The sequence below is a fragment of the Streptomyces sp. NPDC059718 genome (assembly GCF_042733315.1).
Classification (GTDB): Bacteria; Actinomycetota; Actinomycetes; order Streptomycetales; family Streptomycetaceae; genus Actinacidiphila.
In genome coordinates, this window is the sequence record NZ_JBHWGA010000001.1 from 56,383 (window position 1) to 109,987 (window position 53,605).

The following is a 53,605-nucleotide window of genomic DNA, read 5'->3' on the forward strand; positions in this document are numbered from 1 at the left end:
GACAGCAGGTGCTTGTGGATCGCGGTCTGCTCGATCTTGCGCTCGTGCAGCACGTCGGCGAACGACTGCATCTCCTTCTCGGTGACCACCACGTCGCCCATCAGCAGCGTGTTCCCGTCGGCGTAGCGGACGAAGGACACGTGCGAGCCCAGGGCGAGCCCCGGTTTGACGGTGACGCCCTGTGAGACCACCTTGAGGTCCCGGCGCGGCAGACCCGTGTGGTACATGAACTCGCGCCTGATGTCGCCCGTCCGCCCGAGCGCGACGGACACGTCCTTCCAGTCCGTCAGAGCGGTGCGCACGGGCATGACCGACGGGTGGTTGTGCTGTTTCGACGTTCCGGTTGGCGCGCACGCGGAGATCGCCCCGCCCAGCATCGGCGCCAGAGTGGCCGCGGCGAGCAGATGCCGCCGTGACGCACCCGCCTGCGGGTGGGTGTCCTGCTGTCGGTCCTCACGCATCATGTGTGCCTCCTGACGGGATGGAAGCACGACGAGCCACGGACAGACCCCAGCACCACCAGCACTGCGGCCAGGTGGGTGAAGCGCCCGTCGGCAAACGGGTGAGCCGGCCCGCCGACGGAGCCCGTACGCCTGCCCCGGCCACGCCTGGCGGCCCCCCAACTGCGCCACGACGCTCCGCGTACTCGGCCGACCGGCGCAGTGCAGGGGCCCGGGCAGGCGAACCCCGCAACGGACCGTCACCGAGGGGGAAACCGTGCCGTGTGCACGGCGTGGGCCTCCTCCGGCCCGTTCTGGAACCCTCCGACCATGACGACGCACCGCTTCACCGAGGTCCCCGCCGACGTCTTGGCCGTCATCGAGAAGCACACCGGGCCGGTGCTGGAAGCCGAGTCGGTCCCGACGGGCCTCAATTCCGAAATCGCGGCCCGTATCCGTACGGCGACAGGCGCCGTCTTCGTCAAGGGACTGCGGCTCGAGCATCCACGGGCGCGGACGCAGGAACGCGAAGCGGCCATCGCCCCGCACATCACGCCGCCGGCTCCAGCCCTCCTCTGGCACACCCGGTGCGCGGGCTGGGACCTCCTCGGCTTCGAGGACCTCGACGGCCCCCACGCCGACTACGCCCCCGGCTCGCCCCACCTGGCCCCCGTCGCCGACGCGATGCGGACCCTCGCGGGCCTGCCGCTACCCGACCTGCCGCTCAGGACCATGCCGGACCGGATGCGGGCCTACGCCGGCGATGACGCCGGGCTGTTCACCGGGGACCGGCTGCTCCACACCGACTGGAACCCGCACAACGTCCTCATCGCCGGACGGGCCCGGATCGTCGACTGGTCCTGGGCCGCCCGAGGCGCCGGGTGGATCGACCCCGCCCTGTGGGCCATCTGGCTCATCGCCTCCGGCCACACTCCCGAGCAGACCGAGCAGTTGTCCGCCGAACACCCCGCGTCCGCCGCCGCCCCCGCACTTGGGCTCGACGCGTTCGCGCGAGCCCAGTACCGGCTCTGGGACGAGATCGCCGGCGACTCCCCGAACGAGTGGACAGCCAGGATGCAGACCGCGGCCGCCGCGTGGAGCTGGCACCGAGGCGGCTGACCCAGCCGCGGGTCGCCGCGCGCAGCGCCCAGGAGCCGATGCGAACTCCCGCCTTCAGTTGCTGCGTTGATGTGACCGCGGCTGGCTCGGCCACCTCGCCGGCGGCGTGAGATTCCGTTCCCACCAGCCGTACGGGTCGGGCGGATCCGGTCACCTGCCATGCCCGACTTCGCGTCACGCCGTCGGAAACCCGATCAGCGCGGCCCCCGGCATTGGTGCGTTCGCTGTTCGTCCTTCACCGCGCTGTCGCCCCGGGTTGCGGCGATCCGCGCATTCTTACGCGATGCGATCAAGGCTCAGGGGGTGGCCGTCGATCGTGCTGCGGGCACGGACACCGTGCCCCGCGACAGGGGGGACGACGGTTCATGGGAAGCGGTCGGCGATCAGCGGCACCGGTCTGTTCGGGCCCGCGCCGCGACGTCGAGCACGCATGAGCAGGCGAGCCCACCTCGGGTCCTGCGGCCACCGCCCAGGGCACCGGGCAACCGCCCCCACCACCACGGCCCGCACTCACCCACACCGACCAGGAGTCACCGCCATGCCCGGCCCGCCTCCGGCACTCCTCGCCCGCCCGAGAATCGTCACCGCCCTCTCCCTTCTGGCCGCCCTCCTGTTCGGCGCCACCCCGGCGACCGCCGCGACACACGTGCCGATCGCGGGCGCCGGGTCGACCTGGAGCCAGAACGCGCTCGACCTGTGGCAGGCCGACGTCCAGCAGCACGACGTGCGCGTGACCTACAGCGGCACGGGATCGTCGGACGGCCGCAACCAGTTCCGCAACGGCACCGTGGACTTCGCCGTCTCCGACATCCCCTACGGCCTCGAGGACTCCGGCGTCGCCGACCCGCCGCCGTCCCGCAAGTACGCGTACATGCCCATCGTGGCCGGCGGTACGTCGTTCATGTACAACCTCACCATCGGCAGCCGGCGCGTCACCGACCTGCGGCTGTCCGGCGAGGTCATCGCCAAGATCTTCACAGGACAGATCACGGCCTGGAACGACCCCGCCATCAAGGCCGACAACCCGGCACTCGCCGCCACGCTGCCCGCCCGCCCGGTCGTCCCGGTGGTGCGCTCCGACAACTCCGGCACCACGGCGCAGTTCAGCACCTGGATGAGCAAGCAGCACCCGTCGCTGTGGGACGACTACTGCCGCCGGGCCGGCCGCAGCACCCCCTGCGGTACGGCGTCGCTTTACCCCCTCGCACCGGGCGGCACCTTTGTCCGCCAGGCAGGCTCGAACGGCGTCTCAGGCTATGTGGCGCAGTCCCGCAACGTCGGCACCATCACGTACGTCGAGTACTCCTACGCGACGATCACCACCCACTTCCCGGTCGCCAAGGTGCTCAACAAGGCCGGGTACTACGTCGCGCCCACCGCGCAGAACGTGGCGGTCGCACTTCTCAAGGCACGGACCAACGAGGACAGTTCCTCGCCCGCCTACCTGACGCAGGACCTCGACGGCGTCTACAACAGCACGGACCCGCGCGCCTATCCCCTCTCCGGATACAGCTACGCGATCGTCCCGACCAAGGTGGAGTACAACTTCACCCTTCAGAAGGGCCAGTCCCTCGGTGCCTTCGCGTACTACTTCCTCTGCCAAGGGCAGCAGCACGTGGACAAACTGGGCTACTCGCCGCTGCCCGTCAACCTCGTGCAGGCGGGCCTGAACCAGGTCCGCAGGATTCCCGGCGTGGACGTCCAGAGCATCGACATCAAGAACTGCCACAACCCCACCTTCTCCACCGACGGCACCGACACCCTCGCCCTGACCGCCCCTTACCCGCCCCCCTGCGACCGGGTGGGCAGCACTCCGTGCGACGGCACCGCCCCCGGCGGCCGGTCGCAGTCCATCACGACGACCCTCGAGCCCGGGGCGCTGCTGATCTCCGTCGCGGGCGACCCGCACGTCGAGTTGCCCGGTCCGGTACTCGACCCGTCGGGCGAGTTCCTCCACACCTCGGGGCAGATGACCCCGGTCACCGTCACCGACACCCGCCCCGGCAACATCGGCTGGACGGTTTCCGGCCAGGTCGGCGACTTCACCGGCCCTGCCGGAAGCACCATCGACGGGAGCAGCCTGACCTGGGCCCCCGCGATCGCCGACCGCGGCAATGTCCCGTCCATCACGCCCGGCGCCCCGGTCGTACCCGGCGACGGCAACGGGCTCAAGGAGTCCCGGACGCTGGCCACCGGCATCGGCCCCGGCACCGCGGATGCCGGGGCCGGGCTCGACTTCGACGCCCCGACCTCCACGCCGCCCGGCACGTACACGGCGGTCCTGACGCTGACCGTCATCTGATCCCCCTCCGCAGGAGAGCTGACGCCCCCGCCGGTGGGCCGTCCCGTTCGGCTACGGCCGGACGGGACGGCCGCCGGCGCGGTTCTCACCTCACGCCCACCGGGCATGCTCTGGGCGGTCGTCCGCCGGTGTCGGGCGTTGTCACGCAGTTGGAGACTCGGCCGTTCCAGTGGCTTATCGCCTTGCCTTGGAGGTCGACTCGACGCGGTGGCGAAGGTACACCGATGAGTTCCGCCGGTCGGGCCGGTCTATCAGTACGCACGCCATCGAGCCACCGACTGGAGACCCACCATGACGATTCCCGCACACCCCGGCCGCATGCTGTTCGTGAACCTCCCCGTAGCGGACCTCGAACTCAGCAAGGCGTTCTTCGCCAAGCTCGGGTTCGGCTTCAACCCGAAGTTCACCGACGAGTCCGCAGCCTGCATGCTGGTCGGCGAGCAGGCTTTCGTCATGCTGCTCAGCCGCGGGAAGTTCGCGGAGTTCGCGAAACTGCCGATGGCCGACCCCACCACGCACACGCTGGCGTTGTACTGCTTCAGCGTGTCGTCCCGTGATGAGGTCGACACGGTCAGCGCCACTGCACTCGCGGCGGGCGGCTCCGAGGCGGATGACGCCGAGGACCACGGCTTCATGTACTCACGCAGCTTCTTCGACCTCGACGGCCACGGCTGGCAGGTCATGTGGATGGACCCGGCAGCGGCGGAGCAGGCCGAGGCGTTCGCGGCCTCCACCCAGGATGCCGACACCCTGGCCTGACCTGTGGATTTCCCGCCTCGGACGGAGCGGGTGGCGCGTCCCCCTGCGCAGGAAGACCGCGGCGGCGAGCGGCGCCGACCAGCTCGAGCACCTCGGCACAGGCGTCCTCGTCCTCATCGTGAAGGTGGTCGGCGGTATTGAGCGCCCGGTCAGGTCATGGCCCGGGGCCCGTCCGAGCGTGGCGTCCGGCACGCCGTCGTTGGGCTCAACGGGCGCATCGCCTGGCACCCGCACGCGGCGCTCCGTGGCGACGGCGCGGTACGGGCGGCCGGTGACCTGCAGCTCGACCCGGGGGCGGTTGCGCTCCGGGTAGGCCTCGGTGAAGGCGACCGGCTCGGCGCCGGCCCCGGTACGCCGGGGCGGCACCTCCATCGCATCTCGACAATCGCTCATGCGTTCGACTGTAGCTGTGGGGTGGCCCAACCCCAAGACCGGCAGCTTGCCGATCACTCGAATGAGTACAGAGGAGTCGGGTTCCTTCCGCTGGTCCCAGCGCGTTCGGCGGAGGGGGAGGAAGGGGGTGGAAGGGCGAGTGGACGCGAGACCCAGGCTGTCGCGTGGCGTCGGCCATGTAGGTGTGCAACTCTGCGAGGAAGTCCCGGAACGGCTGGATCTGCTGGCAGCCGGCGGAGCTCGGATCCGCCTGAGCAAGGCTGGGCGTGATCTTCTTCGCCAGGACCAGTGCTGGTCGGCGTTCCGCGAGATGAAGCGCCGAGACGGCTCGGAGGCGGGGATGCTCATCGAGGGCGTCATGCTCCTGTGGTTCATCCAGGTCGTGATCGGCGTGCTGTTCGTGGCCATCGACATCCAAACGACCCCGGAGTCCCCGGTCATGAAGTGGGGCTTCGTGATCGTCACCGCGTTCAGCGGACTGTTCGGGGCGTTGCTGTACGTGCTCAGCTGCCGGGAGCCGTTGCCGAACACCCATGAGCAGTACGTCTCCGCAAAGTGGCGGCAGGTGGTCGGTTCCACGATGCACTGCGTGGCCGGCGACGGGATCGGCATCCTCGCGGCGAAGGCCCTTACCTCGGGGGCCGGCCTGCCGATGTGGGCCGAGGTCCTGTGCGAATACGCCCTCGGATTCCTGTTTGGGTGGACCGTATTCCAGGCGCTGTTCATGAAGAGCATGTTCGGCTCATATCGGAGGTCCTTGTCCAAAACCTTCATGGCAGAGCTGCTCTCCATGAACGCTGTCATGGGCGGGATGACAGCAGTTATGGTTCCGTGGCTGTCACACGACATGGCGGCCACGGATCCGACCGGCCTACGGCTCTGGTTCGTGATGTCCATTGCGCTGTGTGCGGGGTTCCTCGTCGCGCTGCCCATGAACTGGTGGCTGGTTGGCCACGGACTCAAACACGGCATGATGACGGTCCGTGACGGCGCGCGCCCGGTGCCCCAGGTCGCGGCACTCGCCCTCGCCTGTGTTGCGCTTGGCGGCCACGAGCAACATCCGCCCGCGTTCGCGCAGCGAACTCCGGTGCCTGGCCATGGTGTGAACGGTTCCGCAGAACCAGCCCGCGATCACGATGCCGCAGCGCCGTCCACCGGCCATGCGCACCACATGGAACCAGGGGTAAGCCGGAGCCGACTCACAGTGATGACCGTGGTGAGTTTCGCGATCTTCGGTGCGGGCTTCCTCATCGCTGGTTTGTTCGGAAACCTGACGATGACGTAGTGACCGCCGGCGCCACAGGTGTGACGGGTCGAGGACGTGTTTGAGATGTGGTTACGGCGCTGCCGGATAAAAGTGAGTCGGACGGTTCGCGCGAGTTCCCTCGTAGCGGACGGCAAGCTTGTCATTCCTCGTCGCGACCTCTCTGGCTTGCCGCCGATCCTGCGGTGGCGGGCCGTCTTCGTATCGGCGGCATCGCGGTCCCCAGCCGTTCTCACCACGTATCCGTCAGATCGCCCCGAGGCATGCGCAAATCGCTTTACGGCCGGTTGAATGGCAGTCCGTCAGCTCTGATCCTCGGTGGGCCGCCACGAACTGCCCCTCTCGCGTTCGAACGCCGGACGCACGTCAACGGTGTCGTACACGATGCGCAGCGTGGCAATACGGCCGTCCTCGGCGAGCTCAGCCAGGTCCACCACGTCAAACGGCGCGGCCGCTCCGGACGGCAGGCGCCAGTCAAAGTGGAACCAGAACGAGATCAGCGCGGCCCCCTGCTGGGTGCGGCCCTCCGCCACCCCCAGCAGGGTCAGGCTCGCCTGGCTGGTATCGGCGAAGAGCTCGGGATAGAACTCCGTGGCCGGTCGGGGGCCGTACAGCGGAGAGTGCACCATCCCTCCAGGCGCGAACAACTCCAGCACCGCCCCGGCATCCGCCTGTTCCAGCCCCGCCAAATAAGCCGACACCTCAGCTGCAGTCATGATCACTCACTCAACCAGACCAAATCGACGGCCCATGTTCGCATCCCACCACCTGCGATCCACCCATAACCGACGCAACGCACCACATCTCAGGCACGTCCTGGTACCGGCCGCCGACCAGCACGAGCACGGCACGCGCGCCGCGTGTACATGAGCACAGCAGCAAGGACCCGCGACCAGGCGGTGGTGTCCTGTCTCGGTTGATGGTCGACAGGGTCGATTCGAGCTGCCGCGAACCCCGGATTGAGCGGTTCCATTGGACGTGTCGCCCGCCTGCCGTCACACGATCGTTTGACGACAGGCGCGGCTCGGTGGACGGCGACCGGCTCAGGTCGAGCGCAGGCAGAAGGGGTGTCCGGCCGGGCTGGCGTAGACGCGGCTGCCGGTGCGGGTCTCCGGGGTGATCTCGTCGGTGGGCCGCAGTCGCGTGGCGCCGGCGGCGGTGGCCGTGCAGTCGGCGGTTGCGAGGTCGTCGACGCCGAAGTCGAGGTGCATCTGCTGGGAGGTGCCGTCCGGCCAGTTCGGGGCGGTGTGTCCGGGGGCGGACTGGACGACGATCACCGGGAGGCCTGGGGCCTGAACGAAGTGGTGGGTCGGCGTGGGGGTGAGGGAGCCGCCGAGCAGCCGGTGCCAGAAGGAGCTCTCCTTCTCGATGTCGGCGGCGTCGATGATCACGGAGGCCAGGGTGATGGGCATGGGGGTGTCCCGTTCGTGCTGTCGGTGGTTGCTCAGACGGTCGGGATGATGCCGCCGTCGACGCGGAACTGTGCTCCGGTGAGCCATTTCGCGCGGCCGGAGGCGAGGAAGGCGATCATCTCGGCGACGTCCTCGGGATCTCCGGGGCGGCCCATGGGGACGTTCAGGTGGTCCACGATCTGCTGCGTGACCTCTTCGGTGGTGATGCCTTGCTTCTCGGCCATGTGTTTCAGGTGGGCGGTGGCACCGTCGGTGACGACGAAGCCGGGAAGGACGCAGACCACGCGCACCCCGTGCTCGCCGACCTCGGTGGCCAGTTCGCGGCTGTAGGTGTTGAGCGCGGCCTTGGCGGCGGCGTAGGACGTCTCGGTGCGCTGAGGCAGTTGGCTGGCGATCGACGAGACGTGCACGACGACGCCGGAGCCCCGCTCAACCATTCCCGGCACCAGGGCCCGGTCCAGGCGCACGGCGCTGAGGAGGTTCATCTCCAGGTCCGCCTGCCAGGATTCGTCCGACCGGCTCAGGGTCGGCGCCGGGGCGCTCGCAGCGCCCGCGTTGTTCACGAGCACGTCCACGCCGCCCACCTGCTCGACGACGCGGCGGCCGAGTTCGGCCACACCCTGCTGCGTGGAGAGGTCCGCCGCGAGGAATGTGGCACCGCTGTCCTCCTCGGGCCGGCTGCGGGAGGCCGTCAGCACGGTCGCGCCCGCGGCGACGAAGCGGCGCACGGTCGCCGCGCCCAGGCCCCGGCTGCCGCCGGTGACCAGTACCCGAAGGCCGTCGAGGCTGTCGTCCGTGATGGGCATGGGGTCCTCCTCCGTAAGATGAACCTGACTCCGGATACGGTACACGTAAACGGAACCGGACTCACCTTATGGAGGTTCTCTTGCCGGCATCACGCCCGCTGCGCGCCGACGCACGACGCAACCGCGAGGCACTGCTGTCCGCGGCCCGCCAGGCGTTCCTCGGCGGCGACACCGACGCGCACGTCGAGGACATCGCCCGCAGCGCCGGCGTCGCCGTCGGAACGCTCTACCGCCACTTCGAAACCCGCGAGGCGCTGATCGAGGAGGTCTACCGCAAAGAGGTGGACGACCTGTGCGCCGCGCCCGGCGTCCTGCTGGACCAACACGCCCCGGAGGAGGCGCTGCGGCGCTTCCTGCTGCTGCTCGTGGACCATGCGGCGGTGGGCAAGGGGATGTCCAGTGTGCTGGAAAGCATCATGGCGACGGACTCACCGGTCTTCGACGACGCCCGCACCCGTATGGCCAACGCCCTCTCCCTGCTGCTCGAAGCCGGCAGCGCGGCGGGCACCGTTCGCGACGACGTCACAGGCTCCACCCTGTTGCGCGCCCTGGGCGGCATCTGCGGAATGCGCACCACGGAGGGCTGGTTGGTCGAAGCCCGGCAGATCACCGCCCTCCTCTTCGACGGCCTGCGACACGGCGCCCCGCAGTCACCCTGAGCCGGGGGCCGCGCGCCGTGCGCCGCCGGCCAGGTCCTGCCCGTCACTCCTGACCGCGGCCGGCGCCGCGCCCCGCGTGGTGATGGAGATCCTCGGGCACTCCCGGATCGCCGCCACGATGAACGTCTGGACGCACGTCGTGCAGGACACCCAGCGCGGGGCCGTGAGCCACATGGACCGGCTGCTGCGGAGGCGTCCCGGCCGTGAGTGAGCGTGGCCGTTGATGTCGGATCCGGATGTCAAAGACCCCCAGCCGTGACCGGCTGGGGGTCTTCTCACTGGTGGGCGTGGACGGTTTCGAACCGCCGACATCTGCCTCGCCTACGTGACAGCAAGCATCTTCGCTGCGGGCCCAGTCCAGGAAGTCACTGGCCTCTCCGGGGTGAATGTGTAGTGCATTCGCATGACTTGAGCATGGCCATGCGTTAGGTGCGGGCTCTTATCGGTTAATGCGTTCGGCGAACATGTGTCGGCTCGAAGGCCCGCGTTGTGCGATGGCCAAAGCCTTGAGCCACCCGATCACAGGAGCAGTAATGAGTGATCCCGTCATACCCGCCCCTGCCCTGCGCGCCGCACCTGGAGCGGTCCCGGCCCGTCGACGCGGACGCCACCTGCCGGCGGTGTGCGCCGCAGCGCTCGTCGTCGGCGTAGCCGGAGTGGCTCCCGCCGCCGCGGACGCGCAGGACTCGCGGTCGTCGAGGGCCGCAGGCACCACATTCGTGGGTTGCGGGCCCACCCGCTCCCAGGACCTGATCAACGCGGTCACCGCGGCCAACGTCAACCCGAGCGGCGGCTCCATCGTCTTGGCCTCCCGGTGCACCTACACCTTCGCTGGGCCCGGCTTCGCAGGAAACGCACTCCCCGTGATCAACAAACCCATCACGATCAACGGCCGCAGCGCCACCCTCACGCAGACGGATGCGCTGCGGTTCTTCGAGGTCAGCTCCACTGGGAAGCTCTTCCTGAACACCCTCGACCTCAAGCGCGGGAAGCCGTCGGGTGACGGCGGCGCCATCCTGGTCGACAGTGGCGGTGCACAGCTGTATCTCAAATGCGTCAACGCCACCGACAACATCGCCACCGGCATCGGCGGCGCCCTGTCGGTGCAGTCCGGGAGCACCGCGACGGTGACCTCCAGCACGCTGTCGAAGAACACGGCGGGCGTCCTTGGCGGCGCGATCGACAACCACGGCGCCCTCACCCTCACCGCTTCGCGACTGAGCCACAACCACGCGGACCTCGCGGGTGGGGGGCTCGACCAAGACGAAGGCTCATCTCGCATCACCACCACCACCATCGATCACAACAGCACCAAGTTCGGTGGGGGAATCGACCACGATGGCGGCCCCATGACCATCGACTCCAGCGTCATCACCGACAATTCCGCCACCGCCGCCGCAACTGACCCCCCTGACCCCGGTGGTGGCGGGATCTGGAACTTCGCAGTGCCGTTGACCATCAAGGCCACCACCATCGCTCGCAACAGGACAACCGAAGCCGTGGGCAACGGCGCAGGCATCCTGAACAGGGGCGGGAACGTGACCGTCGAGACCAGTTCCGTCTCCAGCAACACCGCGAAGGGCACGGCCGGTGGCATTTACAACCTGGCCGGCGGAACCATCGCCCTCAAGGCCAGCCGCATCACCGGAAACTCAGCCGGGACCAAGCCCGGTGGCGTATTCAACGACGTCGGAAGCAACGTCAGCAACTCCTTCTCAGTCATCAGCCTCAACCATCCCACCAACTGCGACGGCAGCCCTGCCCCCGTGCCCGGCTGCTTCGGCTGACAACAACTCGCCAAGGCGCTGAGGCGGGAGTCTGACCCGCGCCTCAACCATCACGTGAAGCACGTCCGCCTCCTCCACGCGGGAGCTGATACACCGCATGGGGCACTCGTCGGTGCGGGCCGCGCTGATCTATCAGCACCTCGTCAACGGCCGCGACCACGAGATCGCGGGGCACGTCGACGACCAGATCCGGCGGGTGAAGGGGCCCGGCGCCGATCCATCTGGTACGTGAGTGGTACGGCGGCCCGCACCCCGGGCAAAAGATCAAGGCCCAGGTTTCCGGAGCCATGCCGGACGACCTGGGCCTTTGCCATGCGCTGGGGCTGGTGGGCGTGGACGGTTTCGAACCGCCGACATCTGCCTTGTAAGCCTGGTGGTCAGGGTAGCCGAGAGTATGCAGGTCAGGGCAGCCTTGAAGAGACCCCAGCTCAGTCAGCAATCTCGGCCGCGACGAACCGCTGTTGCCCGTGGCTGACCGCTCGATGTGGCACGGCTGTGGCACGCCGCCGCCCTGTCAGACCAATCCGTCATGCTCTGGATCGTGGATGAGAATACCTTCTGGCAGTTGATCGAGGACTGCAAGCCGATGACGCCTGACCCGGATGCGGAGCAACTCGTGGCCGCTCTGACGTCACGGCTGGTCGCGGGTCCTTTGGGTACGGTCAAACAGTTCGCCGAGCAGTTGTCGTGGGCGCTGTACCGGCTGGATCGCAGGGAGTACGGGCAGAGCCTGTCGGGCGACGCCTTTCTGTACACCCGAGCCGCTGTCGTTGCTGCCGGCCGAGAAACGTACGACCGCGTTCTTCGGGATCCGGCAGAGTTCGAACCGTTCGCGACCGGGTACGTATGGGCCGAAAGCTTTCTGTACGTTCCAGATCAGGCGTATGAGTACATCACCGGCGAGGAGTGGGGACGCCGGACGCGCTACTCCTATGAGTCCTACTCCAACGCCGCGGGCTGAGCCGGCCCCTGAACACCTCCGCTCTGCCGCGCACGTACCTACGCGGCGACCTGGCGGTGCCGGTGGACTCCAGCCGCCGACACCCGCCTTGTAAGTTCGGTCCAGGCTTCTTGGGTACTGGCAGAAGGCGCCTGCAGGGCAGGTCTCTCGCTGGTCTCCGGTTACTCAGCTCTGCACATGCGCTGGCGTTGATGTCACCTGGTGATGTCAGCCGCGTCAGCCGCGCGGGCGCTTTAGGCCTTCACCGTGCAGCAGGCAGTGGACGTCCGTAAGGAGGTCTGAGTGACCGTCGCGGCAGGGGGCCCCTGCTCAGTATGTGCGCCCCGTTGTGCGCCGGATGCGCACTTGCTGCCCTCACTACCCTCGCCACACCGTTTGGGTGGACGCCGCTGGGGCTGGGTTACAAGGGGATGGGTGGTGTGTCGTGGAGGCAATGACAGGGTGGGCACAGCAGGCCTTCGGTGATGCTGCTGAGCTTCTAGCCGAGGCCATCCCCGCCAGCTAGGAACGAGCGCACGCTAGGGCACGTAGCGGGCACGAAGGGGTTCACACTCAGACCCTAGAGGCTTACGGGCATGGGTTGTACGCAGTGCAGTACGAGGAGCTCGCCGCCGGCCTGGCCACAGTTGCCGGTGCGAACCCCGTACGGATGCAGGGGCGAACGCTGATGGTCGTGAATGATCGAGTGTTCTATCCGATCCGCTATGCGAAGAAGGACGTCCCCGTCACAGCCGCGCGTCTACGGCGAGCCACCGGCTTCCGGGCTGATCTGATCCGGCGTCACGGACCGGAGCCCATGCAGCAAGCCCTTGACCTGGGCCTGGATGAGCTCGACGAGTCTGAGGTACACCCCGATCTCAACCTTTTGCCCGAGGACGTGCGCCTGGCCCTCGTGGCCTACGCGTGTTCCATGGAGCGGGGCGTCATGAGGATCGAGTGGGGCTCGGCGGAGCTACGCAGGGAGGATCGTTACCTCATCTGGCATCACCACGACCCTCTTCCGCTTGGCGCCGGAGCCTAGGCGATAAGAAACGCCCCATCTTGCCTGACCGCCACCCCTCGGCGGAAACCAGTAAGTCGGGAGGCCTGTGACCTGCAAACTCTCAAGCGCCACAGGTAGTCCTGCGTGACAGGTACGTGCGCGACATGCAAGCCGGAAATCGGGCCACGGTGCGGTCAAGCTAAATGCGATGCATGTGCCTGTTGTAATCGTCTGAGTACATGTCAGCTCGCCTTTACAAGAGATCAATCGTCATATATGCGCTGTCAATTATTGTTATCAGGTTACGTACCGCCTCTACCGAGTACGCAGACGGCCTCAGAGACACGAACGAGTGAATGCGGGAACCTCTGCGCCCGACTGGGCGTATGTTCAGACGAGAGGCGGAGAGCTATCTTCGAAGCCCTCACGCACAGGTGGTTCTGTGATCGCGAAATTTTTGATCATCCGGAGGCACGCCATGAGAGGCCCATGATCATCAGGCTGGCCAATATCAGGAGGCGGCCAGCCGTTACGGACCATGCCTCCCCAACTACACCATGCCGCTCGTGGTGCGATTCTCCCTCGATTTAATTTAGTATAGGAGGAATGTCATGAGAGATCCCCCCTCGCGCTAACTGGGCGTCTACCAAAAAAGGAGGTGAGCTATGAAAATCCCGGTTTAACCGGCGGGTCAAACCGCCGGAAAGAGTTCAGTAATCAACCCAAGAGATGGGGAATGTAATGGAATTTAATATCACACTAAGGAGTAGACGCTATGCCCTCTACCGGCAGCGAACGTAGAAAAACCGCTTTGCTGATTGTCATCATCATCCTCGTGGTGGCTCTTGCTGCGGCACTTGCCGCAGGATGTATTGCCCTACTAACGGGCCACACGGGTTGGGATACGATCGTGGCGGCTGGCAGCACGTTTATCGCGGCAGTGACCACTCAAGGTGTAATCGCGTCCGTGTTCTACGTGATTCGAAGTTACATGCCATAAGACTTTAATAATCGCAGAACCACCTGAGAACCCCGAGGCGAACGCGTGCGCCTCGGGGTTCTCATATGCGCCAGACTGGCCTGGCCCCGTCGATCGAGACGAGAGCCATGAGATTTCGGCGTCCGAAGAGCGACGTTCAGGCTACGTACGACGGTAGAGCGTACCTTCGCCCGCCCTACCAGCTGTACAGCGGCCGTGCACGGGCTGTCCCGTCTCAGTGAAGTTTGACCGTTCTCACTGAAGCTTGACCGGTGCGCTGCGTTCGCGGCTGTTGAGGCTGCGAGGGGCGGGGCGACGGTGGCTACACCTGCGCGGGCAATCGGTGATGAGGCCCGGCGGACCTGCAGTGACTGCTACGCGTCGGGGGTGCCGTCCTCGGTCGTGATGTCGACGGCTGTCCCCTGTACGGCGGTCATGCCGAGAAGCCTCCCGAGGAATCAGCCGCGGGAGGCTGGTGCCATCGGCGCGCCATGCACGCTCATGCTGCAGGCAAGATCCATACCTTCGTGACCGGCCTCGCGGCCTCACTCGAACCGCGAGGTGTCTCCCGCGCCCCGCCGTACGATCTCTGCCACGCCGCCGGAGAAGTCGACTACCGTCGTCGGCTCGGTGCCGCAGTCCCCGGAGTCGACCACGGCATCCACCACGTGATCGAGCCGATCCTTGATCTCCCAGCCCTGAGTCATCGGCTCCTCCTCGTCAGGCAGCAGCAGTGTGCTGGACAGCAGCGGCTCGCCCATTTCGGCCAGCAGCGCCTGGGTGACCACATGGTCCGGGATGCGCACACCCACGGTCCTCTTCTTCGGGTGCAGCAGCTTGCGCGGCACCTCACGGGTGGCCGGGAGGATGAAGGTGTAGCTGCCGGGCGTGGACGCCTTCACGGCCCGGAACACGTCATTGTCCACCTGCACGAACTGGCCCAGCTGCGCGAAGTCCCGGCACATCAGCGTGAAGTGGTGCCGGTCGTCGAGGTGGCGGATCGAACGGATTCGGTCCAAGCCGTCCCTGCTGCCCAGCCGGCAGCCCAGCGCGTAACAGGAGTCGGTGGGGTATGCGATGAGTCCTCCCGACCGCACCGCGTCGACGACCTGGGCGATGCTGCGCGGCTGGGGGTTCTCGGGGTGCACGTCGAAGTACTTCGCCATCTGCCGAGCTTATGCCGTACCCGGGTGCCGCACTCGCGGGGCCGCGCCCCGTCGTCGCAACTACCGCTTCGGACACGGACAAGACCTGTCACCCACGCTCCTGGAAGCCGCAGCCAGCAGCTGTGTCAGGTGAAACTTCGATGAGACGAACAGCTCAGTCGTCAATCTTTGGTGAGACCGGTGCATCTTCGCTGGGACAGGACACGGGTGTCTTTGTCTATCGCCGACGGCGGTTGCTGTGGTTGCGGTATTTCGCTGCTATATCGCATCGCGTCACTGGCGCCACCGGTCGCGATGCTTGGCGACACAGGCCAGGTTGATCGCGTGCCGCGGGTGGGTATGCAGCGCCCCGAATTCCGTCCCGTTCCGCATGATGGTGAGGTCGTCGATCAGCACGATGGCGCCGCCGTCGAACTCCCACGTGCCGTTGTCGGCACGGCGGATCGCCAGGAGCCGGCCGTCCTTGCGTACTACGGTTCCGGCCACGGCGGATCTGGCTGCGGGCCATCGGCACGGCCGGCCTCGGGGACGTCCACTTCCACGATCTGCGGCACTCCGGCAACACCCTCGCCGCGGCGGGCGGGGCCTCCACGCGGGAGCTGATGCACCGCATGGGGCACTCGTCGGTGCGGGCCGCGCTGATCTATCAGCACCTCGTCAACGGCCGCGACCACGAGATCGCGGGGCACGTGGACGACCAGATCCGGCGGGTCAAGGGGGCGGACTCCGGTGTGGATTCCGGTGGACTTTCTGGCCCGTGAGTGGCACGGCGGCTCTTGCACCTGGCAAAAGATCAAGGCCCAGGCTTCCGGACTCATACCGGATGACCTGGGCCTTTGCCATGCGCTGGGGCTGGTGGGCGTGGACGGTTTCGAACCGCCGACATCTGCCTTGTAAGGGCAGCGCTCTACCGCTGAGCTACACGCCCGCTGGACACGCGAAAGCACACCCTACCCTGCCATACCCCGTGACCAGCAAACGCACGCTCGGGGTCAGGTGTAGGTCACACGGAGTTCCTTCACGCCGTTGAGCCAGGGGGAGCGGAGGCGGCGGGGGGCGCCGGCGAGGCGGATGGCGGGGAGGGTGTCGGCGATGGCGTTGAAGATGAGGTCGATTTCGAGGCGGGCGAGGCTGGCGCCGAGGCAGAAGTGGGGGCCGCCGCCGCCGAAGCCGAGGTGGGGGTTGGGGTCGCGGGTGACGTCGAAGGTGTCGGGGGCGGTGAAGACCTCGGGGTCGTGGTTGGCGGAGGCGTAGAAGATGCCGACGCGGTCGCCTTCGCGGATCTTGGCGCCGCCCAGCTCCGTGTCGTGGGTGGCGGTGCGCTGGAAGGAGGTGACCGGGGTGGCCCAGCGGACGATCTCGTCGGCGGCGGTGCGGGGGCGTTCGGCGCGGAAGAGGTCCCACTGGTCGGGGTGGGTGAGGAAGGCGTGCATGCCGTGGGTGATGGCGTTGCGCGTGGTCTCGTTGCCGGCGACGGCCAGGACGAGGACGAAGAAGCCGAACTCGTCGGTGGTGAGGTTGCCCTCGTCCTCGGCGGCGACGAGCTTGGTGACGATGTCGTGGGCGGGGCAGGCCTTGCGTTCGTCGGCCATGTTCATCGCGTAGGAGATGAGCTCGATGGAGGACTCGGTGCCGATCTCCTCGGTGATGGCGAGCTCGGGGTCGTCGTAGCCGATCATGTTGTTGGACCACTCGAAGATCTTGCCGCGGTCCTCCTGGGGGACGCCGATGAGTTCGGCGATGGCCTGGAGGGGCAGTTCGCAGGCGACGTCGGTGACGAAGTCGCCGCTGCCGTGGGCGGCGGCGCCGGCGACGATGCGTTCGGCGCGCCGGCGCAGGGCGTCCTCGAGGGCGCGGATGGCCCGGGGGGTGAAGCCGCGCTGGACGATCTGCCGCAGGCGGGTGTGCTCGGGCGGGTCCATGTTGAGGATGATCAGCTGCTGGGCGTCGATCCGGTCCCGTTGCATGTGCTCGTTGAAGCGGATGATCGCGGTGTTGGTGCGGGAGGAGAAGGTCTCGGGGGTGGTGGAGACCGTCTTGACGTCGGCGTGGCGGGTGACGGCCCAGTAGCCGTCGTCCCCGAAGCCCGCGATGCCGTGGGGCTGGGGGATCCAGGACACGGGCGCGGTGTGCCGGAGGGCGGCGAACTCCGGGAGGGGTATGCGCTCCTGGTTGACGTCCGGGTCGGTGAAGTCGAAGCCGTCGGGGAGGGCGGGGCAGGAGGAGGGCGGCGGCGTGGCGGACATCGGCGGCTCCTGGTCCGGGTGGTCCGGCGTGGTCCGGGTCGTGATCCGGTTGGTCCGGATGTCTCCGTGGTGGTCTCCGGGCTTCCCTGGGCGGCGGCCCGCGGGCGTCCCCGCGCACCGCTTGCTGACGCTCCATCAGATGTGCCTGTGGACGGTAGCTCCGGCCCCTGCAAGTCGCAAGGCCCGTGACGGTGCGGATCGGCCGGCTTGGTGCACACCCCTTGCGCCCGCGTACCGCCGGTAATCAGACTGCTGGGCGGAACTAGAACGCGTACTAGTTCTGCCGTGGGCGCCGGGACGCCCCGCGGCCGAGGAGAGGACGAGGTACATGGCCGCTGAACCCGTCATCGTCGAAGCTGTACGCACCCCCATCGGCAAGCGCGGCGGCGCGCTCGCCAATCTGCACCCCGCCTACCTGCTCGGTGAGACGTACCGCGAACTGCTCGGCCGCACCGGCATCCAGCCCGACGCCGTGGAGCAGATCGTCGGCGGTACGGTCACCCACGCCGGAGAGCAGTCGATGAACCCGGCGCGCACCGCCTGGCTGGCCTGCGGGCTGCCGTACGAGACGGCCGCGACGACCGTGGACTGCCAGTGCGGTTCCTCGCAGCAGGCCAACCACATGGTCGCCAACATGATCGCGGCCGGGGTGATCGACATCGGCATCGGCTGCGGCGTCGAGGCCATGTCGCGGGTGCCGCTCGGCAGCGGTTCCAAGCACGGCCCCGGCAAGCCCTTCCCGGACGAGTGGAACGTGGACCTGCCCAACCAGTTCGAGGCGGCCGAGCGCATCGCCCGGCGCCGCGGGCTGACCCGGGAGCACGTCGACCGGCTCGGGCTGATCTCGCAGGAGCGGGCCGGGCGGGCCTGGGCCGAGGAGCGCTTCAAGCGGGAGACCTTCGCCGTGCAGGTGCCCACGACGGAGGAGGAGCAACTCGCCGGCCAGGGCATGTGGCGGCTGGTCGACCGCGACGAGGGGCTGCGCGACACCAGCATGGAGGCACTGGCCGGGCTGAAGGCGATCATGCCGACGGCCGTGCACACCGCGGGGAACTCCTCGCAGATCTCCGACGGCGCGGCGGCCGTGATGTGGGCGTCCAAGCGGATGGCGCGGGCGCTGAAGCTGCGGCCGCGGGCCCGGATCGTGGCGCAGGCGCTGGTCGGTACGGACACGCACTACCACCTGGACGGACCGATCGACGCGACGCGCGCGGTACTCGGCAAGGCCGGCATGACGCTGGACGACATCGACCTCGTCGAGATCAACGAGGCCTTCGCCTCGGTGGTGCTGTCCTGGGCCCAGGTCTTCGACCAGGACCTGGAGAAGGTCAACGTCAACGGTGGCGGGATCGCACTCGGCCACCCCGTGGGGGCCACCGGGGCCCGTCTGATCGCCACCGCACTGCACGAACTGGAACGCGCGGACAAGGAGTTCGCACTGATCGTGATGTGCGCGGGCGGGGCGCTCGCCACGGGCACGATCATCCAGCGGATCTGAGCCGGCGGGGTGGGGCCGGCCCCGAGTACGCCCGGGGGCCGGCCGCATTCCGGGACGCGGGCACCCCACCGGGGCGCTGCGCCGGGCCATGGACCAGGCCGCCGGCACCTGCGACTGGCGGCCGGCCGTGCCGGTGCGGCTGTACACCGCGAGCGGCGACCGCGGCGTGCCGATCGGCGACACCGGCCACTTCGGCGCGTTCCTGCGCTCGGAGCCCGACGCCCGGCGTCGCGCGCCGGTTCGCGGCGCCCGCCCGTCAGCGCGCCTGAGGTGGCACGCGCGGCGCGCCGTCCGCGCTCCCGTCCCCGCCACCGTGCACGTCCACGAAGGCCACCGGCGCGCCGAACGCGGCGCGCCGGGTGGCCCGGCGCAGGGCGCGCAGCACGAACGGGCCCAGGGTGAGGACCAGGACGGCGGTCAGCACGGCGCGCGGGACGTCCCAGCCGAGCGAGGTGGCCAGGCAGTACGCGACGAAGCGGGCGAGGTTGTCGGGGAGCGGGCCGCCCGGCACGAAGGAGACCCCGGAGGACATGCCGCCGAGGTACGGCCAGCCCTGCAGGTTCATGATCGTTCCATAGGCGATCGAGGACACCGCCCCGTAGCCGGCGAGGAGGACGAGCTCGCCCCGGCCGCGCAGCCTGGCGGCGCCCGGGAGCAGGCCCGCGCCGAGCGCCACCCAGCCCATCGAGAGCATCTGGAACGGCATCCACGGCCCGACCCCACCCGTGAGCAGGGCCGACGCGAACATCGTCAACGCCCCCAGCGCGAAGCCGAAGCCGGGGCCGAGCACCCGGCCGGACAGCACGACCAGGAAGAACATGGGCTCGATGCCCGCCGTGCCGCCGCCGAGCGGACGCAGGGCCGCTCCCGCGGCGGCCAGCACCCCCAGCATGGCGACGGACTTGGCGCTCAGGCCCTCCTCGTCGTCCGCGATCGTCGCCATGGCGACGGCGAGCAGCAGCGGCAGGAGCAGCGCGAACAGCCAGGGCGCGTCCTCGCTGTGGGCGAGCCCCGAGCCCGGGTCGGCGAGCAGCGGCCAGCCGAAGGCGGCGACGCCGATCACGGAGACGAGCGTCAGCGCGACGACGGCCCGGCGGCCCAGCCGGACCGCGCGCGGCGGACGCGCGGTCACGCCGTGCCCGCCAGGGCCGCCTCGACCTGGCCGACCGTCAGCCAGGGCAGCGGGCTGAGCACCTTGGCCACCTGCGGGGCGAAGGCGGGGGAGGAGACGACGACGTCGGGGGTGGGGCCGTCCGCGACGAGGTCGCCGTCGGCGAGGACGACGACGCGGTGGGCGAGTTCGGCGGCGAGTTCGACGTCGTGGGTGGCGAGGACGACGGCGTGGCCGTCCGCCGCGAGCGCGCGCAGGTGCGCGGCGAGACGGGCCTTGGCGGCGTAGTCCAGGCCGCGGGTCGGCTCGTCGAGCAGGATCAGCGGGGGCCGGGCGGTCAGCACGACGGCGAGGGCGAGCGCGAGGCGCTGGCCTTCGGACAGGTCGCGCGGGTGGGTGGCGTCGGCGACCCCGGGCAGCAGTTCGGCGACGAGGGTACGGCAGGTGCCGGGGGTGGCGCGGGCGTCGGTGTCGGCGGCGGCGCACTCGGCGGCGACGGTGTCGGCGTACAGCAGGTCCCGGGGGTCCTGCGGGACCAGGCCCACGCGGCGGATCAACTCCGCGGGCCTGGTGCGCGACGGCTCCAGCCCGCCGACGGTCACGCTCCCCGAGGTGGGGGGCCGCATCCCCGCGAGGGTGGACAGCAGGGTGGACTTGCCCGCGCCGTTGCGGCCCATGAGGGCCACGGTCTCGCCGGGCCGTACGGTCAGGTCGACCGCGCGCAGCGCCTCCAGCCGTCCGCGGCGCACGGTGAGTCCCGCCACGGCCGCGACGGGTTCCCCCGCGGCGGGCGCGGGCGGCGCGGGCGGGGTGCGGCCGGCGAGACGTTCGCGCAGCGGGGCGGCGGCGCGGCGGGCGTCGCGCACCGACAGCGGCAGCGGGGACCAGCCCGCGATACGGCCGAGCGCGACGACCGGCGGACGCACCGGCGAGACCGCCATGACCTCGGCGGGCGGCCCGGAGACCGGGGCGGCGCCGCCGCCCGGGAGCAGGACGACCTGGTCTGCGTACTGCACGACCCGCTCCAGGCGGTGCTCGGCCATCAGCACGGTCGTCCCCAGGTCGTGGACGAGCCGCTGCAGCACGGCGAGCACCTCCTCGGCCGCGGCGGGGTCGAGCGCGGACGTCGGCTCGTCCAGCACCAGCACGCGCGGGTGGACGGTCAGGACGGAGCCGATGGCGACGCGCTGCTGCTGCCCGCCGGAGAGGGTGCTGATCGGGCGGTCGCGCAGGTCGGCGAGGCCGAGCAGGTCGAGGGTCTCCTCGACACGGCGGCGCATCACGTCGGGGGCGAGGCCGATCGACTCCATGCCGTAGGCGAGTTCGTCCTCGACGGTGTCGGTGACGAAGTGCGCGAGCGGGTCCTGGCCCACGGTGCCCACCAGATGGGCGAGTTCGCGCGGTTTGTTGCGGCGCGTGTCGTGCCCGGCGACGGTGACCCGGCCGGTGAGGACGCCGCCGGTGAAGTGCGGCACGAGGCCGGAGACGGCGCCGAGGAGGGTGGACTTGCCGGTGCCGGAGGGCCCGACGACCAGGCAGAGTTCGCCCTCGGGGACGGTCAGCTCGACACCGGCCACGGCGGGCGCCGCGGCGCCGTCGTACGTGACGGAGACCTGCTCGAAGCGGATCACGGGCGGGCTCCCTTCAGATGCGCGGGCAGCAGCCCCAGCAGGGCGGCGGCCGCGGGCCACAGCGGCAGCGACGGCGCGGTCAGCGGCACCACGGGCGGATCCAGGTCGGCGGGGGAGGCCCCGGCGGCCCAGATCGTCAGCGCGGCGACGGCCACGCCCGAGGCGGTGATCAGCCACGCGGTCGCGTCCCAGCGGTCGGGGCGGTAGCGGGTGCGGACGGAACGGCGCCCGCCGAGCCGCAGCCCCGCGACGGCGGAGGCCAGACCGGCCAGCAGCAGGGGCAGGCCGTACGCGGCGCCCGCGGCGGCCAGCAGCGCGTAGGTGCCGGCGCACAGCCCGAGCAGCCCGCCGAGGGTCAGCGCGACGGTCGCCCGGCGCACGGCGGGCGGCACCTCGGCCGTGCGGCCGTAACCGCGGGCGTCCATGGCGGCCGCGAGGGCGACGGAACGCTCCAGCGCGCCCTCGAGCACGGGCAGGCCGACCTGGAGCAGCGCCCGTACGCCCTTGTCCGCGCGGCCCCGCAGCCTTCGGGCCGTCCGCAGCCGCCGGACGTCGGCGACCAGGTGCGGCGCGAACGTCATCGCGACGACCACGGCGACGCCCGCCTCGTACAGGGCGCCGGGCAGCGACTTCAGCAGCCGCGCGGGGTTGGCCAGGGCGTTGGCGGCGCCGAGGCACGCCAGGAGCGCGGCCAGCTTCATGCCCTCGCGGAAGGCGAACCACAGCCCCTCGGCGGTGACCCGCCCGCCGAGACGGACGCCCCGCGCCCAGTCGGGCAGCGGCACTTCGGGGAGGGACACCACGGTGTGCGTGCCGGGGATCGGGGACCCCAGGACGACGGCGAAGGCGAGCCGGATGGCGATGACCACCAGACCCAGCCGGAGGAACGCGGCGTACGACCGCGACCAGGGTGCGTCCGGCACCCGGCACACGGCCACGACGTACCCGGCGACGGCGGCGAGCAGCGCGAGCAGTGCCGGGTTCGTCGTCCGCGACGCGGCCGTGGCGAGCCCCAGGGCCCACAGCCACCACGCCCCCGCGTGCGGCCCGCGCCTCCGGCCCGCCCGCCCTTCCTCGGTGCCCGCGTCCTTGGTGCGGTCAGGCAGCCGCAGCAGCGCGCGCAACCGGGCGGAGCCGCCGCCTTCCGCGCTGCGGGGGAGGGCGTGGTGGTCGTCCCCGGGGGGCGGTGTGAGGACCGGCCGGGGGCGTGGTGCCGCGCCAGGCAGGGCGGTTGCGTTGCCCGTGGGCGGTTCGCCGGCGCCGGCCCCGGGGGTGATGTCCCGCAGGATGCGCGCCGGCGCGCCGCCGGGGCGGATGGCCGGGGCAGCCGACTGGAGGGGGCCGTTGGCGCTGCCCAAGGGGGCGTTGTCCCGTTGGGTCCGTGCCGCCGTGCCGGCAGGGCGGGCGGTCGGGGTGGGCGAGTCGCCGTGCCGGCGCAGGCGCAGCCGGGCGAGCAGTGCGAGGGTCCGCGATGCCGTGGCCGGTGTGCCGGTCGGCCCGTCCGCGCGTCCGCCGGTGCCGGCGTGGTGGCGTCGGCCCCCACCGGCGGTGGCCGCGGTGGCGGCGGTGTGCGCGCCCTGCGTCGCGGCCCTGGCGGCGCGCGAGGGGAGGGTGGCGGCGCCGGGCCGCGGGGAGGGCGCAGGGGCGGTCACGGGTGGTCGCTCCGGCGCCGGCGGGCCTGCCAAGTCCTCCCGGGTGCGCGGACGCAGTCGGGCGAGGGTGCCCGATACCTCGGCCTGCGCGGCGGTTGCGTCGCCCGTGCGTGGTTCGGCGGGGGTGCCGGCAGAGGGGAGGTCCGTCCGCCGGGGCCGGGCGGCCGGGCCGGTCAGGTCGTCGCGGTTGCGCGGGTGCAGCCGCACAAGAAGGGCGAGGGCCCGCATGGCACGCGGGCCGGAGAGCGGCGCGCCGTTGGTCCACGGCAGGGGCGCAGCGGTGGTCACGGGCGGTCGCTCCGGCGCCGCCGGACCTGCCAGGTGGCGGCCGCGGCGACGACGAGGACGACGGCGGCGGCGCCGTACGTGCCGAGCGCGGGACCGGAGGAGGGGGCGGGTGCGGGGGCCGCGGCGTCGTCGGTGACCTGCTCGCCGCAGCCCGTGGCGGGGTAGCCGGCGATGGCGCAGACGAGGCCCGCGGAGTTGTAGCGGAGCGGGGGCGCGACGGCGGCCAGGGCGTCGGCGGAAGTGGCGTCGGCGGGGACGCGGGCGCAGGCGGTGCGGGCGGCCGGGGCGTCGGCGGCGGTGCCGAAGTCGAGCAGCAGGGCGACGCGCTTGGTGCCGGGGCGGGCCGGGGTGCCGTCGCAGACGTCAGCGAACCGGGCGGCGCCGCGGGGGCGGGCGGCCGAGTCGGCGTCGGGGCTGACGCCGAAGCGCCAGCCCTCGACGGCACCGTCGTCGGGGCGGCTGAGGGCGGGACCGGTCTGGGCGTACGCCCAGGCGTCGGTGGCCGCGTCACGCTGCCAGAAGGACCAGTACCGGTAGGTGGCCGCGTGCGCGGGCGTCGCGACGAGGACGGCCACCAGGGCCAGGAGGAGTGCCGCCGCCGTGAGGGGCGGCCGCCTCACAGCCGGTGCTTCCGGCCGGCGAGCAGCACCCCGATGCCGATGCCCGCGACCAGGCAGGCGCCGACGATCCACCACACCGAACTGCCGCCGGAGGAGTCGGGCTTCTGTTCCGCGACCGGACCGAGGGCGCTGAGCTGCGTGATGTGGTCGCGCAGGGGGTTGCCGGTGGCGTACGCGGCCAGGGCGAGCTGCGCGAGGGCGGTGGGGTTGTCCTTGGACCACGCGGCGGAGTTGGCGGCGAGCCAGTTGTACGCGCCCTTGGCGGCGTCGAGGTGGCCGCCGGCGGCGAGGGCGACGACGGCGTCGGCGGTGGTGCCGAAGTCGGGGGTCTTCTGGTCGGAGCCCGGGGTGACCGCTTCGAAGTGGCTGCCGCCGGCGGTGAGACCGCCGGCGAGCCAGGCGGCGCCCGCGTCGGAGGCGCTGCCGCCGCACCCGTCGCGCACGGGGACGTCGCGGTCGGGGGCCTCGACGACGAAGCCCGCGCCCTCGGCGCCGCGCACGGCGTCGGCGGTGGCCTTGGCGTTGGCCGCGAGGGCACCGGACTTGGGGTCGGGCTGGTAGGCGAACGCGCCGCCGTCCTTCTTGCCGCAGGCCACCTGGAGGGAGCGCAGCGCGTCGTAGGGCGACCGCCCGTCGGTGGTCACGGACTTGACGTCGGTGCCGGCGGCCTTGAGGCCGCCGATGACGACGCCGGTGGAGTCGGCGTCGGAGGCGCCGCCGGGGTTGTACGACCAGCCGCCGTCGCGGTTCTGCACCTTGGCGAGCCACTCGGCGGCGCGCTTGACGGCGAAGTCCTGGCCGTGGACGGCGAGCGCCTGGACCGCGATGGCGGTGGCGTTGGTGTCCTCGGTCTTCGGGTCGCAGGGCGCCGTCGGGTCGGGACGGTACGAGGCGAAGCCGCCGTCCGCGCACTGCTGCTTGGCGAGCCACTCCACCGCGTCCCCGGCCGGTTCCGTGTCGGCCGCGTGGAGCGCCAGCAGCGCGTACGACTGACGCCACACGCCGTCGTACGTCGGGTCGGCCTCCCCGTACAGCGCTGCGGGCGCGGCCGCGGGCGACGGTGACGGCGACGCGGCTATGAGGAGCGTGCTGAAGGCGGCCAGGGCGGCCGCGGCGGTGCGGCGCAGGTGCATCGGGTGGTGCCTTTCGGGTGAGCGGTCGCGCAGACGGATGCGGGCGCGCGGTCACGGCACCGGGCTCCGGCTCCGTGTACCTCGACGGAAGAGCCGCTCCCGTCCGTGCGGGTGCTCCGGCTGGGCCCTCCCCGGACGGGGACGGCTCACGGTTGCGGGTCAGCGCCGGATTCGCACCGGCTTCCCCCGCTCGGACGTGATTGGACTTGGTGTGTCGACCACACCTTAGCCGGGACCGCGCGCCGCGCCGTGCCCGGCCGTGTGCGGTCTGGCTCACACCGGCTGGCTCACACCGCGGTGTACGCGACCGGATCCGACCCGGGCACGGGTTCGGCGTGCCCGAGCTTGACCAGGCGACGCAGGTGCGCCTCGGCCTCGGCGACGGCGATGTTCCGGGAGGGGAAGGGGATCTGCTCCCAGGGGCGGTTCCACTGCATGGCCTCGGCCAGCTGCCACGGGGTGCGCGGGGCCTCGGCGATCAGGGTGCGGAGCGAGGCGAGGCGGTCGGCGTGGTGGTCCAGCAGCTCGCGCACGCGGGCGCGGGCGTCGGTGAAGGGGTGCTTGTGGGCGGGCAGCACCTGCGCGGGGTGGAGCCGGGCGACGCGTTCCAGGGAGTCGAGGTAGTCGCCCAGGGGGTCGCCGGCGGTCGTCTCGTCGGGGTCCTCGTACAGGCCGATGTGCGGGGAGATCCCGGGCAGCAGGTGGTCGCCGGAGAAGAGGCGGCGGCCGTCCTCCTCGAAGAGGCAGACGTGACCGGGGGTGTGGCCGGGGGTCCACACCGCGCGGATGGCGCGGCCGGCCAGCGGGACCCGCTCACCGGGGACGATGTCGCGGTCGGGGAGGGCGGGCCGCAGGCCCGGTACGTTCGCGGCGCGGCGCTCGGCGCGCACCGCCCGCAGCGGGGCGAGGTGCTCCTCGGGGGCGCCGGCGGCGGCGAGTTTGGCGGCGAGGTAGTCCAGCCACAGGCCCGGTGCGGCGCCGCGGGCGCGGCGGACGACGGCGGTGTCGGCGGGGTGCATGGCGATCCAGGCGCCGGAGGCCTCGCGGACCTGGCCGGACAGGCCGTGGTGGTCGGGGTGGTGGTGCGTGACCAGGACGCCGTGGACGTCGGCGACACAGGTGCCGAGCGCGGTGAGGCCGTGGGCGAGGGCGTCGTAGGAGGCGGGGTCGTCCCAGCCGGTGTCGACCAGGACGGGGCCGCGGTCGGTGTCGACGACGTAGACGAGCGTGTGGCCCAGGGGGTTGTCGGGGATCGGGACCGGGATGCTCCAGATGCCGTCGCCGTGCTCCATGAGGGCCCCTCTCCGCTCCGTCGCATGCATTGCCCACCATAACTAGAACTGGTATCAGTTCTGAAGCAGAGTCACTTTCTGACGAGGCATCAGCCAAAGGCGGGACGGGACAGGCATGGACGGGAACGGGATCGTCGAACACGGACAGCTCTTCATCGGCGGGGAGTTGGTGGACCCGCTCGGCACCGGCACCATCGAGGTCGTCTCGCCCCACACCGAGCAGGTCTTCGCGCGGGTGCCGCACGCCTCCCGCGAGGACGTCGACCGGGCCGTCGCCGCCGCCCGCAGGGCCTTCGACGAGGGCCTGTGGCCGCGTACGACCCTCGACGAGCGCATCGCGGTCGTCACGCGCATCAAGGACGCGATCGCCGTGCGCCACGACGAGATCGCCCGCGTCATCAGCTCCCAGAACGGCTCGCCCTACTCCTGGAGCGTGCTCGCGCAGGCGCTCGGCGCGATGATGGTGTGGGACGCCGCGATCACCGTCGCACGCGGCTTCACCTGGGAGGAACGACGGGCCGGCGTGCTCGGGCCGCTCCTGGTGCGCCGCGAGCCGGCCGGCGTCGTCGCCGCCGTCGTCCCCTGGAACGTCCCGCAGTTCACCGCCGCCGCCAAGCTCGCCCCCGCGCTGCTCGCCGGGTGCGCGGTGGTCCTCAAGCCGTCGCCGGAGTCACCGCTCGACGCGTACCTGCTCGGCGAGATCGCCGCGGAGGCGGGGCTGCCCGAGGGTGTGCTGTCGATCCTGCCCGCCGACCGCGAGGTCAGCGAGTACCTGGTCGGCCACCCCGGCGTCGACAAGGTCTCCTTCACCGGCTCGGTCGCCGCCGGCAAGCGTGTCATGGAGGTCGCCTCCCGCAACCTCACCCGCGTGACGCTGGAACTCGGCGGCAAGTCCGCCGCGCTGGTCCTGCCCGATGCCGACCTGGACACCGCCGTCCCCGGCATCGTCTCGGCCGCCTGGATGAACAACGGCCAGGCCTGCGTCGCCCAGACCCGCATCCTCGCGCCCCGCTCCCGCTACGACGAGACCGCCGAGCGCCTGGCGGCCGCCGCCTCCGCCCTCGTCGTCGGCGACCCCCTCGACCCCGCCACCCAGGTCGGCCCGCTGGTCGCCCGCCGCCAGCAGCAGCGCTCCCTGGACTACATCGCCCTCGGCCAGCAGGAGGGCGCCAAGGTCCTCACCGGCGGCGGCCGCCCCCAGGCGCAGCCCACCGGCTGGTACGTCGAGCCCACCCTCTTCGGCGACGTCACCAACTCCATGCGGATCGCCCGCGAGGAGATCTTCGGCCCGGTCATCTGCCTGCTGCCGTACGAGGACGAGGCCGAGGCCGTCCGCATCGCCAACGACTCCGACTACGGCCTGTCCGGCAGCGTGTGGACCGGTGACGTCGAGCACGGCATCGACGTCGCCCGCCGGGTGCGCACCGGCACCTTCAACGTCAACACCTTCAGCCTCGACATGCTCGGACCCTTCGGCGGCTACAAGAACTCCGGGCTCGGGCGCGAGTTCGGCCCCGAGGGGCTGGGCGAGTACCTGGAGCACAAGATGATCCACCTGCCCGCCGGCTGGGAGGGCTGACCCCGTGGGGGACCGGTGGCACCTCGAGGTCGACCGGGGGGTGTGCATCGGCTCGGGCATGTGCGTGAACTCCGCACCGGGCGGCTTCACCCTCGACGCCGCCCGTCAGTCCCATCCGGCGGCCACGGACACCGACGCCGCCGAGGCGCTGCTCGCCGCGGCGGAGGGCTGCCCGGTGGAGGCGATCAGCATCACGCTGGCCGACTCCGGCGAGGCGGTCTTCCCGCCCGAGGAGTGAACGGGCCGGAGGGGTCAGGGCTTCGCGCGGCGCGGATCGGTGAGGTCGATCAGCCGGCACACCGTCTCGATGTCGATCTTCACCTGGGCGATCGAGGCGCGCCCCGACAGCCAGGTCACCAGGGCCGAGTGCCAGGTGTGCTCGATGACGCGGACCGCGGACAGCAGCTCGGGCCCGGGCGGCCCGTCCAGCCGCATCGCGTCCAGGACGATCGCGGTCGTCAGCCGCGACACGGCGTCCACCTCCGGGCTGACGGAACGGTCGGCGAAGGTCAGCGCCCGCACCATGGCGTCCGCGAGGTGCGGCTCGCGCTGCATCGCGCGGAACGCGCGCATCAGCGTCTCCGCCACGCGGTCCGCGGGCTCGGCGGCCGAGGGCGGGCGCTTGCGCAGCGCCTCGTGGAGGTGCTCCAGCTGGTCCCGCATCGTGGCGACGAGCAGATGGATCTTGGACGGGAAGTAGCGGTAGAGGGTGCCCAGCGCGACGTTCGACTGCTCGGCGACCTCGCGCATCTGGACGGCGTCGAATCCGCCCCGCACGGCGAGCTCGGCGCTGGTGCGCAGGATGCGGCGGCGGCGGGCTTCCTGACGCTCGGTCAGCGGCACGGGGGACGGCGTCGGCTGAGGAGCTGCGGTCATCTGTCCCAATCCGAATCTGTGCGCCGTGCGGAACCGGCCCCCAGCGTACTGCGGTGCCTTTCCGTGGGGGTGCGTGTGTGCGTGCCTGCCTCGTGTGCGGCGCCGTCGTGGTTGCGGTTGGGGTTTCTCCCCCGCCCTCCCTTCCGATTGCCCGGCGCGGTCAGTGCGGGCCTGCGCACTGTTCGTCTGGCGTCGGGGCCGCGCCGGCGCACGTCTCCCCCAGCCTTCGGCCGGGGGGACCCCCACAGCGCTCGCGGTTTACGTCCACATCATTGGGCGCCGGGTTCGCCGCTCGTCTCCCCCAGCCTTCGGCCGGGGGGACCCCCATGGGCGCACCCCGCCACACCCCCTCCCACGAGTTGGGGCGACTGACGGCCGGACGAGGTGGGGGTTGTGGGAAGTCGTTCCGCAAGGCATGGGGGTCCCCCGGCCGAAGGCTGGGGGAGGGTTGGCACACCCCCACCACCGGCGTGCACACGCCGACGACACCGTGCGCACCGGGCACGTGCGGCGCCGTTGTGGGGTTGCGCCAGCCCTCCCCCAACTCCCGCTGGGGGTGCCCCCAGCCTCCGGCGAGCGGCCGACCCGCAACCGTGACCGCGCCGGATGGGGGTCCCCCGGCCGAAGGCTGGGGGAGGGCGGGCGGCGGGGAAACCGCCCGCCGCAGGAGCGACGCACCCGCACGCAAACACCGGGCGCGGCCGCAGGCACGGCGTGGCGGGAATCACCCGGACCGGCCAGGGCACCCCGCACGGCTACAGGTATCTTCGTGCTCTCGGGCCAACTCCTGAGTAACCGATTCTGAAACTTGTTCTAGCGAGGCACGGGCGGCTACGCTCCCGCTGAAGTGCAGTGAGAAGGGGGCCGTGAGTGACCGCAGAGGCCAGGCCGCTCCGGATCGCGCTGCTCACCTACAAGGGGAACCCGTTCTGCGGGGGCCAGGGCGTCTACGTACGCCATCTGTCCAGGGAACTCGCCCGGCTCGGGCACAGCGTCGAGGTGATCGGCGCCCAGCCCTACCCCGTGCTCGACGCGGTCGGTGACGGGGTACGCCTCACCGAGCTGCCGAGCATGGACCTCTACCGCCAGCCGGACCCGTTCCGCACCCCGAAGCGCGGCGAGTACCGCGACTGGGTGGACGCGCTGGAGGTCGGCACGATGTGGACCGGCGGCTTCCCGGAGCCGCTGACGTTCAGCCTGCGCGCCCGCCGTCACCTGGCCGCCCGGCGCGGGGCCTTCGACGTCATCCACGACAACCAGACGCTCGGCTACGGCCTCCTCGGCGGCCCGGACGCCCTCGGCGCGCCGCTGGTGACGACCATCCACCACCCCATCACCGTCGACCGGCAGCTCGAACTCGACGTCGCGCAGGGGTGGAAGCGCCGGGCGTCGGTCCGCCGCTGGTACGGCTTCACCCGGATGCAGAAGCGGGTCTCGCGCCGGCTGCCGTCCGTGCTGACCGTCTCCGGCAGCTCCCGCCAGGAGATCGTCGACCACCTCGGGGTGCGCGAGGACCGCGTGCACGTCGTGCACATCGGCGCCGACACCGGGCTGTTCTCGCCCGACCCGTCCGTGCCCGAGGTGCCGGGCCGGATCGTCACCACGTCCAGCGCCGACGTACCCCTCAAGGGCCTGATCCACCTCGTGGAGGCCCTCGCCAAGCTGCGCACCGAGCACCCCGACGCGCACCTCGTCGTCGTCGGCAAGCGGGCCGACGACGGCCCGGTGGCCGCCGCCATCGAGCGGTACGGGCTCGGCGGCGCCGTCGACTTCGTCAAGGGCATCAGCGACGCGGAGCTGGTCGACCTGGTGCGCAGCGCCCAAGTGGCGTGCGTGCCGTCGCTGTACGAGGGCTTCTCGCTGCCGGCCGCCGAGGCCATGGCCACCGGGACGCCGCTGGTCGCGACCACCGGCGGTGCCATCCCCGAGGTGGCCGGACCGGACGGGGAGACCTGCCTCGCCGTGCCGCCGGGGGACCCGGGCGCGCTGGCCGCGGCGCTGGGCCGGCTGCTGCGCGACTCCGGGCTGCGCCGCCGTCTCGGCCGGGCCGGCCGGGAACGCGTACTGGCCCGCTTCACCTGGGAGCGGGCCGCCATCGGCACCGCCGAGCACTACCGCGCGGCGATCGAGGCCGCCGGGGGGCCGCGGCCCACTGTCCAGTCACCGTCCCGGACGAAAGCAGACTCCACGTGCTGACCGTCGACTTCTCCCGCTTCCCGCTCGCTCCGGGTGACCGCGTGCTCGACCTGGGCTGCGGCGCGGGCCGCCACGCCTTCGAGTGCTACCGGCGCGGTGCGAACGTGGTCGCCCTGGACCGGAACGGCGACGAGATCCGCGAGGTCGCCAAGTGGTTCGCCGCCATGAAGGAGGCCGGGGAGGCCCCGGCCGGCGCGACCGCCACGGCCATGGAGGGCGACGCGCTCAGCCTGCCGTTCCCCGACGACAGCTTCGACCGCGTCATCATCTCCGAGGTCATGGAGCACATCCCGGACGACAAGGGCGTGCTCGCCGAGATGGTGCGCGTCCTCAAGCCGGGCGGGCTGATCGCGATCACCGTGCCGCGCTACGGGCCGGAGAAGATCTGCTGGGCGCTGTCCGACGCGTACCACGAGGTCGAGGGCGGGCACATCCGCATCTACCGGGCCGACGAGCTGCTGGGCAGGATCCGTGAGGCGGGCCTGCGCCCGTACGGCACCCACCACGCGCACGCGCTGCACTCCCCGTACTGGTGGATCAAGTGCGCCGTCGGCGTGGACAACGACAAGGCCCTGCCGGTGAAGCTGTACCACAAGCTGCTGGTCTGGGACATCATGAAGAAGCCGCTGGCCACCCGGCTCGCCGAGAACACGCTCAACCCGCTGATCGGCAAGAGCTTCGTCGCCTACGCCACCAAGCCGCACAACCCGAAGGCGGGCGTCGACGCGTGAGGCGGACCGAACACCTCGTCCTGCCCGGCGTCCTGACCTCCGAGCAGGCCGCGCAGACCGTCGCCGGGATCCTCGCCGTCCAGCGGCCCGACGGCGCCATACCGTGGTTCGAGGGCGGTCACCTCGACCCCTGGGACCACGTCGAGGCCGCCATGGCGCTGGACGCCGCGGGCGAGCACGAGCACGCCGAGGCCGCCTACACCTGGCTCGCCCGACGGCAGAACCCGGACGGCTCCTGGTACGCCGCCTACGGCTACGGCGACGGCGCCGAGGGCGAACCCACCGACCTGGGCCGGGAGAGCAACTTCTGCGCCTACGTCGCCGTCGGCGTGTGGCACCACTACCTGTCCACCGGCGACGACGCCTTCGTGGAGAGCATGTGGCCGGTGCTGTACGCGGCCGTCGAGTACGTCCTGGAACTCCAGCTGCCCGGCGGGCAGATCGCCTGGAAGCGCGAGGAGGACGGGACGTTCCCGCAGGAGGCGCTGCTGACCGGCTGCTCGTCGATGTACCAGGCGCTGCGCTGCGCGCTGGCCGTCGCCGAGCACCGCGAGGACCCGCAGCCCGACTGGGAGCTGGCCGCCGGTGCCCTCGGGCACGCCATCGCCCACCACCCCGAGCGGTTCCTGGACAAGGACCGCTACTCGATGGACTGGTACTACCCGGTCCTCGGCGGGGTGCTGCGCGGCGAGGCCGCCCGGGAGCGCGTCCTGGCACGCTGGGACGAGTTCGTCGTGCCCGGCCTCGGCGTCCGCTGCGTGGTGCCCAACCCCTGGGTGACCGGCGGGGAGAGCGCCGAACTCGCCCTCGCCCTGTGGGCGATGGGCGAGTCCGACCGCGCGGTGGAGATCCTGGCCGCGATCCGCCACCTGCGCTCCGAGGACGGCATGTACTGGACCGGGTACGTCTTCGAGGGCGACGCGCAGGCCGGCACCGGACCTGCCGTGTGGCCCCGGGAACGCACCACGTGGACGGCCGGGGCCCTGCTGCTCGCCGTCGCCGCCCTGGGAGGGGACGAGGCGACGACGGCTGTCTTCGGGGGCGACCGGCTGCCGCTCGGGCTGGTGCCCGAGGCGGTGGGGTGCTGCGCCGGCCGGTGAGCGGGCGTCAGGCCCGGTTGACGCGACCCGCCACGGCGTGCCCGACGATCAGGTAGACCGCCGCCGGCAGACCGTAGTTCAGCAGGGTGCGCGCCCATGCGGATTGGGTGGAGAAGATGTCGTGGGCCCAGCCACCGAGCCAGGACGCCATGTCGTGGATCCACTCCACGAGGTCGTTCGCCCGGTTGGCGTCGAGGACCCACAGCACGATCCAAAGGATCAGGATGAATGCCGCCACGTCCGCGGCCACCATGATGATCGTGGCCGCCAGATTGCCGCGATAACGTCTGGACATACCTGCCGTCTTGCCCCGATCGGCGGACTGAAACGTGGCGGGCCGGCGCGCGCCTGACGCCCCGTACGGCCCTGTGCGGTGGCCGGTCCCCGGGGCCCGGGCGAGGATGCGATCACGCACCGCATCCCCCGGGAGAAACCGTCATGCCCTTGCGCCGCGCCCTGACCGCCCTCCTGCTCTCCGGCCTGCTCCTCGTGGTCCCCGCCTGCGGCGGCGACTCCGACGGGAGCGCGAGCGGCGGCACCGCGAGCCCCACCTCCTCCGTGCAGAAGCAGAAGCTCGCCAAGACCCGCTTCGTCGCCAACGCCGGACTGGCCGCCGGCGCGACCTACCAGTGGATCGTCAAGCCCTACCGCGAGGGCAAGTTCCAGAAGGACGCCGACGGCCGCAAGCTCGCCCTGGTGAAGGCCGGCCTCGCCGGGGCCTTCGCCTACAACCGGCTCAAGGCCGCCTCGGAGAACGCCAAGGGCGACCCGACCCTCTCCAAGCTGGTGGCCCCGCTGACGGCGGGCATCGACTCGCTCAAGGACCTGCCGGCCAAGCTGCGCAGCGGCCAGGGCACGGACGACATCGTGGGCACCTTCCAGGACACCATCAGCGGCGTCAAGTCGGCCGGCGAGGACGCCGGCGCCAAGGTCACCGACAAGGTGCCCTCGCTGTCCCAGCTCAGCGGCGGATGAGCTCGGCCAGCACCCGCAGGGTGGCCGGGTCGGGCGCGGTGACCAGCAGGTCGGTCACCGGGCCCGACCGCCACACCTCCAGCCGCTCCGCGATCCTCCCGCGCGGGCCGACGAGCGAGATCTCGTCCGCGAAGGCGTCCGGCACCGCCGCCACCGCCTCCTCGCGCCGCCCGGCCAGGAACAGCTCCTGGATGCGCCGGGCCTCCTCCTCGTACCCCATCCTGGCCATCAGGTCGGCGTGGAAGTTGCGGGAGGCGGCGCCCATCCCGCCGATGTAGAAGCCGAGCATCGCCTTCACCGGCAGCAGCCCCTCCGCCGGGTCGTCGCACAGCCGGGCGCGCGCCATCGGGGCGATCATGAACTCCTTCGGCGCGTCCGCCAGTGAGGCCTCGTACACGTCCGTGCGGAACGGCGACCAGTACAGCGGCAGCCAGCCGTCGGCGATGCGGGTGGTCTGGGCGATGTTCTTCGGGCCCTCGGCTCCCAGCAGGATCGGCAGGCCGGCCCGGAGCGGATGCGTGATCGGCTTGAGCGGCCTGCCGAGGCCGGTCGCGTCCGGCCCCGCGTACGGCAGCGGATGGAAGCGCCCGTCCAGCGCCACCGGGCCCTCGCGGCGCAGCACCTGCCGTACGACGTCCACGTACTCCCGGGTCGCGGTCAGCGGACTGCGCGGGAACGGCCTGCCGTACCAGCCCTCCACCACCTGCGGCCCCGACAGGCCGAGACCCAGCATGACCCGGCCGCCGGAGAGGTGGTCCAGGGTCAGCGCGTGCATCGCGGTGGCGGTGGGGGAGCGGGCCGCCATCTGGGCGATGCCCGTGCCGAGCCGGATCCGGCTGGTGTGCGCGGCGATCCAGGTGAGCGGGGTGAACACGTCCGAGCCCCAGGCCTCGGCCGTCCACACCGAGTCGTAGCCGAGCCGCTCGGCCTCCTGCGCCAGGGCCAGGTGGTCGGGGGAGGGGCCGCGCCCCCAGTAGCCGAGGGCCAGACCGAGCCGCATGCGCACGCCTCCTGCCGTATCTGACGGTATGTCAGCCGTACGGTACGGCAACCTCACCCACCCCGGAAGGGAAACAGCCGTGCCCCGGACCGGACGGCCCGGGGCACGGCTCGTGCGTGCGCGAGGAGCGGGGGATCAGCCGCGCTGGATGCCGTCGGCGTCCTGCAGGACGCCGCGCCGGCCGTCCTGGGTCTGCGCGACCAGGATCGTGCCGCTCTGGTCCACCGCCAGGTACCAGGTGCCGGGGGTCAGTTCGGCGATCTGCCGGCCCGAACCGTCCTCCGCGTACAGCGGCCGTGCCACGGGCACCGCGAACCAGAAGGCCGTGAACTCCGCCGAGGGCTGGGCCTGCGGCGGCTGCTGCTGGGGCTGCTGCTGTCCCTGCGGGTAGCCGTACTGCCCGCCGCCGAACGACGGGTCGGCCGGCGCGCCGTGCCCGCCGGTCTGCCCCGGGTACCCGTAGCCGCCCTGCTGCACGCCCGGGTACGGCTGGCCCTGCTGGCCGCCGTACGGCTGCGCCTGCTGGGGCTGCTGCGGCTTGGGAGCGGGCAGCAGCGGCGCCTTCAGGGCGGGCAGGCCCTGCAGGGTGAGCAGCATGGCGGCGGCGAGAGCGGCGGCGGCGACGAAGGAGAGGTAGGCGCCGGCGCCCAGCTCGAAGGCCTCGTTGCCGTTGAAGAGCGACCACAGGGCGTCCCAGGCGGCGGCCACGGACAGCACCGCGCCCCACTGGGCCAGGCCGATGCCGAGCACCTTGCGCCCCTCGGGCTGGAAACGCGAGGCCACGAACAGGCCGGCGGCGACCAGGCCCAGTAGGTGCACCGAGGGCAGCAGCGGGAACAGCTCGCTCTTCCAGGCGCTGACGGCGCACCCGTCCGCGTCGCAGTTCTTCGCGGCGTAGAAGTTCAGGAACGAGGCGATCAGCAGCAGCAGCGCCGCGCCGATCACCGCGCCGTCTCCTCGGGTGAGGGAGCGGTTATTCACTGGGGGTCCTTGTCAGTCGTCTCGTCATCGCTGTCGCAGGGCTGTTCCCCATCGTATGAGGACACACGTCCGCGGCTGAGCCCGGCAGGGTCCCGGTGACAGGATCGGGACCTGATGGACACCGGTCGATCACTGCCTGCCCTGCAAATACGCCGTGATGCCGTCCGCGATGCCCTTGGCCGCCTTCTGCCGCCAGGCCGCGCTCTTCATCAGCGCCGCGTCCTTCGGGTCGCGCATGTTGCCGCACTCGATCAGCACCTTGGGCACGGTGCTGAGGTTGAGCCCGCCCAGATCGCTGCGGACGACCAGGCCCGTACCGCGGCCCACGTAGTTCGACGGCTTGGTGCCGGACGCCGTCGCGAAGTGGTTCTTCACGGCGGTGCCCAGCCGCTTGGAGGGCGCGACGATCTTGCGGGTGTCGGCGATGCCGCGGTGCACCGAGGCCGGGAGGATGACGTGGAAGCCGCGGTTGCCTGCCGCGGACCCGTCGCCGTGCACCGACACGACGGCGTCGGCCTTCGCCTTGTTGCCGATCCGGGCGCGCTCGTCGATGCACGGGCCGTACGCGCGGTTCCCGTCCTGCGTCAGCTTCACCGTGGCGCCGCGCGCCGCGAGCAGTGCCCTCACGCGCCGGGACACGTCCAGCGTGTACGAGGCCTCGGAGTACCCCGAGTTGGTCGCGGTGCCCGTGGTGTCGCACGCCTTGCGGCCGGTGCCGATGTTCACCAGGCGGTTGATCTCGCGGGTGTGCCGGCTGTTGCTCGTGTTGTGCCCCGGGTCGAGGACGACGACCTTCCCGGCGAGCGGCTTGGCGACGGACAGGGCCTTCGGCGCCGACGGCTGCCGCGACGCCGCGGCCGAGGCCGGCAGCGGCTCGCTCAGCGAGAGGTCGGCGTTCTTACCGGCTACCGGATCGCCCGACGCGGTCCACACGAGCCAGGCCGCCGCACAGGTCGGCACCAGCGCGGTCACGGCCACGGCGATGCGTGTCTTGGTCTTGAACACGTCAGCGATGCTATCCGCAGGCTCAGATTCCCGGGCCCGTACGCCGCAGTACGTGCAGGGAACCGGTCACCGAGAGCTCCTCGAACGCGCCCGACTCCAGCGCGCGCCGGTAGATCCGCCAAGGCGCCTGGCCGCCGTCGGCCGGGTCCGCGAACACGTCGTGGATCACCAGCAGGCCGTCCTGCGCGAGGTGCGGCGCCCAGCCCTCGTAGTCGTTGCCGGCGTGCTCGTCGGTGTGCCCGCCGTCGATGAAGACCAGGGCGAGCGGCTTCCCCCACACCGCCGCGACCTGCGGGGAGCGGCCCACGACCGCGACCACGTGCTCCTCCAGTCCGGCGGCGTGCAGGGTGCGCCGGAAGGCGGGGAGGGTGTCCATCAGGCCGACCTCGGGGTCGACGAGCGCCGTGTCGTGGTACTCCCAGCCGGGCTGCTGCTCCTCGCTGCCGCGGTGGTGGTCGACGGTGACGGCGACCGTCTTCGCGTCGCGGGCGGCGGCGGCCAGCAGGATCGTGGAGCGGCCGCAGTACGTGCCGACCTCCAGCAGGGGCAGGCCCGGGAGGCGGCCGGCGGCGTCGGCGGCGGCCGCGTGGAGGGCGAGGCCCTCGTGGGTGGGCATGAAGCCCTTCGCGGCCTCGAAGGCGGCCAGTGCGTCCGCGGGGACGTCTGCGGGGGGTGGCGTGCTCATGCCCCCATCGTCCCCCACGCGTGCGGTCCCCGATCCGGGGGGTGCCCCGTGCGGCCGGTTGTCGTGTGCGGGTTGTTTGTGCCTGCGGGCGGCTGCGCCGGGCTGCCCGGGTGTTTGTGTGCGGCTCGTTTGCGCCTGCGGTGGGGGGTTTCCCCGCCGCCCTCCCGATTGCCCGGCGCGGTTGGTGCGGGCTTCGCGCGGTTCGTGGTGGGCCGGGGGCGGGGCCTCCGGGGCTGGGCATTCTGGACCGCATATTTATGTGCATGGCGGGCGGTCCAGATCAGTGCCGTCTGTGCCGCACAACAAATACACGTCAGCGTCCAGAACGCCCACCCCTACGACCCCGCCCCCTCCGTATCGAGCGGCGACCAACGGCCGGTGGGGGGTAGGAGGGCGGTTCGGGGTGGCCGCAAGTGCCCCACTCACCCCCACCGGCCGTCAGTCGCCCCAACACACGGGAGGGGGTGTGGCGGGGTGCCCCCGCAGGCGACGAGCGGAGCACGGGGCGCCGAATGATGTAAGGCAGCGCCGCGAGCGCCGAGGAGGTGCCCCGGCGCGGCACCGACCCACAACGTACGCAGCGGGGCGGTCACTGACCGCGCCGGGCAATCGGGAGGGCGGGCGGGGGATGCCCGCCGCAGGCGCAAACAACCCGCACACGACAACCGGGCCCCACAGAACGCACCCCGGACAGAGGGTCAGAGCCACCCGTTGTGGCGGGCCGTGCGCACCGCTTCCGTGCGGTTCCGGGTGCCCGTCTTCCCGATGGCGGAGGACAGATAGTTGCGCACCGTCGACTCCGACAGATGCACCCGCGCCGCGATGTCCGCCACCGTCGCCCCGTCCGCGGCCGCGTTGAGCACGTCCTGTTCGCGCGGCGTCAGCGGGCTGGGCCCCGTGCTGAGGGCGGCCGCGGCCAGGGCGGGGTCGATGACGCGGTGCCCGGCGAGGACGCGCCGGATCGCGGCGGCGAGGTCCTCGACGGGGCCGTCCTTGACGAGGAAGCCGGACGCCCCGGCCTCCATGGCGCGGCGCAGGTACCCGGGACGGCCGAACGTCGTGAGGATGAGCACCTTGCACTGCGGGAGCCGCTCACGCAGTTCCGCCGCCGCGTCGAGCCCGCTGCGCCCGGGGAGCTCGATGTCGAGCAGGGCGACGTCGGGCCTGGCCTCCAGCGCCGTGGTGACGATCTCGTCCCCCGCGGCGACCTGCGCGACGACCTCGATGTCGTCCTCCAGGTTCAGCAGCAGGGAGAGCGCCCCGCGCATCATGCCCTGGTCCTCGGCCAGCAGGACCTTGATGGGGCTGCTCATGCGGCCTGTTCCTCCTCCACCGGCAGTTCGGCGACGACCTGGAACCCGCCCCGGGGCGCGGGGCCGGTGCCGAGGGAACCGCCGGCCGCGGCCAGCCGCTCCGTGAGCCCCTTGAGGCCGGAGCCCGACCCGGGGGCCGAGCCTACGCCGCGGCCGTCGTCGGTGATCCGCAGGCGTACCTGACCGTCGGCGCCGGCGAGCTCGATGACGCAGGTGGTGGCCCCGCTGTGCCGTACGACGTTGGTCACCCCCTCCCGCACCACCCAGCCGAGGAGGGCCTCGGTCTGCGAGGGCAGCGGCGGGCCGGACTCCTTGACGACGGCCTCGATCCCGGCCGCCGCCAGGGCCGAGCGGGCGCGGTCCAGCTCGGTGGAGAGGCTGCCCTCGCGGTAGCCGGTGACGGCCTCGCGGATCTCGGTGAGGGCCTGGCGCCCCACCGCCTCGATGTCGGCGACCTGGGCGAGGGCGGCGTCGAGGTCGCGCGGGGCGAGCCGGCGGGCGGCCTCGGCCTTGACGACGACCACGGAGAGGGTGTGCCCCAGCAGGTCGTGCAGGTCGCGGGAGAAGCGCAGCCGCTCCTCGGCGACGGCGTTGCGGGCCAGCTCCTGGCGGGTGGCGCGCAGCTGGGTCACCGCGTCGAAGAGGGTGAGCATGGCCGCGGTCACCAGGCCGGAGATGAGGCTGCCGTACCCGATGGACACGCCGTCCCAGATGTCGCCGCTGCGCAGCCCGGAGACGATCCCGGCGGACACCGCGAGGGCGACGAGGACGGGACCCATCCGCCGGCCGCGCACCACGATCCCCACGGCCAGTGACAGCAGCGGGAAGAACACCAGCCAGCTGCCGCCGTAGCCGATGGCGAGGGCGTAGGTGACGGCGGCCAGCGCGAGCAGGTACAGCCGGGGCGCCTTCCCGGCCGCGGCGCGCGGGTTGAGGGCGGTGAAGACGACCCCGATGTAGAGGGAGTTGAAGGCCAGCAGGCCGAGGCCGCCGAGCCAGGGGTTGGCGGCCTTGCCCTGCAGGAGGTGGGACAGGGCGCCCACGCCCATCAGCAGCCAGGGCAGGAAGGTGAAGCGGGTCGGGGGCTTGAGGTCCTCGATCTCCGCGGAGGTGGACCGGGTCACCCGCAGGTGCCGCCACTCGCGCCAGATGCGTGCCGGCAGCGGGGGCCGGGATGCCGTCGTGGTCGCCATGGCCGTCGTCTCCTCCTTCTCCACGGTGCCGGTGGGCTTCACGGGGTGCGTGCCGAGCGGCGGTAGGCGTACACGGCGTACGCGCCGAACAGGGCCGTCCAGGCGGCGAGCACGGCGACGGTACCCGCCCGCGGGACCGCGCCGTCGGCGATGCTCCAGCCGAGCTGTCCGAAGCGGTGCGACGGGGTCCACTCGGAGACCGCCCGCAGCCAGCCGGGGAAGACGGACGAGGGGATCCACAGCCCGCCGACGACGGACAGGCCCAGGTTGCAGGCCATGTTCACCACGCCGGTGGTCTGCCCGGACAGCCGGTAGCCGTTGCCGAGGCCGAGGAGGGTGAAGGGGGCGGTGCCGATCCAGAGCAGCCCGCCGACGGCCGCCCACTGCCAGGGCTCCAGTTCGACGCCGTTGACCAGCCCGCCGGCCAGCAGGACGGCCAGGATGGCGGGCAGCACGGTGACCGAGCCGCTGATGCAGCGGCCGGTGACGACCAGCAGCGGGGACATGGGGGTGATCCGCAGCTGGCGCAGCCAGCCGAGGCCCTTGTCCTCCGCGACGCTGGACCCGGTGGACACCGCCGAGCCCAGCGCGCCGTACGCGGCCATGCCGACCATGGAGGCCAGCGCGATGGACTTGTCCTCCTCCGAGCCGCTGACCCCGAGGTTGGTGAAGAGCAGGTACATCATGACGGGCATGCCGACGCCGAAGATCACGAATCCGGCGTCGCGCAGGGTGCGGCGGATCTCCAGCGAGACGTAGGCGAGCAGCATCAGACCTTCTCCTCGGTGAGGGCGGCGGTGTCCGTGGCGGTGGCGGGGGCGGCGTCCTCGGCGGAGGACTGCGAGGTCAGGGAGAGGAACGCGTCCTCGAGGCTGGCGGCGGTCACCGTCAGGCCGCGGACCATGCCGCGGTCGGCGAGGGCGACGACGGTGGCGTCGGAGTCGGCGGAGCGCAGCAGGGCGCGGTCGCCGCGGACCTCCACGGTCACCACCCCGGGCAGTTGCCGCAGGCCCTCGGTGGGGGTCCCGGCCAGGTCGAAGGAGACGAGGTTGCCGCCGACCGCCCGCTTGATGCGCTCGCCGCTGTCGTCGGCGACGACACGGCCGCGGTCGATGACCACGATGCGGTCGGCGTTCTCGTCCGCCTCCTCCAGGTAGTGGGTGGAGAACAGCACGGTGTTGCCGCGGGCCGCGTACGCCCGCATCGAGTCCCAGAACGCGCGCCGGGCCTCGACGTCGAGGGCGGCGGTGGGCTCGTCCAGCACGATGAGCTCGGGGTTGCCGGCCAGGGCCACGGCGAAGCGGACCCGCTGCGCCTGGCCGCCGGAGAGCCGGTCGGCGCGGCGGCCGGCGACCTCGGTGAGGCCGGCCAGCTCCAGGGCCTCGGCCACGGGCATGGGGTGGGGGTAGGTGCGCGCCACGAAGGTGAGCAGCTCCCGTACGGTCACCCGGGGGATCGGCCGGCCGTCCTGCAGCATCGCGCCGATCCGGCCCGCCCGGACCGCCGTGTGCGGGGTGGTGCCGAAGAGCCTGACCTCGCCGCTGTCGGGTTCGTTGAGCCCGAGCAGCAGGCTGATCGTGGTGGACTTGCCCGCGCCGTTGCGGCCGAGCAGGGCGACGGACTCCCCCCGCCGGATCTCCAGGTCGACGCCGTCCACCGCGCGTACCGCGCCGAACGTCTTGACGGCCCTGGTGAAACTCACTGTCGTCGTCATGTCACCGACACTAGGGCCGCCGCCCCCCGCGGGGTCAGTGGGGAATGTACGGACCCGGGCAGGACAAATGTCACTACCGGTGGCTGTTCTGACGATGTATCAGCTATTCCCAGCGGCCGGGCGATGCGTTATACATGGGCTGGCTAGAACGCGTTCTAGTGCACGCCCTGGCGGGGCCGACGGTGCGGACGGCCGCGCCAGGGCCCACCGCGCAGCGAAGGAGCCGCCGGACATGCCGATCGACGTCGTCGCCGCCACCTCGGCCGAACCCCGCAGCGCCGAACTCGTCTGGGACCACAGGGACGTCATCCTCTACCACCTGGGCCTCGGCGCGAGCACCCTCAACTACGCCCTCGAAGGCCCCGGCCTGCAGGTCCTGCCCAGCTTCGCCACCGTCGCCGGCGGCTCGGCCGCCGCCGGGGAGGCACGGGGCGGGCTGTCCCTGCCCGGCATCGAGATCGACCTCGCCGCCGTCCTGCACGGCGCGCAGCGCATCGAGGTGCACCGCCCGGTCCCCGTCCGCGGCCGGGCGCTGCAGACCTCGCGCGTCGCCGACGTGTACGACAAGGGCAAGGCCGCCGTCATCGTGCTGCGCCGCGAGGTCGCCGACGAGCAGGGGCCGCTGTGGACCTCCGACGCGCAGATCTTCGTCCGCGGCGAGGGCGGCTTCGGCGGCGACCGCGGTCCCTCCGCCCGCGCCGAGCCGCCCGGACGGGCCCCCGACCGCACCGTCCTGCGTGCCACCCGCGAGGACCAGGCACTGCTCTACCGGCTCTCCGGCGACTGGAACCCGCTGCACGCCGACCCCGAGTTCGCCAAGCACGCCGGCTTCGACCGGCCCATCCTGCACGGCCTGTGCTCCTACGGCATCACGCTCAAGGCCGTCGTCGACACCCTGCTCGGCGACGACGCGGGCCGCGTACGGTCCTGCTCCACCCGCTTCGCCGGGGTCTTCTTCCCCGGCGAGACCCTGCGCATCCGGATGTGGTCCGAACAGGGCCGCGTCCTGGCGTCGGCGACCGCCGTCGAACGGGACGACGCGCCGGTCCTCGCCGACACCGTCGTCGAGTACTCGTAGGCCCCCGAGGGGAGAGGGGAACACCCATGCGCGCAGCGCTCCTGCAGGAGATCGGCCAGGACAAGCTCGAGGTCGTCGACGACATCGAGGCGGTGGGCTTCGGCCCGGGCAAGGTGCGCATCCGGCTGCGGGCGACCGGGCTGTGCCACTCCGACCTGTCCGCCATGAGCGGTGTTCTGCCGCAGCCCGCGCCCTTCGTCCCCGGCCACGAGGGCGCCGGGGAGATCGTCGAGACCGGCGAGGGCGTCACGGGCCTCACGGCCGGAGAGCGGGTCCTGGTCTGCTGGCTCCCGGCCTGCGGCGCCTGCCCGGCCTGCCGGCGCGGCCAGTCCCATCTGTGCCTGGCCGGCTTCATGAACGCCGGTACGCCCAACTTCCGCCGCCCCGCCGGGGACGTCTTCGGCTTCGCCGGCACCGGCACCTTCGCCGAGGAGGTCGTGGTCTCCGCCTCCTGCGCCGTGCCCATCCCCGACGACCTGCCGTACGAGATCGCCGCCCTCATCGGCTGCGGCGTCACGACCGGCATCGGCGCCGCGCTGAACACCGCGCGGGTCACCCCCGGCTCGTCCGTCGCCGTCATCGGCTGCGGCGGCGTCGGCATCAGCGTCATCCAGGGGGCCCGCGCCTCCGGCGCTTCGGAGATCATCGCCGTCGACCCCGTGGAGTCCCGCCGCGACGCGGCCCTGCGCTTCGGCGCCACCGACGCGGTCGCCCCGGAGGAACTGGCCGACGCGAAGGCCCGGATCACCGGCGGCGAGGGCTTCGACTACGTCTTCGAGGTCGTCGGCCGCAGCGCCACCGCCCGCACGGCCTACGAGACCACCCGCCGCGGCGGGACGCTCTGCGTCGTCGGCGCCGGGGCGATGGACGACCTCCTGCAGATCAACATGTTCGAGCTCTTCTTCGACGAGAAGCGCATCCTGCCCTCCCTCTACGGCGGCGGCGACGTCCTGCGGTCCTACGACCGCGTCATCCGCCTCTGGCGCGCCGGACGCGTGGACCTGGAGGGGCTCATCACCCACCGCGTACGGCTCGACCAGATCAACGAGGCCGTCGACCAGATGCGCAGCGGTGAGGCGCTGCGCACCTGCATCGCGGTCTGACACCAGGGCTGGAGAAGGCATGGGCGTGCTGGACGGCAGGACGGCGATCGTGACGGGGGCCGGCCGCGGCCTGGGCCGTGCGGAGGCGCTGGAACTGGCGCGGCTGGGCGCCAACGTGGTCGTCAACGACTACGGGCAGCCCGGCCGCGACGGCTCCGGCGCGGCGTCGGCGACCCCCGCGGACGAGGTCGTCGCCGAGATCGCCGCCGCCGGCGGCCACGCGGTGGCGCACCACGGGGACGTCGCCGACTTTGGGCAGGCGCAGGACCTGGTCCGGCTGGCGGTCGGCACGTACGGGGCCCTCGACATCCTGGTCAACAACGCGGGGATCCTGCGGGACCGGATGGTCTTCTCGATGACCGAGGACGAGTGGGACTCCGTCGTCCGGGTCCACCTCAAGGGCCACTTCGCCACCACCCGGTTCGCCGCCGCCCACTGGCGCGAGCGCGCCAAGAGGACGGACGACCCGGTCTACGGCCGGGTCGTCAACACCTCGTCCGAGGCGTTCCTCGCCGGCTCGGCCGGCCAGCCCAACTACGCGGCCGCCAAGGGCGGCATCGTCGGCCTCACCTCGTCGACGGCCGCCGCCCTCGGCAGGTACGGCGTACGCGTCAACGCCATCTGCCCCCGGGCGCGCACGCGGATGACCGAGGACGTCTTCGCGGGCCTCGGGCGGCCCGGGGACGGACCGGACCCGCTGGGGGTGGAGCATGTCGCCCCGCTCGTCGGCTACTTGGCGTCACCGGCGGCCGACCGGATCACCGGCCAGCTGTTCGTCGTGCACGGCGGGATGGTGGCGGTGATGGACCGCCCCCGCGTCGCGGCGAGGTTCGACACCGCCAAGGAGGCGTTCACCCACGACGAGCTGGACGACCTGCTCACCCCGTACTGGGCGGGCCGTGACCCCGGTGACACCTTCGCCGCCACCGACGTCCTGGCCCTGCGCCACGGGGGCTGAACCGGTCCTTCCGGGCTCCGGACCCGTCAGACCTCCATGGCGGGGGGCCCGGAGGGGCGGCGGTGGCGGCCGTGCGGCGCCTGGACCACCTGGGCGTTGTCGTCTTGGGCGGAAGCCGTACCGCGGTGGCGGCCGGCGTGCCGGCCCTCGGCGGAACCGTCCTCGAGGCGGGCCTCGGCGGCGGTGTCGTGTCGGGCATCGGACATGAGGAAACTCCCCGTTACTAGCGTGCAAGGTGCGCGGAACGCCGCAGGAGTTTACCGATTCAAGATCCCGTGGCCAGCGGCGCCTTCTGCAAAGGGAGCACAGGGCTGGTCCTGGCCGCCTCCGGGACGTCCGCGGCAGCGCCCTCCGCCACGCTCCCCAGCGGGGGCGGCACGGGCACCGCGGGCGGCGCCTCGTACTCCACCGTGCCGCACGGGCAGTGCGCGCAGGCGTACGGCAGGCGCAGCACGCCGCGGGCCGACCACAGGCCGGCCCCGGGCAGCCAACCCTCCGGCGCCGACAGCCAGGTGGTACCGCGTTCCCCGGGCCGCCAGACCGCCAGTGAGGTGCCGTGCGGGCCGTCCGCGCGCAGTGCCACCGCGCACGCCTCGGGCATCAGCACCTGGCCGGGCTGCGCCGCGAACGGGGTGAGCACCGCGTCCGGGACGCGCAGGCACTCGGCGAACCGCAGGGGCCGGCGGCTGCCCAGGACGCCCCAGCCGATGCGGTCCTCGCCGGTGGCGTCGGTGCGCACTATCAGCAGCCCGCTGTCCGGCTCCGCGAGCAGCAACCGGTCGTTGCTCCCCTCGGTGATCTGCAGCAGCGGGCTGACCGCCCCGGCCCGCTCCAGGTCCACGGCGACCGTCTTGACCGTCCCCTCCGCCTCGTGGTCCAGCGCGAGCAGCCGGCCCGCGCGGTCCAGCCACGCGCCGCCCCCGCAGCGGCCCGGGACCTCCGCCAGCCGGCGCGGCCGCAGGTCCCGGTCGTCGTGCACGAGCCACACCGCCGAGACCTCGCGCGCCGGGTCGTAGGTGAGCGCGTACGCCTCGCCGGAGGCGACCGGGGGCAGCAGCCGCGCCTCCGCGTCCCCGCCCGGCAGCGAGCCGACGAGCAGTTCGCCGGTCCCGGGACCGGTCGGGTAGAGCAGGGCGAGGTCGTACCGGTCGGCGACCCGGCGGCGGATGAGCACGCGGCCGTCGGGCAGCGGCAGGACCTCGGAGCACTGTTCCTCGGGCTGGTTGCCGGGCAGGGGCACGGTGTACGGCTCGGGCCCGCCGAGCGTCCAGCGCTCGGGGTACCAGCCGTCACCCCCGTCGGGTGCCTGGGCCAGGCAGGCGGCGTAGGAGCCGTCCGCGGCGATCGTGAACCCGGCCCGTCGCACGGTGGTGGTCTCGGTGGCGCAGGCTGTCATGGTGTGGCTCACCTCCGGGCCACGACGCTAGTTTTCGCACGCCCGGGCGTCCGACACGAGTTGGTGGTCTTCACACATAAGGGTGGCTCTCGTCCCGTTCCGTCGGACTTCGGATGCTCGGTGTGCTCATGACCAGCCCGGGATTCCGGCCGCCCGCCACCGGCGCGGTAACCTCGACCCGTGCCGAAACTGTCCGACGTCATCGCCGCCCTCGAAGCCCTCTGGCCTCCGGCATGGGCCGAGCAGTGGGATGCCGTCGGTCTCGTCTGCGGGGACCCGGACGCGGAGGTCGGCCGGGTCCTGTTCGCCGTCGACCCGGTCCGGGAGGTCGTCGAGGAGGCGATCGCCACCGGCGCCGACCTGCTGGTCACGCACCACCCGCTCTACCTGCGCGGGACGACGACGGTCGCGGCGACCGGCTTCAAGGGCCGCGTCGTGCACACCCTGATCAAGAACGACGTCGCGCTGCACGTGGCGCACACCAACGCCGACCGGGCCGATCCCGGGGTCTCCGACGCCTTGGCCGAGGCCGTCGGCCTGCGGGTCACCGGACCCCTCGTGCCCGACCCCGCCGACCCGGCCGGCCGCCGCGGCCTCGGCCGGATCGGCGAGCTGCCCGAGCCGATGACGCTGGCGGAGTTCGCCCGCCGTGCGGCGGCCGGCCTGCCGGCCACCGCGACCGGACTGCGCGTCGCGGGCGACCCGGAGCGGCAGGTCCGCACCGTGGCGGTGTGCGGCGGCTCCGGCGACAGTCTCTTCGAGGACGTACGCAGGGCCGGGGTGGACGTCTACCTCACCGCCGACCTGCGCCACCACCCGGCGTCCGAGGCGCAGCAGGCGGGTCCGCCCGCGCTCGTCGACGCCGCCCACTGGGCCACCGAATGGCCTTGGTGCGAGCAGGCCGCGCGCCGGCTCGACGAGGTCTGCGAACGGCACGGCTGGGCACTGCGCACGTACGTTTCGCGCGCCGTGACCGACCCGTGGACGGCCCACGCCCCGGCACTTCCCCTTGACGAACCCACGACCTCAGGAGCCCCCCGCTGAAAGCCGCGCCCGCAGACCAGATCCGACTGCTTGAGGTCCAGGCCCTCGACGCGCGTCTCGCGCAGCTGGACCACAAGCGCATCAACCTTCCCGAGCACGCGGAGATCGAGCGCCTGAACTCCGACGTGAACCAGCTGCGCGACCTGCTGGTCGCCGCCCAGACCGAGGAGAGCGACACCGCCCGCGAGCAGACCAAGGCCGAGCAGGACGTGGACCAGGTGCGCAAGCGTGCCGTCCGCGACCAGGAGCGGCTGGACTCCGGCGCGGTCTCCTCCCCGAAGGACCTGGAGAACCTGCAGCGCGAGATCACCTCGCTCGCCAAGCGGCAGAGCGACCTCGAGGACGTCGTCCTGGAGGTCATGGAGCGCCGCGAGGGCCTGCAGGAGCGGGTCCAGGAGCTGACCGGGCGCCTGGAGTCCGTGCAGGCCAAGGCCGGCGAGTCCACGGAGCGCCGCAACGTGGTGCTGCAGGAGATCGACGCCGAGGGCTCCACGGTCACCAAGGAGCGCGAGATCATCGCCGGTTCGGTCCCCGCCGACCTGCTGAAGCTCTACGACAAGCTGCGCGGCCAGTCCGGCGGCGTCGGCGCCGCCCGGCTCTACCAGAAGCGCTGCGAGGGCTGCCGGCTGGAGCTGAACATCACCGAGCTCAACGAGGTGCGGGCGGCCGCCGCCGACGAGGTCGTGCGCTGCGAGAACTGCCGCCGCATCCTCGTCCGCACCCCCGAGTCGGGCCTGTAATGGTCCGTACGTTGGTGGTGGAGGCCGACGGTGGGTCCCGGGGCAACCCGGGACCGGCCGGGTACGGCGCCGTCGTCTGCGACGGCGCCACGGGTGAAGTGCTCGCCGAGGCCGCCGAGTTCATCGGCAGGCACACCAACAACGTCGCCGAGTACCGGGGCCTGATCGCCGGGCTGCGCGCCGCGCACGCGATCGACCCGCAGGCCCGGGTACGGGTGCGGATGGACTCCAAGCTGGTCGTCGAGCAGATGTCCGGCCGCTGGAAGATCAAGCACCCGGACATGCGGCCGCTGGCCGCCGAGGCGAAGACCGTCCTGCCGGCCGAGCAGGTCAGCTACGAGTGGATCCCGCGCGAGAAGAACAAGCACGCCGACCGGCTCGCCAACGAGGCGATGGACGCCGGCAAGCGCGGCAAGCAGTGGGAGCCCGGCCGCTCCGCCGCCGCGCTGGTCACCCCCGCCACCGAGCCGGAACCGGTGGACGAGGCCGTGGACGAGACCCCCAAGGCCCCGCCCGTCGGCTGGGCGGCGGCGGCCGACCTCGGCACGCCCACCACGTTCGTCCTGCTGCGGCACGGCGAGACCCCGCTCACCGCGGACAAGCGCTTCTCCGGCAGCGGCGGCGACGACCCGGAACTCTCGGAGAAGGGCCTCTGGCAGGCCCAGCGTGCCGCCGACGCCCTCGCCGCCCGCGGCACCGTCCAGGCCGTCGTCACCTCGCCGCTGGCGCGCTGCCGGCAGACCGCGCAGGCCGTCGCGGACCGGCTCGGCCTCGACGTACGCGTCGACGAGGGGCTGCGCGAGACCGACTTCGGCGCCTGGGAGGGGCTCACCTTCGCCGAGGTGAAGGAGCGTTACCCGGACGAACTCGACGCCTGGCTCGGCTCTGCCAAGGCCGCCCCGCCCGGCGGGGAGAGCTTCGCCGCCGTCGCCCGCCGGGTCTCCCTCGCCCGGGACAAGCTCCTGGCCCGTCACCCCGGCCGCACGGTCCTGCTGGTCACCCACGTCACCCCGATCAAGACCCTGGTCCGGCTGGCCCTGGGCGCCCCGCCGGAGTCGCTGTTCCGGATGGAGCTGTCGCCGGCGGCGCTGTCGGCGGTGGCGTACTACGGGGACGGGAACGCGTCGCTGCGGCTGCTGAACGACACGTCACACCTGCGCTGACGGCGCGGGCCGCGCCGTTGCCCGCAGCCCGGCCGCCTCGCGGGCGAGCCGCTCCACCCGGTCCCAGTCGCGGTCCCGCAGGGCGTCCTGCGGGACCATCCAACTGCCGCCCACACAGGCGACGTTGGGCAGCGCCAGATACGCCGGCGCGCGCTCCGCGTCGATGCCGCCGGTCGGGCAGAACCGGACGCCCGGCAGCGGGGCGGCCAGCGCCCTGAGGTACGCCGTGCCACCGGCCGCCTCCGCGGGGAAGAACTTCAGCTCCGTCACACCGCGTTCGGCCAGGGCGACCACCTCGGAGGCGGTCGACACGCCGGGCAGGAACGGCAGCCCGGACGCGGTCATCGCGTCGAGCAGGCCCGCCGTCCACCCGGGGCTCACCAGGAACCGCGCCCCGGCCCGCGCCGCCGCCCCCACCTGCTCCGCCCGCACCACGGTCCCGGCCCCCACGACCGCCTCGGGCACCTCGCGGGCCGCCGCGGCGATCGCCTCCAGCGCGGTGGGCGTCCGCAGCGTGATCTCCACCGCGGTCAACCCCCCGCGGACCAGCGCCCGGACGAGCGGGGCCGCGTCGGCGGGGTCGTCCAGCGTGAGGACGGGGATCACGGGGGCGGCGGGGGCGAGGTTCAGCACCGTGGCATCGTGTCGCCCCCGTGCGGCCCCCGCAACGCGCGTTGCGTCCTGTGCAACGGGGTGCCCCTTGCGGCCTGTTGTTGTGTGCGGCTCCGTTGCGCCTGCGGCGGGCATCCCCCGCCCGCCCTCCCGATTGCCCGGCGCGGTTGGTGCGGGCTTCGCGCGGTGCGTAGTGGGCCGGGGTCGGGGCCTGCGGGGCTGGGCATTCTGGACCGCATATTTATGTGCGTGGCGGGCGGTCCGGGTTGTGCCGTCTGTGCCGCACAACAAATACACGTCAGCGTCCAGAACGCCCACCCTCCCCCAGCCTTCGGCCGGGGGTGCCCCCAACTCCCCCGCCCCCTCCGTATCGAGCGGCGGCCAACGGCCGGTGGGGGGTTAGAAGGCGGTCCGGGGCCGCCGCAAGTGCCTTACTCACCCCCCACCGGCCGTCATGCGCCCACACGACGGGAGGGGGTGTGGCGGGGTGCGCCCGGAAGCGACGAGCGGCGAACCCGGCGCCGAACGATGTAGGGCAAAACCGCGAGCGCTGAGGACGTGCGCCGGCGCGCCACCGACCCCACCCCAACAGAGCGCAGACCCGCACTGACCGCGCCGGGCAATCGGGTGGGCGGCGGGGAAACAGCCCGCCGCAGGCGCAGACAACCCGCACACGACAACCCACCCGCACAAGAACTCAGTGGACGTCCGTCACCAACACGTCGAGGCGGCCGGGCCCGGGCACCTCCACCGTGAAGCCCAGGTCGCGCAGGGCCGTGACGAGCGCGTCGGGGTTCTTGGGGCGCGCCCCGGACTCCAGGAGGGCCCGCACGATCCGCCCCTTGGTCGCCTTGTTGAAGTGGCTGACCACCTTCCGCGTCTCCGCCTGCACCACCCGCACCGTCGCCGTGCGCCCCGCGAGCGCGCTGCGCGGGGCCGGTTTCCACGCCGCCCCGTACGCCGAGGACCGCAGGTCCAGGAGCAGGCCCCCGCCCGCGGCCTCCGCGGCGCCCGGGAGGGCCTCGGCGAGGTGCGTGCGCCAGTACGCGGCGAGCGCCCCGAGGGCCGGCAGCTTCACGCCCATCGAGCAGCGGTACGCGGGGATCGCGTCCCGGACGCCGACCGCGCCCCACAGCCCGGAGAAGACCAGCAGCGAGCGGGCGGCCCGGCGCCGGGCGGCGGCGTCCAGGGTGTCCAGGCCGAGGGCGTCGTAGAGCACGCCGGTGTAGATCTCGCCCGCGGGCCGGGTCCGCGCGTGGCGCAGTCCCGCGTTGCGGGCGATCTCGCCGCGCAGTCCGGGGCTGAGCCCGAGTACGTCCGCCGCCTTGTCCTCGTCGCCGCCCGCGCAGAGCCCGACGAGCTCGTCCAGCACCGTCGCGCGGGCCGTGGTGAGCCCGGGCAGGGAGAGGGAGCCCAGGTCGACGGCGGGGCCGGTGCCGTCGGTGGCCTTGCCCTCGGACGGCGGTAGCAGGACGAGCACGGTTGTTCTCCTTCACGTTTCCCCGGTGCAGTGCAGCCTACGACCGCCCGACTTAGGCTCGCTCCATGCCTCGTCGCCCCCTGCGCGTCACCACCGCCGACGGAGTCCGCTTGAGGTCCGCGCTGGACGCGCTCCGCGCGGACCTGCACGTGCGGCGGGACTTCCCGGCGGACGTGCTCGCGGAGGCCGAGGAGGCGGCGCGCGATCCCCGGCTGCCCGGGTACGACGCCACCGACGTGCCGTTCTTCACCGTCGACCCGCCCGGGTCGCTCGACCTGGACCAGGCGATGCACCTCGCCGTCCGCGAGGGCGGCCGCGGCTACCGGGTGTCGTACGCGATCGCCGACGTCGCCGCCTTCGTCACGCCCGGGGGCGCGCTGGACGCCGAGGCGCACCGGCGCGTGCAGACCCTGTACTTCCCCGACGTCCGGGTACCCCTGCACCCGCCGGTGCTCGGCGAGGGGGCGGCCAGCCTGCTGGCCGGGCAGGACCGGCCCGCCGTGCTGTGGCGGATCGACCTCGACGCGGACGGCGCGGTCACCGACGTCGACGTCCGCCGGGCGCTCGTCCGCAGCCGCGCCCGGCTGGACTACACGGGCGTGCAGCACGCGATCGACGCCGGCTCCGCCGAGGAGCCCGTGGCGCTGCTCCGTACCGTCGGCCGGCTGCGCGAGGAGCAGGAGAGGGCCCGCGGCGGCATCTCCCTGAACGTGCCCGAGCAGGAGGTCGTCGAGCTCGACGGCGGCTACGCCCTGCGGTACCGGGCGCCGCGCCCCGTCGACGCCTGGAACGCCCAGATCTCCCTGCTCACGGGCATGGTCGCGGCCCGCGTCATGATCCGCTCCGGCAACGGCATCCTCCGTACGCTCCCGCTCGCCCCGCACGGGGAGGTGGCCAGGCTGCGCAGGGTCGCCGCGGCGCTGCGCATCGACTGGCCGCACATGACCTCGTACGCCGAGCTCGTCCGCACCCTGGACCCGGAGCGCAGCACCCACGCGGCGTTCCTGCACGAGGCGACGAGCCTGTTCCGCGGCGCCGACTACACGCCCTTCTGGCCCGGCCACCCCGCCGAGCCGGCCGTGCACGCCGCCGTCGCCGAGGCGTACACGCACTGCACCGCGCCCCTGCGGCGCCTCGTCGACCGCTACGCCGCCGAGTTCTGCCTGGCCGCGGTGGCCGGCCAGGAGCCGCCGGAGTGGGTCGCGGCGGCGTTCCGGGACCTGCCCCGCGACATGCGCGGCGGATCGCACTTCGCGGCCACCATCGAGAGCGCCTCCCTCGACCTCGTCGAGGCGGCCCTGCTCAAGGACCGCGTCGGCGAGGTCTTCGACGCCTACGTCATCGACATCAAGGACTCCGACCCGACCTCCGGCACGGTCCACCTGTGTGACCCGGCCGTCGTCGCCCGCGTCCGCGGCGGCACCGCCCCCCTCCCGCTCGGCGAGCCGCTCCCGGTCCGCCTGACGCAGGCCGACCCCGGCCGCCACACCGTGCTTTTCACCCCGGCGTGATCGGCCGGTAGCATGGTCGCCACGGCAGACGAGCCGAGCGGGCGGCCGCGTCAGGACCCTGGTCCTGCCGAGGAACGTCCGGGCTCCACAGGGCAGGGTGGTGGGTAACGCCCACCCGGGGTGACCCGCGGGACAGTGCCACAGAAAACAGACCGCCGGGGCCGCAAGGCTCCCGGTAAGGGTGAAACGGTGGTGTAAGAGACCACCAGTGCCCAGGGTGACCTGGGCAGCTAGGTAAACCCCACCCGGAGCAAGGTCAAAAGGGGCCGTCGTGAGACGGCCCTGCGCGGACGATCGAGGGCTGCCCGCCCGAGTCCGCGGGTAGACCGCACGAGGCCGGCGGCAACGCCGGTCCTAGATGGATGGCCGTCGCCCGGCCGGCCGCGAGGCCGACCGGGGACAGAACCCGGCGTACAGCTCGACTCGTCTGCCTCACCCGCCGCCGGCCTCCGCCGGCAGCGCCGCGCATTCCGCGGCCAGCCGTGCCATCCCGTACTCCTCCGCGACCGCGCGGGCCGAGCGCAGCAGGCGCGGTGCCTCCGCGGCGGCGTCCGGGCGGCCGGAGGCGCGCAGGGCGCGGGCCTGCCACAGGCGGAGCCGGGCGAGCTGCGGGGCGGAGGTACGCGCCGGGGTGGCCGCCAGGCGGAAGTGCGCGAGGGCGGCGTCCGGTTC

At 72.3% G+C, this 53,605-nt stretch carries 52 protein-coding genes, 1 tRNA gene, 1 other RNA gene, 3 pseudogenes and 1 riboswitch (1 of these 58 cut by a window edge); of the genes and pseudogenes, 28 read left to right on the forward strand and 29 right to left on the reverse strand.

What is annotated here, in order from left to right; translation table 11 throughout:
- On the reverse strand, window positions 1-464 hold the 5' end (the start) of the coding sequence (locus ACFV3E_RS00265; protein WP_500322163.1) for a DUF1259 domain-containing protein. Its footprint begins 550 nt before the window's first position; only the first 464 of its 1,014 coding nucleotides appear in the window; its start codon is at window positions 462-464; its stop codon lies off the left edge, out of view.
- 306 nt (window positions 465-770) lie between these two features.
- Between ACFV3E_RS00265 and ACFV3E_RS00270 the strand changes: the two genes are divergently transcribed.
- The 4 genes from ACFV3E_RS00270 (at window position 771) to ACFV3E_RS00285 (ending at window position 6,298) form a co-directional block, all read left to right on the forward strand.
- Window positions 771-1,559 (forward strand): protein kinase family protein, encoded by a 789-nt coding sequence (locus ACFV3E_RS00270; RefSeq protein ID WP_500532695.1) that lies wholly within the window; start codon window positions 771-773, stop codon window positions 1,557-1,559.
- Window positions 1,560-2,097: 538 nt separating this feature from the next.
- Window positions 2,098-3,861, forward strand: coding sequence for a phosphate ABC transporter substrate-binding protein PstS (gene pstS, locus ACFV3E_RS00275; RefSeq protein ID WP_500532696.1), 1,764 nt, complete (start codon window positions 2,098-2,100; stop codon window positions 3,859-3,861).
- A gap of 291 nt (window positions 3,862-4,152) precedes the next feature.
- Window positions 4,153-4,620, forward strand: a complete 468-nt coding sequence (locus ACFV3E_RS00280) for a VOC family protein (protein WP_500532697.1) — start codon at window positions 4,153-4,155, stop codon at window positions 4,618-4,620.
- A 532-nt stretch (window positions 4,621-5,152) separates the two neighbouring features.
- Window positions 5,153-6,298 (forward strand): DUF4396 domain-containing protein, encoded by a 1,146-nt coding sequence (locus tag ACFV3E_RS00285; protein WP_500532698.1) that lies wholly within the window; start codon window positions 5,153-5,155, stop codon window positions 6,296-6,298.
- 281 nt (window positions 6,299-6,579) lie between these two features.
- Here ACFV3E_RS00285 and ACFV3E_RS00290 read toward each other — a convergent pair whose 3' ends face one another.
- From ACFV3E_RS00290 to ACFV3E_RS00300, 3 genes are all read right to left on the reverse strand, one after another.
- Window positions 6,580-6,993, reverse strand: a complete 414-nt coding sequence (locus ACFV3E_RS00290) for a nuclear transport factor 2 family protein (protein WP_500532699.1) — start codon at window positions 6,991-6,993, stop codon at window positions 6,580-6,582.
- Between the two features lie 327 nt (window positions 6,994-7,320).
- Window positions 7,321-7,689: a VOC family protein gene (locus ACFV3E_RS00295; protein WP_500532700.1), complete on the reverse strand. Its 369-nt coding sequence runs from the start codon at window positions 7,687-7,689 to the stop codon at window positions 7,321-7,323.
- Window positions 7,690-7,721: 32 nt separating this feature from the next.
- Window positions 7,722-8,495 (reverse strand): SDR family oxidoreductase, encoded by a 774-nt coding sequence (locus ACFV3E_RS00300; protein WP_500532701.1) that lies wholly within the window; start codon window positions 8,493-8,495, stop codon window positions 7,722-7,724.
- Between the two features lie 80 nt (window positions 8,496-8,575).
- Between ACFV3E_RS00300 and ACFV3E_RS00305 the strand changes: the two genes are divergently transcribed.
- From ACFV3E_RS00305 to ACFV3E_RS00335, 7 genes and pseudogenes are all read left to right on the forward strand, one after another.
- Window positions 8,576-9,154 (forward strand): TetR/AcrR family transcriptional regulator, encoded by a 579-nt coding sequence (locus ACFV3E_RS00305; protein WP_500532702.1) that lies wholly within the window; start codon window positions 8,576-8,578, stop codon window positions 9,152-9,154.
- Between the two features lie 37 nt (window positions 9,155-9,191).
- Window positions 9,192-9,365 (forward strand): annotated as a pseudogene (locus tag ACFV3E_RS00310) (site-specific integrase); the annotation flags it as partial.
- A 322-nt stretch (window positions 9,366-9,687) separates the two neighbouring features.
- Window positions 9,688-10,941: a hypothetical protein gene (locus ACFV3E_RS00315; protein ID WP_500532703.1), complete on the forward strand. Its 1,254-nt coding sequence runs from the start codon at window positions 9,688-9,690 to the stop codon at window positions 10,939-10,941.
- Between the two features lie 97 nt (window positions 10,942-11,038).
- The gene (locus tag ACFV3E_RS00320; RefSeq protein ID WP_386993566.1) at window positions 11,039-11,173 is read left to right on the forward strand and encodes an integrase; all 135 of its coding nucleotides are present in this window, start codon (window positions 11,039-11,041) and stop codon (window positions 11,171-11,173) included.
- A gap of 297 nt (window positions 11,174-11,470) precedes the next feature.
- On the forward strand, window positions 11,471-11,902 hold the full coding sequence (locus ACFV3E_RS00325) for a DUF4240 domain-containing protein (protein ID WP_500532704.1): 432 nt from the start codon (window positions 11,471-11,473) through the stop codon (window positions 11,900-11,902).
- Window positions 11,903-12,491: 589 nt separating this feature from the next.
- A complete protein-coding gene (locus ACFV3E_RS00330) occupies window positions 12,492-12,923 on the forward strand; it encodes a hypothetical protein (RefSeq protein WP_500532705.1) in 432 nt (143 codons plus the stop codon).
- A 736-nt stretch (window positions 12,924-13,659) separates the two neighbouring features.
- Window positions 13,660-13,884, forward strand: coding sequence for a hypothetical protein (locus ACFV3E_RS00335; RefSeq protein WP_500532706.1), 225 nt, complete (start codon window positions 13,660-13,662; stop codon window positions 13,882-13,884).
- Window positions 13,885-14,408: 524 nt separating this feature from the next.
- On the opposite strand, the gene ACFV3E_RS00340 is transcribed toward ACFV3E_RS00335, so the two are convergent.
- Window positions 14,409-15,029 carry an L-threonylcarbamoyladenylate synthase gene (locus ACFV3E_RS00340; RefSeq protein ID WP_500532707.1) on the reverse strand — a complete coding sequence of 207 codons (621 nt, stop codon included), beginning with the start codon at window positions 15,027-15,029 and terminating at the stop codon, window positions 14,409-14,411.
- Window positions 15,030-15,419: 390 nt separating this feature from the next.
- Window positions 15,420-15,515: pseudogene (locus tag ACFV3E_RS00345) on the reverse strand (NUDIX hydrolase); the annotation flags it as partial.
- Between the two features lie 59 nt (window positions 15,516-15,574).
- Here ACFV3E_RS00345 and ACFV3E_RS00350 point away from each other — a divergent pair.
- Both ACFV3E_RS00350 and ACFV3E_RS00355 read left to right on the forward strand, forming a co-directional pair.
- Window positions 15,575-15,625, forward strand: a pseudogene (locus tag ACFV3E_RS00350) (hypothetical protein); the annotation flags it as partial.
- 15 nt (window positions 15,626-15,640) lie between these two features.
- Window positions 15,641-15,790, forward strand: coding sequence for an integrase (locus tag ACFV3E_RS00355; RefSeq protein ID WP_500532708.1), 150 nt, complete (start codon window positions 15,641-15,643; stop codon window positions 15,788-15,790).
- Window positions 15,791-15,882: 92 nt separating this feature from the next.
- Here ACFV3E_RS00355 and ACFV3E_RS00360 read toward each other — a convergent pair.
- Window positions 15,883-15,957: transfer RNA gene (locus ACFV3E_RS00360), tRNA-Val, on the reverse strand.
- Between the two features lie 64 nt (window positions 15,958-16,021).
- Window positions 16,022-17,275 carry a cytochrome P450 gene (locus ACFV3E_RS00365; protein WP_500532709.1) on the reverse strand — a complete coding sequence of 418 codons (1,254 nt, stop codon included), beginning with the start codon at window positions 17,273-17,275 and terminating at the stop codon, window positions 16,022-16,024.
- Between the two features lie 328 nt (window positions 17,276-17,603).
- On the opposite strand from ACFV3E_RS00365, the gene ACFV3E_RS00370 reads away from it, so the two are divergent.
- Window positions 17,604-18,773, forward strand: a complete 1,170-nt coding sequence (locus ACFV3E_RS00370; RefSeq protein WP_500369885.1) for a steroid 3-ketoacyl-CoA thiolase — start codon at window positions 17,604-17,606, stop codon at window positions 18,771-18,773.
- Window positions 18,774-19,029: 256 nt separating this feature from the next.
- On the opposite strand, the gene ACFV3E_RS00375 is transcribed toward ACFV3E_RS00370, so the two are convergent.
- The 6 genes from ACFV3E_RS00375 to ACFV3E_RS00400 form a co-directional block, all read right to left on the reverse strand.
- Window positions 19,030-19,950 (reverse strand): ECF transporter S component, encoded by a 921-nt coding sequence (locus tag ACFV3E_RS00375; protein WP_500532980.1) that lies wholly within the window; start codon window positions 19,948-19,950, stop codon window positions 19,030-19,032.
- A complete protein-coding gene (locus ACFV3E_RS00380) occupies window positions 19,902-21,515 on the reverse strand; it encodes an ABC transporter ATP-binding protein (RefSeq protein WP_500532710.1) in 1,614 nt (537 codons plus the stop codon). Before ACFV3E_RS00380 ends, ACFV3E_RS00375 begins: the two co-directional genes overlap by 49 nt.
- A complete protein-coding gene (locus ACFV3E_RS00385; RefSeq protein ID WP_500532981.1) occupies window positions 21,512-22,621 on the reverse strand; it encodes a CbiQ family ECF transporter T component in 1,110 nt (369 codons plus the stop codon). Before ACFV3E_RS00385 ends, ACFV3E_RS00380 begins: the two co-directional genes overlap by 4 nt.
- 830 nt (window positions 22,622-23,451) lie before the next feature.
- Window positions 23,452-24,075, reverse strand: a complete 624-nt coding sequence (locus ACFV3E_RS00390) for an SCO2322 family protein (protein WP_500532711.1) — start codon at window positions 24,073-24,075, stop codon at window positions 23,452-23,454.
- Entirely contained in the window at window positions 24,072-25,208 is a 1,137-nt protein-coding gene (locus ACFV3E_RS00395) for an SCO2321 family membrane protein (RefSeq protein WP_500532712.1), read from the reverse strand. The genes ACFV3E_RS00390 and ACFV3E_RS00395 overlap by 4 nt, the downstream gene beginning before the upstream one ends.
- A 109-nt stretch (window positions 25,209-25,317) precedes the next feature.
- A riboswitch (cobalamin riboswitch) is annotated at window positions 25,318-25,395 on the reverse strand.
- A 100-nt stretch (window positions 25,396-25,495) separates the two neighbouring features.
- A complete protein-coding gene (locus tag ACFV3E_RS00400; protein WP_500532713.1) occupies window positions 25,496-26,500 on the reverse strand; it encodes a Strvi_7410 family MBL fold metallo-hydrolase in 1,005 nt (334 codons plus the stop codon).
- Between the two features lie 115 nt (window positions 26,501-26,615).
- Here ACFV3E_RS00400 and ACFV3E_RS00405 point away from each other — a divergent pair, with 115 nt between their 5' ends.
- Both ACFV3E_RS00405 and ACFV3E_RS00410 read left to right on the forward strand, forming a co-directional pair.
- Window positions 26,616-28,079, forward strand: coding sequence for an aldehyde dehydrogenase (locus ACFV3E_RS00405; protein ID WP_500532714.1), 1,464 nt, complete (start codon window positions 26,616-26,618; stop codon window positions 28,077-28,079).
- A 4-nt stretch (window positions 28,080-28,083) separates the two neighbouring features.
- Window positions 28,084-28,317 carry a ferredoxin gene (locus ACFV3E_RS00410; protein ID WP_500532715.1) on the forward strand — a complete coding sequence of 78 codons (234 nt, stop codon included), beginning with the start codon at window positions 28,084-28,086 and terminating at the stop codon, window positions 28,315-28,317.
- Between the two features lie 14 nt (window positions 28,318-28,331).
- Here ACFV3E_RS00410 and ACFV3E_RS00415 read toward each other — a convergent pair whose 3' ends face one another.
- On the reverse strand, window positions 28,332-28,955 hold the full coding sequence (locus ACFV3E_RS00415) for a TetR family transcriptional regulator (protein ID WP_500322178.1): 624 nt from the start codon (window positions 28,953-28,955) through the stop codon (window positions 28,332-28,334).
- A gap of 870 nt (window positions 28,956-29,825) precedes the next feature.
- On the opposite strand from ACFV3E_RS00415, the gene ACFV3E_RS00420 reads away from it, so the two are divergent.
- From ACFV3E_RS00420 to ACFV3E_RS00430, 3 genes are read left to right on the forward strand one after another with little or no spacing between them, the layout of a single operon-like run.
- Window positions 29,826-31,151: a glycosyltransferase family 4 protein gene (locus tag ACFV3E_RS00420; RefSeq protein ID WP_500532716.1), complete on the forward strand. Its 1,326-nt coding sequence runs from the start codon at window positions 29,826-29,828 to the stop codon at window positions 31,149-31,151.
- The gene (locus ACFV3E_RS00425) at window positions 31,145-31,882 is read left to right on the forward strand and encodes a class I SAM-dependent methyltransferase (RefSeq protein ID WP_500532717.1); all 738 of its coding nucleotides are present in this window, start codon (window positions 31,145-31,147) and stop codon (window positions 31,880-31,882) included. The genes ACFV3E_RS00420 and ACFV3E_RS00425 overlap by 7 nt, the downstream gene beginning before the upstream one ends.
- A complete protein-coding gene (locus ACFV3E_RS00430) occupies window positions 31,879-32,982 on the forward strand; it encodes a prenyltransferase/squalene oxidase repeat-containing protein (RefSeq protein ID WP_500532718.1) in 1,104 nt (367 codons plus the stop codon). Before ACFV3E_RS00425 ends, ACFV3E_RS00430 begins: the two co-directional genes overlap by 4 nt.
- A 7-nt stretch (window positions 32,983-32,989) precedes the next feature.
- Here the strand turns inward: ACFV3E_RS00430 and ACFV3E_RS00435 are convergent, their stop codons facing one another.
- Window positions 32,990-33,277 (reverse strand): hypothetical protein, encoded by a 288-nt coding sequence (locus ACFV3E_RS00435; RefSeq protein WP_499511603.1) that lies wholly within the window; start codon window positions 33,275-33,277, stop codon window positions 32,990-32,992.
- A 143-nt stretch (window positions 33,278-33,420) separates the two neighbouring features.
- Between ACFV3E_RS00435 and ACFV3E_RS00440 the strand changes: the two genes are divergently transcribed.
- On the forward strand, window positions 33,421-33,957 hold the full coding sequence (locus ACFV3E_RS00440) for a hypothetical protein (protein ID WP_500532719.1): 537 nt from the start codon (window positions 33,421-33,423) through the stop codon (window positions 33,955-33,957).
- On the opposite strand, the gene ACFV3E_RS00445 is transcribed toward ACFV3E_RS00440, so the two are convergent.
- The 8 genes from ACFV3E_RS00445 to ACFV3E_RS00480 form a co-directional block, all read right to left on the reverse strand.
- Entirely contained in the window at window positions 33,944-34,957 is a 1,014-nt protein-coding gene (locus ACFV3E_RS00445) for an LLM class F420-dependent oxidoreductase (protein WP_500322184.1), read from the reverse strand. The genes ACFV3E_RS00440 and ACFV3E_RS00445 overlap by 14 nt on opposite strands.
- A 135-nt stretch (window positions 34,958-35,092) precedes the next feature.
- A complete protein-coding gene (locus tag ACFV3E_RS00450) occupies window positions 35,093-35,938 on the reverse strand; it encodes a DUF5336 domain-containing protein (RefSeq protein WP_500532720.1) in 846 nt (281 codons plus the stop codon).
- Window positions 35,939-36,067: 129 nt separating this feature from the next.
- Window positions 36,068-36,943 (reverse strand): N-acetylmuramoyl-L-alanine amidase, encoded by an 876-nt coding sequence (locus ACFV3E_RS00455; protein WP_500532721.1) that lies wholly within the window; start codon window positions 36,941-36,943, stop codon window positions 36,068-36,070.
- Between the two features lie 22 nt (window positions 36,944-36,965).
- Window positions 36,966-37,628, reverse strand: coding sequence for a class I SAM-dependent methyltransferase (locus ACFV3E_RS00460; RefSeq protein WP_500532722.1), 663 nt, complete (start codon window positions 37,626-37,628; stop codon window positions 36,966-36,968).
- A 698-nt stretch (window positions 37,629-38,326) separates the two neighbouring features.
- A complete protein-coding gene (locus ACFV3E_RS00465) occupies window positions 38,327-38,941 on the reverse strand; it encodes a response regulator (protein WP_500369899.1) in 615 nt (204 codons plus the stop codon).
- The gene (locus ACFV3E_RS00470; RefSeq protein ID WP_500532723.1) at window positions 38,938-40,134 is read right to left on the reverse strand and encodes a sensor histidine kinase; all 1,197 of its coding nucleotides are present in this window, start codon (window positions 40,132-40,134) and stop codon (window positions 38,938-38,940) included. The genes ACFV3E_RS00465 and ACFV3E_RS00470 overlap by 4 nt, the downstream gene beginning before the upstream one ends.
- Window positions 40,135-40,172: 38 nt before the next feature.
- Window positions 40,173-40,904 (reverse strand): ABC transporter permease, encoded by a 732-nt coding sequence (locus ACFV3E_RS00475; RefSeq protein WP_500532724.1) that lies wholly within the window; start codon window positions 40,902-40,904, stop codon window positions 40,173-40,175.
- Window positions 40,904-41,848 (reverse strand): ABC transporter ATP-binding protein, encoded by a 945-nt coding sequence (locus tag ACFV3E_RS00480; RefSeq protein ID WP_500532725.1) that lies wholly within the window; start codon window positions 41,846-41,848, stop codon window positions 40,904-40,906. The genes ACFV3E_RS00475 and ACFV3E_RS00480 overlap by 1 nt, the downstream gene beginning before the upstream one ends.
- Before the next feature lie 232 nt (window positions 41,849-42,080).
- On the opposite strand from ACFV3E_RS00480, the gene ACFV3E_RS00485 reads away from it, so the two are divergent.
- The 3 genes from ACFV3E_RS00485 to ACFV3E_RS00495 are packed head-to-tail and all read left to right on the forward strand — an operon-like array spanning window position 42,081 to window position 44,987.
- Entirely contained in the window at window positions 42,081-42,926 is an 846-nt protein-coding gene (locus ACFV3E_RS00485; RefSeq protein WP_500532726.1) for a MaoC/PaaZ C-terminal domain-containing protein, read from the forward strand.
- A 26-nt stretch (window positions 42,927-42,952) separates the two neighbouring features.
- Window positions 42,953-44,029, forward strand: a complete 1,077-nt coding sequence (locus ACFV3E_RS00490) for a Zn-dependent alcohol dehydrogenase (RefSeq protein WP_500532727.1) — start codon at window positions 42,953-42,955, stop codon at window positions 44,027-44,029.
- A gap of 19 nt (window positions 44,030-44,048) precedes the next feature.
- Window positions 44,049-44,987, forward strand: coding sequence for a 3-oxoacyl-ACP reductase (locus ACFV3E_RS00495; protein WP_500532728.1), 939 nt, complete (start codon window positions 44,049-44,051; stop codon window positions 44,985-44,987).
- A gap of 26 nt (window positions 44,988-45,013) precedes the next feature.
- Here the strand turns inward: ACFV3E_RS00495 and ACFV3E_RS00500 are convergent, their stop codons facing one another.
- The gene (locus tag ACFV3E_RS00500) at window positions 45,014-45,193 is read right to left on the reverse strand and encodes a hypothetical protein (protein ID WP_499511591.1); all 180 of its coding nucleotides are present in this window, start codon (window positions 45,191-45,193) and stop codon (window positions 45,014-45,016) included.
- 59 nt (window positions 45,194-45,252) lie between these two features.
- The gene (locus ACFV3E_RS00505; RefSeq protein WP_500532729.1) at window positions 45,253-46,383 is read right to left on the reverse strand and encodes a hypothetical protein; all 1,131 of its coding nucleotides are present in this window, start codon (window positions 46,381-46,383) and stop codon (window positions 45,253-45,255) included.
- 180 nt (window positions 46,384-46,563) lie between these two features.
- Here ACFV3E_RS00505 and ACFV3E_RS00510 point away from each other — a divergent pair, with 180 nt between their 5' ends.
- From ACFV3E_RS00510 to ACFV3E_RS00520, 3 genes are read left to right on the forward strand one after another with little or no spacing between them, the layout of a single operon-like run.
- Window positions 46,564-47,427, forward strand: coding sequence for a Nif3-like dinuclear metal center hexameric protein (locus ACFV3E_RS00510; RefSeq protein ID WP_500532730.1), 864 nt, complete (start codon window positions 46,564-46,566; stop codon window positions 47,425-47,427).
- A complete protein-coding gene (locus ACFV3E_RS00515) occupies window positions 47,424-48,167 on the forward strand; it encodes a zinc ribbon domain-containing protein (protein WP_500532982.1) in 744 nt (247 codons plus the stop codon). Before ACFV3E_RS00510 ends, ACFV3E_RS00515 begins: the two co-directional genes overlap by 4 nt.
- A complete protein-coding gene (locus ACFV3E_RS00520) occupies window positions 48,167-49,330 on the forward strand; it encodes a bifunctional RNase H/acid phosphatase (protein ID WP_500532731.1) in 1,164 nt (387 codons plus the stop codon). The genes ACFV3E_RS00515 and ACFV3E_RS00520 overlap by 1 nt, the downstream gene beginning before the upstream one ends.
- On the opposite strand, the gene eda is transcribed toward ACFV3E_RS00520, so the two are convergent.
- Both eda and yaaA read right to left on the reverse strand, forming a co-directional pair.
- A complete protein-coding gene (gene eda, locus ACFV3E_RS00525) occupies window positions 49,316-49,963 on the reverse strand; it encodes a bifunctional 4-hydroxy-2-oxoglutarate aldolase/2-dehydro-3-deoxy-phosphogluconate aldolase (protein ID WP_500532732.1) in 648 nt (215 codons plus the stop codon). The genes ACFV3E_RS00520 and eda overlap by 15 nt on opposite strands.
- A 676-nt stretch (window positions 49,964-50,639) precedes the next feature.
- A complete protein-coding gene (yaaA, locus tag ACFV3E_RS00530) occupies window positions 50,640-51,422 on the reverse strand; it encodes a peroxide stress protein YaaA (protein ID WP_500532733.1) in 783 nt (260 codons plus the stop codon).
- 65 nt (window positions 51,423-51,487) lie between these two features.
- Between yaaA and ACFV3E_RS00535 the strand changes: the two genes are divergently transcribed.
- The gene (locus tag ACFV3E_RS00535; protein WP_500532734.1) at window positions 51,488-52,933 is read left to right on the forward strand and encodes an RNB domain-containing ribonuclease; all 1,446 of its coding nucleotides are present in this window, start codon (window positions 51,488-51,490) and stop codon (window positions 52,931-52,933) included.
- A gap of 29 nt (window positions 52,934-52,962) precedes the next feature.
- Window positions 52,963-53,363, forward strand: an RNA gene (gene rnpB / locus ACFV3E_RS00540) — RNase P RNA component class A.
- Window positions 53,364-53,365: 2 nt separating this feature from the next.
- Here rnpB and ACFV3E_RS00545 read toward each other — a convergent pair.
- Window positions 53,366-53,605, reverse strand: a 240-nt coding sequence (locus ACFV3E_RS00545) for a hypothetical protein (RefSeq protein ID WP_500532735.1), incomplete at its 5' end; no start/stop codon positions are given.

What these genes read in the sequence shown, in the direction of transcription:
- ACFV3E_RS00270 (WP_500532695.1), top strand. Translation starts at nt 771, where the DNA reads ATGACGACGCACCGCTTCACCGAGGTCCCCGCCGACGTCTTGGCCGTC.
- pstS (WP_500532696.1), top strand. Translation starts at nt 2,098, where the DNA reads ATGCCCGGCCCGCCTCCGGCACTCCTCGCCCGCCCGAGAATCGTCACC.
- ACFV3E_RS00280 (WP_500532697.1), top strand. Translation starts at nt 4,153, where the DNA reads ATGACGATTCCCGCACACCCCGGCCGCATGCTGTTCGTGAACCTCCCC.
- ACFV3E_RS00290 (WP_500532699.1), bottom strand. Translation starts at nt 6,993, where the DNA reads ATGACTGCAGCTGAGGTGTCGGCTTATTTGGCGGGGCTGGAACAGGCG.
- ACFV3E_RS00295 (WP_500532700.1), bottom strand. Translation starts at nt 7,689, where the DNA reads ATGCCCATCACCCTGGCCTCCGTGATCATCGACGCCGCCGACATCGAG.
- ACFV3E_RS00300 (WP_500532701.1), bottom strand. Translation starts at nt 8,495, where the DNA reads ATGCCCATCACGGACGACAGCCTCGACGGCCTTCGGGTACTGGTCACC.
- ACFV3E_RS00315 (WP_500532703.1), top strand. Translation starts at nt 9,688, where the DNA reads ATGAGTGATCCCGTCATACCCGCCCCTGCCCTGCGCGCCGCACCTGGA.
- ACFV3E_RS00320 (WP_386993566.1), top strand. Translation starts at nt 11,039, where the DNA reads ATGGGGCACTCGTCGGTGCGGGCCGCGCTGATCTATCAGCACCTCGTC.
- ACFV3E_RS00325 (WP_500532704.1), top strand. Translation starts at nt 11,471, where the DNA reads ATGCTCTGGATCGTGGATGAGAATACCTTCTGGCAGTTGATCGAGGAC.
- ACFV3E_RS00335 (WP_500532706.1), top strand. Translation starts at nt 13,660, where the DNA reads ATGCCCTCTACCGGCAGCGAACGTAGAAAAACCGCTTTGCTGATTGTC.
- ACFV3E_RS00340 (WP_500532707.1), bottom strand. Translation starts at nt 15,029, where the DNA reads ATGGCGAAGTACTTCGACGTGCACCCCGAGAACCCCCAGCCGCGCAGC.
- ACFV3E_RS00355 (WP_500532708.1), top strand. Translation starts at nt 15,641, where the DNA reads ATGGGGCACTCGTCGGTGCGGGCCGCGCTGATCTATCAGCACCTCGTC.
- ACFV3E_RS00365 (WP_500532709.1), bottom strand. Translation starts at nt 17,275, where the DNA reads ATGTCCGCCACGCCGCCGCCCTCCTCCTGCCCCGCCCTCCCCGACGGC.
- ACFV3E_RS00370 (WP_500369885.1), top strand. Translation starts at nt 17,604, where the DNA reads ATGGCCGCTGAACCCGTCATCGTCGAAGCTGTACGCACCCCCATCGGC.
- ACFV3E_RS00395 (WP_500532712.1), bottom strand. Translation starts at nt 25,208, where the DNA reads ATGCACCTGCGCCGCACCGCCGCGGCCGCCCTGGCCGCCTTCAGCACG.
- ACFV3E_RS00400 (WP_500532713.1), bottom strand. Translation starts at nt 26,500, where the DNA reads ATGGAGCACGGCGACGGCATCTGGAGCATCCCGGTCCCGATCCCCGAC.
- ACFV3E_RS00405 (WP_500532714.1), top strand. Translation starts at nt 26,616, where the DNA reads ATGGACGGGAACGGGATCGTCGAACACGGACAGCTCTTCATCGGCGGG.
- ACFV3E_RS00415 (WP_500322178.1), bottom strand. Translation starts at nt 28,955, where the DNA reads ATGACCGCAGCTCCTCAGCCGACGCCGTCCCCCGTGCCGCTGACCGAG.
- ACFV3E_RS00435 (WP_499511603.1), bottom strand. Translation starts at nt 33,277, where the DNA reads ATGTCCAGACGTTATCGCGGCAATCTGGCGGCCACGATCATCATGGTG.
- ACFV3E_RS00440 (WP_500532719.1), top strand. Translation starts at nt 33,421, where the DNA reads ATGCCCTTGCGCCGCGCCCTGACCGCCCTCCTGCTCTCCGGCCTGCTC.
- ACFV3E_RS00445 (WP_500322184.1), bottom strand. Translation starts at nt 34,957, where the DNA reads ATGCGGCTCGGTCTGGCCCTCGGCTACTGGGGGCGCGGCCCCTCCCCC.
- ACFV3E_RS00460 (WP_500532722.1), bottom strand. Translation starts at nt 37,628, where the DNA reads ATGAGCACGCCACCCCCCGCAGACGTCCCCGCGGACGCACTGGCCGCC.
- ACFV3E_RS00465 (WP_500369899.1), bottom strand. Translation starts at nt 38,941, where the DNA reads ATGAGCAGCCCCATCAAGGTCCTGCTGGCCGAGGACCAGGGCATGATG.
- ACFV3E_RS00470 (WP_500532723.1), bottom strand. Translation starts at nt 40,134, where the DNA reads ATGGCGACCACGACGGCATCCCGGCCCCCGCTGCCGGCACGCATCTGG.
- ACFV3E_RS00475 (WP_500532724.1), bottom strand. Translation starts at nt 40,904, where the DNA reads ATGCTGCTCGCCTACGTCTCGCTGGAGATCCGCCGCACCCTGCGCGAC.
- ACFV3E_RS00480 (WP_500532725.1), bottom strand. Translation starts at nt 41,848, where the DNA reads ATGACGACGACAGTGAGTTTCACCAGGGCCGTCAAGACGTTCGGCGCG.
- ACFV3E_RS00485 (WP_500532726.1), top strand. Translation starts at nt 42,081, where the DNA reads ATGCCGATCGACGTCGTCGCCGCCACCTCGGCCGAACCCCGCAGCGCC.
- ACFV3E_RS00490 (WP_500532727.1), top strand. Translation starts at nt 42,953, where the DNA reads ATGCGCGCAGCGCTCCTGCAGGAGATCGGCCAGGACAAGCTCGAGGTC.
- ACFV3E_RS00495 (WP_500532728.1), top strand. Translation starts at nt 44,049, where the DNA reads ATGGGCGTGCTGGACGGCAGGACGGCGATCGTGACGGGGGCCGGCCGC.
- ACFV3E_RS00500 (WP_499511591.1), bottom strand. Translation starts at nt 45,193, where the DNA reads ATGTCCGATGCCCGACACGACACCGCCGCCGAGGCCCGCCTCGAGGAC.
- ACFV3E_RS00505 (WP_500532729.1), bottom strand. Translation starts at nt 46,383, where the DNA reads ATGACAGCCTGCGCCACCGAGACCACCACCGTGCGACGGGCCGGGTTC.
- ACFV3E_RS00520 (WP_500532731.1), top strand. Translation starts at nt 48,167, where the DNA reads ATGGTCCGTACGTTGGTGGTGGAGGCCGACGGTGGGTCCCGGGGCAAC.
- ACFV3E_RS00535 (WP_500532734.1), top strand. Translation starts at nt 51,488, where the DNA reads ATGCCTCGTCGCCCCCTGCGCGTCACCACCGCCGACGGAGTCCGCTTG.